This is a genomic window from Formosa sp. S-31 (assembly GCF_051172795.1).
In the GTDB taxonomy this organism is placed as follows: Bacteria; Bacteroidota; Bacteroidia; order Flavobacteriales; family Flavobacteriaceae; genus Formosa.
Genome location: NZ_JAENDK010000003.1, coordinates 36,307 through 93,977, shown reverse-complemented (window position 1 = coordinate 93,977; position 57,671 = coordinate 36,307). Strand labels below are relative to the sequence as shown.

The window sequence follows — 57,671 nt, the reverse complement described above, 5'->3', positions numbered from 1 at the left end:
ATCAGGAAATTCCGATTTGACTGCGACACCTTTCTATAGCCTATTAAGTAATGTGCCATTACAGGTTACAGCTCAAGAAACAGAAGAAATATCAAGTTCATACTTAACACCTGTTTTATACAATAAATATAGAACTTACGGTATTGAAATTGAAGGTAATCATCAATTTACTGATAAATTTGGCGTTAGAGTTGTTGCTACTTTCCAAGATGCAAAAGCTACAGAATTCAAAACTTGGGATATCGGCGAAAATGGAAGTGATGATGATACGATAATTGATTTTTCTGGTAATAAAACAGACAATAGTGCAAATGTAATTTTAAGAGTATCACCATCCTATGTTTCTGGTAAATTTTACTCATCATTAGATTTTTCTTACATGGGTAAAAGAGCTGCAAACGTAGCGAATGCTTTTTATTTACCAGCTTTCAATCAATCTAATTTAAACGTAGGTTATAATATTACTCCAAATATTCAATTACAAGCAAATATCAATAATATTTTTAATCAATTAGGAGTTATGGGATGGTCTGCACCAGGAGGTTTTCCGGCTGCTTTAGACAGACAAGGATTTACTAAGGAGGATTTAGATGCTAATCCTAATGCTGTATATTCTACCGTAAACTTACCTCCAAGATCCTATTTTTTAACCTTAACATATAAATTTTAATTAGAATCTGTTCTTTAAATTAAGTTTAATGTCATGACTTAAAAGTGATTTTATACTTAGATTTTTGATAAAAGGGCATAATCATAGATAAAATATACATAACAATAAAATATAACGTAAATGGCAAAAAATCCACATTATTTTTCGCAAATGGCACATGTAGAAGTGCTTACAAAGGACTTGGAAAAGTCAGTACATTTTTTTGAAGATATAGTTGGTATGGATATAACCGGTAGAGAAGGTAATTCTGTGTACTTGAGAGCCTGGGGCGACTATTTTCATCATACATTAAAATTAACGCAAAGTGATGTTTCCGGTTTAGGCCACATAGGCTGGAGAGCAGACAGTCCCGAAGCATTAGGAGAGGTTGTGGCTTATCTGAAAAGTCAGGGTGCTGGATTGGGCTGGGTAGAAGGCGATTTAGGGCATGGTAAAGCTTATCGGTTTAAATCTCCAGACGGACATATGCATGAAGTATTCTGGGATGTAGTTTGGTTGAGAGAAGAAGGTGAACGTGCCAGTATTTATGCCGATCGCTATGCAAGTAATAGAGGTAAAGGCGCTAATCCAAGACGTTTCGATCATGTTACTTATATGGTATCTAAAGGTAAGTATGTAGAAGAGAAAGCCTTTTGGAAAGGAATGGGATTAAAAAATCCGGATGAAATTAGACTTTCTGATGAGCAACCCCCAATTGGAGGGTTGTGGACAACTGCGAATTTATCGCATGACATAGCCGTCTTTACAGATCCTAATATAGAGCCTAATCAAGCGGTTTTAAATCATATTTGCTGGAATGTAGATAGTAGGGAAGAAGTGCTTTTAGCCTTAGATTATTTTGCAGAAAAAGGATATAAAAGTGTAATGGGGGCACCAACCAGACATAAAGCCGATGAAGGATTTTTTATATATATAATAGATCCTGGAAGTGGAATTCTTTTTGAATATTACGCGTGCGCCCGATTGGTTTTTGCACCAGATCATCAGGACGTACATTACCTAAAAGATAACCCGAACGATGCCTGGGGCTTTGCTAATCCATTTGCAGAAATGGGAAAAGGTAAAAAAATGGGGTTGTCTAAGGATGGAACGGTTAAACCGGTTGATATTTAATTTGTAGTTTATATTAAACAGAATAAAAGATTTATAAATTTAAAATATAAAAAGATGTGGCATTATTTTCCAGGTAAATATATGCCTTCGTATCAGGTAAACAGAGCGCTAACACAGGCGCATTATGGCGGAGGTGAATTTGCAGAAATATTGGAAGTAGCAAGTAATATAGATCCTGATAATCGAGAAACTTTTAATGTCGCTTGGTTAAATAAGGGAAATGAAGTTTTTGAAATAGCAGAAGCGTATGAACAGGATAAGGCTTTTGTGTCTGCTAGACGTACTTATTTAAGAGCTTTTAATTATTTGCGTTCTGCAGAGTTTTTTATGAACCTTCATGATAATAGAAAAATTGACACTTATTTAAAGGCAAGGGATGCTTTTTTGAGAGCAATTAAATATTTTGAAAACGAGGTTGTAACGGTTGAAGTGCCTTTTGAAGGCTCCTTTTTACCAGGCTATTTATTCAGACCAGAAGGGGTTGTTAACCCTCCTGTAATGGTTATGTTTGGAGGTTTAGACAGCTTGGCAGAAGAGTTATACTTTGGTATTTCACACGAGTTAAATGCGAGAGGAGTAGCGCTTTTAGCTGTCGATGGACCAGGTCAGGGGGCTGCCTTAAGGTTGAATCATATTCATTCTCGTTATGACTATAATGTGGCTGGAACAGCTGTTTTAGATTGGGTTATCGATAACCTAAAAGATGTTGTAGATGTTCAACGAGTGGGAATTGCAGGTATTTCCATGGGGGGCTATATGTCTGCACGATGTGCAGCCTTTGAACCACGATTTAAAGTGTGTATGATTTTTGGCGCAGTCTGGTCGTATTATTCTGTTTGGAAAGGGAGAAATGGTAATCATCCTTTGGCTGAAATTGTCCAGCATATTATGGATGCAGAAAGTTATGTAGAAGTAATAGAAAAGTTAAAGGGATTTACTTTAGAGAATGGTATTGCAGAACAAATATCCATGCCAACATATATCATGCATGGTGAAGGCGATAAACAAAATTTTGTAGAGCATGCGTATAACCTAAATAACGCACTTACCTGCGAACATGTTTTGGATATTGTACCTAAAGATGAAAGTGGGGCACAACATTGTCAAGTAGACGATTTTACAAAAACTTATAAAATGTACGACTGGATAGCTAAGAAAATTTATGAATAGAAAATGAATTAACCAGTAAAACAACAAACTAACTAAATAAGATTTCTGACTATGAGTAAAATAAATAAAGTATTAATTGTTGGCGGCGGTATCGGCGGACAATCTGTTGGTATCGCTTTACGAAAATTAAACATCGATGTAGAAATTATTGAGATACAGGAAAAATTCGATGTTTATGGAGTAGGCATTATACAACAATCCAATGCGCTTCGTGCTTTAGATGCCTTGGGGGTGGCACAGGAAACCATGCTAAAAGGTTATCCTTACGGTAAGGTTAGAATGTTTACCAGCACAGGTCAAAGTATTGGAGAAGCAGGAATACCCCCAATAGAAGGTTATCCTGTTCATAATGGTATTTCTAGACGTATTCTTCATGAAGTATTATACAATAAAGGTAAAGAAGTAGGTGTAACTTACCGTATGGGACTTACTGTAGATGTAATAGAAGATAAAGGTGTTGCTGGTGTAGAAGTTATCTTTTCAGATGGTACTAAAGGGAATTATGACATTCTGATAGGTGCCGATGGTATAAATTCCAAGGTAAGAAGCCTGGTGTTTGGGGATTATAAGCCCAATTATGTAGGGCTATCTGTTTGGCGTTATGCTTTTAAAAGACCTAAGGATTTGCAAACCGCACGAATGTATTTTGGGAAACATAGCAAATTGGGATTAGTACCTATGACCAAGGATACTATCTATATGTTTTTAGTTTCGGCCGAGGGAGCTGATAATCCTTTTATTAAAGACGACGACAAAGTTTCTATGCTTACAAATTATATGAAGGAATATCAGGTCGATATGGTTCAGGATCTAATTGCTGATGTGGTAGATGCTAAACTTGTGAATTACAGGCCTTTGGAGACTTTGAGTTTATGTGGTACTTGGCATAAAGGCAAAGTTATTATTATAGGAGATGGTGCTCATGCTACCATACCTCAATTGGGCTCAGGAGCTGCTCTGGCTATAGAAGATGCTGTAGTATTGGGTGAAGAATTGAGAAAACAGGATGGAGCTGAAGCTGTTTTTTCTCGATTTATGGAGCGTAGATATAATCGCTGTCGAATGGTTGTAGAGAATTCAGAATTATTAGGGGCTTGGGAGTTACTTACTTTTGAAGGGAAACCTCTTCCTGAAGGGGCTAATATGGGAGCTGTAATGGGTAAAACATTAATGTCTCTTGCAGCCCCAATTTAAAACCAAATTATATGAAATTAATAACCTTTACTAATAAAACAGGAGAAGAACGCATTGGTTGGCTGGAAGGAGATATGGTTGTAGATATGAATTTGTTGGATGACAAATTACCTACCAACATGTTGTCTTTTATAGATAATCATGAATCGTATTTCAAGATAATAAGTACACATTTAAATATTACTCCTCATTATAAAATAGAAGAGGTAAAATTGTTACCTCCACTTCCAAATCCTAGGAGTTTTCGGGATTATGTGGCTTTCGAGGAGCATATGCTTAATGCTTCAAAATCATTTGGTCATCCTGTAAGTAAAGATTGGTATGATATGCCCATATTTTATTTTACAAATCATCATGGTGTATATGGTCCAAACGATGATATTCTTTGCCCTAAGCATGAAACGAATCTGGATATTGAGTTGGAAATGGCTGTTGTAATCGGAAAAAAAGGCAAGGATATCACTGAAGAAGAAGCTGGGGACTATATTTTCGGTTATACCGTTTTTAACGATTGGACTGCTCGTGCCATTCAAAGAAAAGAAATGACGGTACCTCTGGGCCCACATAAAGGTAAAGATTTTGCTAACAGTATAGGGCCCTGTATTATAACAAAAGATGAAATGGAACAATATCGCTGTAGTATTTCAAGGCAATCTCATCCAGAACATTTAGCTATGCCTCCACAAACTAGCAATAGGTTCGATTTAAAAATGACGGCTAAAATTAATGGGAGAACCATTTGCAAAGGTAATTATAAAACCGTGCACTGGACCTTTCCGGAAATGATTCAACGGGCTTCAGAAAATAATGTCACGCTTATGCCTGGAGATATTTTAGGAAGTGGTACTGTTGGTTGGGGAAGTTTAATGGAAAACAATTTTTCTGTTCATCGACCTTTAGCTTCTGGAGATGAAGTAGAATTAGAAATCGAAGGGATTGGAGTGTTGAAAAATAAAGTTGTTCTTTAAAGTTAAATTAAAATGAATCAGGTATTTAAAATAGTAAGTGTTGTATTGTTGAGTTTTCTAACATCAAGCTGTATTACAGATAATTCAGGTAAATTAGATGAATTTTATCTAGGTTTTAAAAGTCCGCCAAATAGTGCAAAACCTCGTGTATGGTGGCATTGGATGAATGGTAATATTACTAAAGATGGAATAAAAAAAGATTTAGATTGGTTGGATGGTATTGGAATAGGTGGTTTTCAAAACTTTGATGCCAATTTTTTAACCCCTGTTATTGTTCCAAACAGGTTGGTTTATATGACTCCAGATTGGAAAGATGCTTTTAAGTTTACAACCGATTTAGCAGTTAATAAGGGCATGGAAATGGCTATAGCAGGTTCTCCGGGATGGAGTGTTACAGGAGGGCCTTGGGTTGAACCAGAAGATGCCATGAAAAAATATGTTTGGACAGAAATTCGGGTTAAAGGAGGGAAATCTTTCCAGGGTAAATTGCCAGAACCACCTAATAATATAGGAGGGTTTCAGGACACGCCCTTAAATGAGAACGGAATGGTTGGACATTTTTTAGGTGAAAAACCAAAGTTCTATAGCGATGCATTTGTTATAGCTTATAAATTACCAGAAAAGGAATCTCAATTGGAAGATTTAAACCCCATTTTAAGTAAAAATGGGGGGGATTTTGATACAAAACTTTTAATGGATCATGATTTGTCAAAATCCTATTATTTGCCACCAGCGGAAGTGGGAGAAGATATGTGGATACAATATGCGTTTAATCAACCACAAACATTTAAAGCCTTTTCTGTCTCTGGTGCTAGCCACGATAAAATGGCAGAATTTACAGGAGGTGTAGATAATCGCAGTTTAAAAGTAAGTGATGATGGTATTCATTTTAGAACTGTTGCTAAGGTAACGACTTCATTAGTGCCATTTAATACAGTTGCAATACCTACAACCACGGCTAAGTACTGGCGTATGTGTTTTGAAACGATGCCTCCTCAACCAGATATTTTTGCTTTAATGTCTGGTGGTCAGTTAGGTGAACTTAAACCTAAAGGTGTTGAAATTGCTGAATTTATGTTATATAATACTACCCGTATAGATCAGGTGGAGGATAAAGCAGGATTCAGTGCCTGGACAGAGAAAGAAATGCCAGTAGATTATAATCTGGATAAGATGGATGCTCTTCAGCAAGATAATATAATAGATATTACCAATAAATTAGAATCAGATGGTACAATTAACTGGGAAGTTCCGGTAGGGAATTGGAAAATTTTGCGATTTGGTTATGCTTTAACAGGAAGACAAAACCATCCGGCACCAGAAGAAGCTACAGGTTTAGAAGTTGATAAGTTAGACAAAGATGCTGTAAGAAGATATATAAACACCTATCTTGATATGTATAAGGAGGCTTCAGGAAATCGTTTAGGATCCGAAGGTTTAGAGTATATGATATTGGATAGTTATGAAGCAGGTTTAATGAATTGGACTTCAAAATTTCCTGAGGAATTTCAAAAAAGACGGGGTTATAGTCTTGTAAAATGGTTGCCGGTACTTATAGGGAGATCGGTAAAAAGTGTAACGGAAAGTGAAAAATTTCTTTGGGACTTTAGAAAAACTATAGGGGAGTTAATAGCTGAAAATCATTATGATGTTATAGGAGAGGAATTGCATAAAAGAGGAATGAAAAGATATACAGAATCTCATGAGAATAAAAGAGTATATCTGGCTGATGGTATGGATGTGAAACGATTTTCAGATATCCCGATGTCTGCCATGTGGACACCTGGTAGTCTTGCTCCGGGACCAGATGAAGAACCAAGAAGTATGGCTGATATTCGAGAGTCTGCTTCGGTAGCTCATATCTACGGTAAGCCTTATGTTGCGGCAGAATCGATGACATCTGTCGGAAAACCATTTCAGGAATATCCTGAAACTTTAAAGCGCACTGCCGATATGGAACTTGCTTCAGGTTTAAATCGTTTTGTAATTCATACTTCGGTACATCAGCCTTTAGATAGCTTAAAACCAGGTTTTTCTTTAGGTCCATTCGGACAGTATTTTACCCGTAATGAAACTTGGTCTGGTGCTATAGCAAAAGAATGGGTATCTTATCTAACAAGAAGTAGTTATGTTATGCAGCAAGGAAGAAATGTTGCAGATATATTATATTATTATGGGGAAAATGAAAATTTAACTTGGTTATGTAGAGAAAAACTGCCAGAAATCCCAAGGGGGTATGAGTTCGATTTTTGTAATGCAACGGCCTTATTAGAAGCGATAGAAGGTAAAGATGGGCGTTTAATTGCTAAAAGCGGAAATACTTATAAAGTATTGATGTTAGATCCTAATGTAAAATATATGACTCTGGACGTACTTAAAAAGCTTGATAAACTGTCAAATGCAGGTGTAAAAATAATAGGAGTAAAACCAATAGCCTCACCAAGTCTATCAGATGATAATAATGTATTTAACAACTTGGTAACATCTATTTGGAAGAAACCTAATGTTGGGTATAATTTAGATTTTAATGTACCTATGGATGTTATCGTTTCCGGTACAGACAATGATATAAAGTTTAGGCATAGAATAGATGCAGATAGAGATATTTATTGGCTTAATAATAGAAATGTTATGCCTACTAAAGGGACGTTTAGTTTTAGAGTAAAAGGTAAAGTTCCTAAGCTTTTAAATGCAGAAACAGGTGAAATAAAACATTTAAGTTACGAATTCAAAGATGAGCGTACTGTAATTGAGTTAGATTTAAAATCATGGGATGCCATTTTTATAATTTTTGATGAGGAAACGACTAAGAAAAAGGTGGAGCTGCCGATTAACGAAAAAATTTCCGAATATAAAATTAGTGGAGAATGGGATATTGATTTTTCCGGACAAAAAAAGACAGTAAATCAATTATTATCTTGGACAGATTCTGAGGATACAAAATATTATTCAGGTACTGCGATTTATTCAACTACGTTTCAATTTGACTCAGATTCATCAACAGAAAAATATGTACTGTTGTTTGATGATTTAAAAAATGGAGCAGAAGTAAAGCTTAATGATAAATTACTCGGAGTAATCTGGAAGAAACCTTATCAGTTAGATGTTTCTGAGGCTATTAAGGCAGGAGAAAATAAACTCGAAGTAAAAGTTACTAATAATTGGGTAAATCGATTAATTGGAGACACACAACCAGAAATGCTGTCTAAGACAACTTTTACAACAATGCCATTTTATAATGAAAATTCTCCATTGATGCCTTCTGGAATAATTGGAGAAGTTAAGATAGTTGGATATCAGAATAGTATTTTAAAAAATAAAAAATAGTTAGTATTCTTGTTAAAATCTGATATCTAAATTAGCTCCTCTAGATTTTATGATTAGTTTTTATTAGAGGAAAATTTAACCCTGTGAGCAATAATAGAGATATTATGAATCACAGGGAATTTTTATGAAAATAAAAGTTAAACCAAATTGGTTTTAAAAAAAGCAATGGTACGTTTCCAGGCTAAAGCAGCTGCTTTTTCATCATATCGTGGCGTGGTATTGTTATGGAAACCGTGATTTACTTGAGGGTATATGTAAGCTGTATATTTAATATTATTAGATTTTAGTGCCGTTTCATAATCAGGCCAGCCTGCATTTACCCGAGTGTCAAGTTCGGCATAATGTATTAAAAGTGGGGCTTTAATTTGTGCTACGTCTTCTACAGAAGGCTGACTACCGTAAAAAGGTACTGCAGCGCCTAAAGTAGGAATTTTTACAGCCATCATATTAGAAATCCAACCACCAAAACAAAAGCCTACGACACCAATTTTTCCATTACAATTTGGATGGGTTTTTAAATACTCATAGGCAGCAATAAAGTCCTCCAACATTTCATTGCGGTCACGTTGTTTTTGAAGAGCTCGTCCATCGTCATCATTACCAGGATAGCCTCCCAATGGTGAAAGAGCATCTGGTGCCAGGGAAATAAATCCTTCTATAGCGGCTCGTCTTCCAACATCCTTAATATAAGGGTTTAGTCCGCGATTTTCATGTACAATAATAATTCCTGGTAATTTGTCTTTATGATTCTGAGGCTGTGAGAGTAGACCTTTTATTTCGCCTCCTCCTTTAGGCGATGCATAAGTAATATAATCTGAGTTGAGGCGCTGGTCATTAGCGGAGACTACCTGTGTATTCGTGTAATTTGGAGAAATAAAACTTAGCAGTGCAGAAACTGTAATCCCCCCAATAGCATAAAAAGATAACTTTTCAATAAACTTCCGGCGGTCTATTATATTATGTGCATAGTCGTCATACAATTCAAATATTTCAGGATTGAGGTCTTCTTTTTTTATAGGTTTCATAGGTTTTACAATTTTGGATAGGTCTTTGTTATTTTAAATATAACTATAACTATAATGAGGTTGTCTGATAAATAATATTTAAAGAAAAATAATTTTTTGTTTTAAGTGTAAGCAATTGGTAATTTATAAAAATTAAATCAAATTTTATTTAAATATTATATATTATTCAAAGGATAAATTTGTGAAAGTATTAGTAATGAAATTTATTTATAAAAGCCTTTTAAGGTTTAAATTTTTCTCTAAATTGCATCATCAAAATTTGTTAATATAAGAAGTTAAAACTGCATACGGTTTTAAAAAAGTATAGGCTGTGAGCCCCAGAAAATGCGTTTCAAAAAACATTTTCGGGGAATTCATAACCCAGAGGTCTTATAATGAAATATTCTTCCTTTTATTTTTATTATTTAATTTAATGAAATTGAGAGGCTACCTTAACTTTCATTTTTTAGCCAAAACTCATAAATCAGGTTAACAGAAAATTTTTAAGAATTAATCAGTTTTATTTTTTTGATTGTCTGTGTAATAAAGACTTAATGTTATATTTGCAAATGATTGAAAATTAAATTAATTCAATTTTGGTCAACAATTCGGTCAACAGGTTGAGTTAATAGTTGAGAAACATAGTAAATATAGGGTATACGTGAATAGGTTCGAATCCTGTCGCGATCACTACCAAAAACCCCGCAATTAGCGGGGTTTTTTGTTTTTGGTGGGTTTGTGCAAATAGGTAATTTTTACTTTTTGGAGCGTTTTGTTAGTATATAAACAAAAAAAAAACGCTTCTTAAATTGTAGAAGCGTTTTTTGAAGAGAAAAACTTAAAATTGTAAAGTTTATACAATGTTTAATGACGACATACAGTCTCGCATCATTGTATAAGTACGTTCTATATCAGCATCTAATCCTATCGAGAATCTTATTAATCCGTCGGTTAAACCCATGTCTTTTTGTTCAGTTTCAGGTATTTCTGAAGAGGTAGAACTTCCCGGAGCACTGAATAAGGTTTTGTAAAACCCTAAACTTACAGCCAGATACCCAAGATTTTTATGTTGCATAAGCTCCATCAATTCATTTGCTTTTTCAAGAGATCCCACATCTATTGTTAACATACCTCCAAATCCGTATTGTTCATTCATCATGGATTTAAATAATTCGTGAGAGGGATGAGATGTTAAACCTGGATATACGGTTTTTAATCCGTCTGCTTCAAACTTTTTGGCTAAAAATAAGGCGTTTTTACTGTGTTGCTGCATCCGGATGTGTAAGGTGCGTAAGTTTTTTAAGATAGAAGCTGCGCGCAAACTATCCATGGTAGATCCAAGTAACATGGATGCTCCGTCATTAACATTCCGTAACTGATCAATTAGTTCCTGAGTGCCGCAAACCACGCCGCCAACGGTATCGCTGCTGCCGTTAATGAATTTGGTTAAACTATGAATAACAATATCGGCTCCTAGTGTAGCAGGAGAAATGCTTAAGGGCGAAAAGGTATTGTCGACTAATAGTTTTAGATGGTATTTTTTAGCTAGTTTGGCTAATCCCGCAATATCGGCTACTTCTAAAAGCGGATTGCTTACAGTTTCACAGAATATGACTTTGGTGTTTTTGGTAATAGCAGCTTCAACTAAATCTAATCTGGTTATATCAACAAAACTGGTTTCGATATTAAATCTAGGGGTAAAGTTTTTTAAAAAAGCGTAAGTGCCACCGTATATAGTTCTACTGGATACGATATGATCTCCCGCGCCGCAAAGTTGCAGTAAAACAGGCGTGATAGCTCCCATCCCGGAGGCTGAAACATTGGCGGTTTCAGTGCCTTCCATTGCAGCTAAAGCTTCGCCTAAATATAGGTTGGAAGGAGAGGAGTGTCTCGAATAAAGATAGCATCCATCTGCATTTCCTTCAAAGGTGTCGAACATGGTTTTTGCCGATAAAAAGGTATAGGTAGAGGAATCAGATATGGATGGGTTTACTCCCCCGAATTCTCCAAAATATTGTAAGTCCTGTATGTTGTTTGCCGGTTTAAATTTCATGATGAAAGTATTAAGTTCTGTATGGTAAAATTCTGTATAAATAGAATTTTTATCAATAGTATTGCGTTATTTTAGATTTAAAATCAATATAAAATGTATTATATAGATTTTTAATTTGTTAATTTTGGGTTTGTTAGTGATTTTTAGAAAAATTTTCATGTATGGGTTTTGATACTATAGATAAAAAACTGATTCAATTATTACAAACCGATAGTAAGCTAACCAATAAAGCCTTGGCAAATGCATTGAATTTATCGGTGACAGCTGTGTATGAGCGTATTAAAAAGTTAGAAAATCAGGGGGTGATTAATGGGTATGTGGCTTTGGTTAACAAAGAAAAGGTTGATAAAACGTTTCTGGCGTATTGCCATGTTAAGTTGGAAAAGCACAGTCAGGATTACGTTATGAAGTTCGAAAAGGATGTGGCTAACTTAAGCGAGGTCATGGAATGTTATCATTTAAGCGGTGATTATGATTATTTGCTAAAAGTTGTAGTTAAAGATATGGTGGCTTTTAGGGAGTTTATGGTAAATAAATTAACTACAATTAACCATATAGGAAGTACGCATAGTATGTTTGTAATTAATGAAGTTAAACACAGTACAGTAATTCCTGTTTAGCAAGCTGTTGAATTTGTTAAATTCAAAACGAAAGTCTTAAAATTTCAAGAATCTTAATGATTATAACTCATGTAAATTTGTACTTTTGTTAACTGTTTTAAAAAAAGAATCAAAATCAATTTTATGAATTCATACGATGTAGCCGTTATCGGCTCAGGACCTGGAGGATATGTAGCAGCAATTCGTTGTGCACAACTGGGTATGAAAACTGCAATAATAGAAAAATATGCAACACTAGGAGGAACATGTTTAAATGTAGGATGTATCCCAAGTAAAGCATTATTAGATTCATCTCACCACTACGAAGATGCTGTAAAGCATTTTGAAGATCATGGTATAGAAGTTCCTGGAGATATAAAGGTTAATCTAGAAAAAATGATTGCTCGTAAGCAATCTGTTGTAGATCAGACTACCGGAGGTATTGACTTTTTGATGAAGAAAAATAATATAGATGTATATCAAGGGCTAGGTGCTTTTAAAGATGCTACTCATATTACTATTTCCGGAGAAGAAACTATCGAAATTGAAGCTAAAAATACAATCATAGCCACAGGTAGTAAGCCATCGAGTTTACCATTCATAAATATTGATAAAGAGCGTGTTATTACCTCTACCGAGGCTTTAAAACTAAAAGAAATTCCTAAGCATTTAATCGTAATTGGTGGAGGAGTAATAGGATTGGAATTAGGTCAGGTGTATAAGCGATTAGGCGCAGAAGTGTCTGTTGTAGAGTTTATGGATCGTATTATCCCAACTATGGATGCTGGTTTGTCTAAAGAGCTTAATAAAGTATTAAAGAAGCAAAAGTTCAAAATTAATACGTCGCACAAAGTAAAATCTGTTGAGCGTGTTGGTGATGAAGTTATTGTTAAGGCGGATAATAAAAAGGGAGAAGAAGTAGAGTTTAGAGGCGATTACTGTTTAGTGTCTGTTGGGCGTCGTCCGTATACAGACGGGTTAAATGCAGAAGCTGCAGGAGTTAAAGTTAACGACAGAGGGCAGATAGAAGTTAATGATCATTTACAAACAAGTGCTTCTAATATTTATGCTATTGGCGATGTTGTTAAAGGAGCAATGTTAGCGCATAAGGCTGAAGAAGAAGGCGTTTTTGTTGCAGAAACTTTAGCAGGACAAAAGCCACATATTGATTATAACTTAATTCCGGGGGTAGTTTATACCTGGCCGGAAGTGGCTGCTGTAGGAAAATCTGAAGAGCAGTTAAAAGAAGAAGGTGTAGCTTATAAAGTAGGACAATTCCCAATGCGTGCTTTAGGTAGAAGTAGAGCAAGTATGGATTTAGATGGTTTTGTGAAAATACTTGCAGATAAGACTACCGATGAAATTTTAGGCGTTCATATGGTAGGTGCACGTGCTGCCGATATGATTGCAGAAGCAGTTGTGGCTATGGAGTATCGTGCAAGTGCAGAAGATGTTTCAAGAATGTCTCATGCGCATCCAACGTTTACAGAAGCTATTAAAGAAGCGGCTTTGGCAGCTACAGAAGATAGAGCATTACACGTATAAATATACGATATTGTAGAATTAGAAAAGCGAACTTGATGAGTTCGCTTTTTTTTATGCTCTGATCTTAATAGAACAACATTAATATTGTTCCAGGGTTTTTAAAACATCCTTTTTATAACTTCGGCTTATTGGCAGGGCTTCGTTTAAGATGTTTACATATTCATTGGTAAACGATGTTATGTTTTTAATTGAAATTATATACGAACGGTGAATTCTTAAAAATTGATTTTGTGGTAGTCGGGCTTCTATCGTACTTATGGTTTCTCGTGTAACAATAGTCTCGTCTTGTAAATGTATTTTTAGATAGTCGCTAAAACTTTCAATATAAATTATAGCATTAAAATCGATTTTCACCATTTTTCTGTCGGACCGTACAAACATAAAATCTGTCGTGTTTGCTGCAGGTGTTTGGGTTGAGGTGCTTTCTCCGTATACTTCAAAGTAATTATTTACAGCTTTTAAGACTCTTTCGAAAGCTATGGGTTTTAGCAGGTAGTCTACAGCCTGCAGTTCAAATCCTTCTACGGCGTAATCTCTGTATGCCGTTGTAAAAATTATTTTGATGTTTTTGTTAATGGATCTGGCAAATGAAATACCGGATATTTCCGGCATATTAATGTCTAAAAATACCAGATCAATATTATGGGTGTTTATTATGTTAAAGGCTTCAAGAGCAGTACTGCAACTGGCTACAATAGTAATATTGTTAATTTTAGACAGGTGAGTGACTAAAACTTCTCTGGCCATAAGTTCGTCGTCTACTATAATACAAGGTATGGTTCTATTTGTTTTCAATGACAGGAGTTGTGTTTAAAATTAACTTGACTTTAAAATATTGGTTTTCATTAATAATAGACAGCGAGTGCCTGTCTTTATATAACATATTCAGGCGTTTTTTTATATTTTCCAGACCAATTCCAGAATTTGAATTTGTGGTATTACTACATGTGTTTTCAATATAAAAATAAATACTGTCTTTTTGTGCGGATAAGTCTATCTTAATATTTAATATCCCTTGTTTAATTTCTCCGTGTTTAAAACTGTTTTCTATAAAAGGCATGAAAAGCATTGGAGCAATTTTAGTTTCTGGAGAAATGTTATTAATCTTAAAATCGACATGGAGCGTGTCGTTAAATCTTAGGGTTTCCAGATCGATATAATCCTGAATGTGGTTAATTTCATCCTGGAGAAGTACAAAGGGTTTGTTAATCTGATAGAGTAAATAATCTAACAGGTTAGATAGTTTTAAAATCATTTCCGGAGTTTCATCGGCTTTTTTTAAAGCGAACCCATACATTGTGTTTAAGGTGTTGAATAAAAAATGCGGGTGAATCTGCATTTTTAAATATTGTAACTCCTGTTCCTTTAGTCTTAATTGCGTTTCCAGAATTTTAGTTTCTAATTTGCTGTTTTTTTCCTGTTGTCTCAGGTTAAGTTTTAAAAGTTTAAAGGTGCTTACCAGTATAGTTATAAGATAAACGCCAATAATTACAAATAATAGATTCTGGCTAACTGGCGCCATATTATTGTATTCAAAATGCGACAGGTATATTAACCCGTAGAATATAGATAAAACAATTAGGTAGGCTGAAATAATAAAAGTGTAAATACTGTAAATACCAAAAAGCAGATACCTTTTTTGAATTAGATAATCGGGGATAAGCTTGTAAATAAAAACATAAGTCGTGGCTATAGTAATGGGCATTAAAAAAATAGAGAAGGAAAGAACGTAACTCATGTTATTACTTCCGGAACCAAAAAAATAGGTGTAAAATAAAAGTACAGCACACCAGAACAACAAGTGTGTTACTAGCTTTCCTAATAGTTTAAAAATGGATTTGCTTGCTGTCATACTAAAAATGCTATACAATAATAATGTATTTTTGGTTTAAGGCATTTTTTTATAGGCGAATAACAGGATTAGTTCCTGATATAGCATTTTAGTTAAAAAGGGAAGTAAACCTGTTGCTTGTCGCATTTTTACAAACAGGAAGTCGCTTAATCATAACTTTGTTTTTACTAACAATAATATTTAAACTATGTATTTTTTATTGCTTGAACAAGATGGTTTTATTACACAATTAATTAATCGGTTTAATGAGGGCGGTCCGTTATTTATGTCCTTAATTCTGATTTGTTTTATACTGTCTTTATGTTTTCTATTTAGTGCCTTTTATTATGCGAATAAAAATGAAACCCGCTCCAGAAAGATGATAAGTCTTGTTGTCGATGCCAGCTTGTTGGGCATGGTTATTGGTTTTATGGGGTCTATTATAGGTATGGTTATGGCTTTTGATGCTATAGGGACTATGAATAGTGTGTCGACGGCTATGCTGGCTGGAGGCTTAAAGGTGTCTTTTATAACCACACTTTTTGGAACGTTTGTGTTTGTGTTGTCTAGAATTGGAATTTTAGTCTACAAATGGATGTATAAATTATAGGTCTATATTTCATCATATCAAAAACGAAAAAGGGTTCAGTTAAAAACTGAACCCTTTTTGTTAATATGGTAGTTTGATGATTTTCTATCGACGTCCGCCACGAGGCTGTCTGTGACCTCCAAAGTGCTGATTTGGCATTTGGGCACGTTTCATGTTTTCTTTCATCATTTTAATCTGATCAGTTAACATGCCTTGTTTGTCCAGTTTCTGGGCTTCCGATAATAATTTAGTAGCTTCCTGTTTTCTGCGTTTCGATAAAGCAATTCCTGCCAGGCTTAATTTAGCCATAGCTAAATCGTGGTCCATATTTAAACCTAAAGCAATTGCTTTCTTTAAATATTTTTCCGATTCATTCATATTGGATTGCGATACCATAATACCGTGTAAATAATTATAGTATCCCTGTTGTTTGGTTACTAATGCGCTTTCCGGATTTTTAATCTTGTTTAACCATTTTGTTGCGCCTTCAAAATCCTGCTTTCTAAGTTTTAAAAAGGCAAGTAATATAAATTCGTTTTTAAAATATAAGAATATAAATATGGCAGATAATAAGATTAACATTATGCCGTTACCAATGTTTCCTTCGATAAACTGGTATACAGCGTATGCAATAATTAAACCGGCAATAACTAATTTTATGTTCTTGTTGTACATGTTTTACTGAATTTTATATGTTGTTTTTGATGTTATTATAGTAGGTGTTTCTTCAGGATTGTTTAAGTTCTTAGGAGACTGTGCTTCTGCTGTAACAGTCATTTCATTAATAAACCCTGTTTTTTTGTTTGCAATTACATTTATATGTTGTGTACCTTTTAATACTAGTTGAGTTTGTTCTTCCTGAATTTGTATGTTTAACACACAATCTGCTTTTAAGTAGATAGCATCCGTGATTTTGTCAAGCTGCCAGGTGTTTATCGTGTTAAATTCTCCGGTAAAGGTGTTTTTCCAGGATTTATCATTAGAGCTAAGACTATCTGGGTAAATATGGGTTAATTGTTCGAAACTATTAGATAGTGTTTTATTTCCAAAATCTGTTTTTATCGATTCTATTATTAGTTGTTTGGTAAACTCATCTTCAATATCTGCTAAGGAAACCATTTTATTTATCATAGCTTCTGTGCCTTTTACACTAATAATTTTTCCGGTTTTAGACATTTCAATTTCTAAATCGGATGCTGTTAACCCTGAAAAAATCCGACCTTCTGTGTCATTTTCTTCCAGAAGTTTTTTTGTATCTATATCAACAATAATACCTAATTGATTAGAAACTGTTTTAAGTTTAAACGTGTTGAATTTAAAATTTAATATATAAGTACTGTCTGTTTTAGATAACACTTTAAAAGTATACTGTTCTTCCAGCGTGTTTTGTATGTTGTGTTGCCTGCCTTGTTCTTCTTTAATTATGTTTTGAGTGGCCTGTTGGTTTACAGTCATACTGTCTCCAACTTTTAATCGATATTGTAATATATTTTGGGCATTTAGGGAACCAATAAATACTAAATTGATAATTAATACCTTAACCAAAAGACGCCCCATGTATTCCTTTTTTTATTGGATACAAAGAAACTAAAATTTTATTGAAAAAATATTTTTAAAATAAGGTTTGTTAAACAAAAAAGACTTCGTATATTTGCGCGCAGTTTTGGTGAAACTATCAAAACGTTAGTTTAGTTAATAAATAGAAGATTTTAAAGATACAAGACAATGAGTAAAAGAACGTTTCAACCATCGAAAAGAAAGAGAAGAAACAAACACGGTTTTAGAGAAAGAATGGCTTCTGCCAATGGTAGAAAAGTCCTTGCACGTAGACGTGCTAAAGGAAGAAAAAAACTGTCTGTATCTTCAGAATCAAGACATAAAAAATAATGATTTTTATTATTTGATATACTAAAGGTGTTACTTAATGGTAACGCCTTTTTTTATATCTCGTTAATAATTAATTACTTTTGCAATATCTTAATATTTTACAATGCCAAAAAATCCAAAATTAAAATCTATTCTTATTATAGGTTCAGGACCAATTGTTATCGGACAAGCCTGTGAGTTTGATTATTCAGGTACTCAAGCCTTAAGATCTTTACGCGAAGATGGAATAGAAACCATTCTTATTAATTCGAACCCAGCAACAATTATGACCGATCCTTCGATGGCCGATCATGTGTATTTGTTGCCGTTAACAACAAAATCGATAGTTCAAATTCTTAAGGAGCACCCACAAATTGATGCCGTTTTACCAACTATGGGAGGTCAAACTGCATTAAATTTATGTATTGAAGCTGATGAAAAAGGAATTTGGAAGGATTTTGATGTAGAAATTATAGGTGTAGATATTGACGCTATTAATATAACGGAAGACAGAGAGCAATTCCGTGAATTAATGGAGAAAATAGGGGTTAAAATGGCTCCTCAGGCAACTGCAACTTCATATTTAGAAGGTAAAACAATAGCCCAAGAGTTCGGTTTTCCATTATGTATTCGTTCGTCGTTTACTTTAGGTGGAGCAGGAGCTGCTATTGTATACGAAGAAAAAGATTACGATGAATTATTAACTCGTGGTTTAGAGGTGTCTCCAATTCATGAGGTAATGATTGATAAAGCCATGATGGGGTGGAAGGAATACGAGTTAGAGCTGTTAAGAGATGCAAATGATAATGTTGTTATTATCTGTTCTATCGAAAACATGGACCCTATGGGGATTCATACAGGAGACTCTATTACAGTAGCTCCGGCTATGACTTTAAGTGACAGAACTTACCAAAAAATGCGTGATATGGCTATCCTTATGATGCGTAGTATTGGTGATTTTGCAGGAGGTTGTAATGTGCAGTTTGCAGTAAGCCCGGATGAAAATGAAGATATTATTGCTATCGAAATTAATCCACGTGTATCGCGTTCATCGGCATTAGCGAGTAAAGCAACAGGATATCCAATTGCAAAAATAGCAGCTAAATTGGCTATAGGTTATAATTTAGATGAATTAGATAACCAGATTACAAAATCAACTTCGGCATTATTCGAGCCAACATTAGATTATGTTATCGTTAAAATTCCGCGTTGGAACTTTGATAAATTTGAAGGGTCAGACAGAACTTTAGGTCTTCAAATGAAGTCTGTAGGTGAAGTTATGGGTATTGGACGTTCGTTCCAGGAAGCCCTTCACAAAGCGACACAATCTTTAGAAATTAAACGTAACGGTTTAGGAGCAGATGGTAAAGGGTATAAGAACTACGATCAGATTATCGAAAAACTTACCAATGCCAGCTGGGATCGTGTGTTTGTAATTTATGATGCCATTCAAATGGGAATTCCATTAAGTCGTATTCATGAAATTACTAAAATCGATATGTGGTTCTTACGTCAGTATGAAGAATTGTATCACTTAGAAAAGGAAATTTCCACTTTCAATATAGATACTATTGAAAAGGATTTATTACTTGAAGCTAAACAAAAAGGATACGGAGATCGTCAGATTGCTCATATGTTAGGATGTTTAGAAAGTCAGGTATATAATAAACGTGAGGAATTAAATATTAATCGTGTTTATAAATTAGTGGATACCTGTGCTGCAGAATTTAAAGCACAGACACCTTATTATTATTCAACTTTCGAAAGTGATGTGCAGACAGCAGATGGTAAGCGTTTTACCGCTAATGAAAGTGAAGTAAGTGATAAGAAAAAAGTAATAGTTTTAGGTTCCGGACCAAACCGAATCGGACAAGGTATAGAATTTGATTACTGTTGTGTACATGGGGTTTTAGCAGCTGCTGAAGCGGGGTACGAAACCATCATGATTAACTGTAACCCTGAAACGGTATCAACCGATTTTGATACTGCCGATAAATTATACTTCGAGCCGGTATTTTGGGAGCATATCTACGATATCATCCGTCACGAAAAACCGGAAGGTGTTATTGTTCAGTTAGGAGGACAAACCGCATTGAAATTAGCTGAAAAATTAGATAAATACGGTATCAAGATTATAGGAACAAGTTTTGAAGCTTTGGATTTAGCTGAAGACAGAGGTAGTTTCTCTAAACTGTTAAAAGATAACGATATTCCTTATCCTGAATTCGATACTGCTGAAACTGCAGAAGAGGCGTTGGAAGTGGCTAAGAAATTAGATTTCCCAATTCTTGTACGTCCGTCTTATGTGTTAGGTGGTCAGGGAATGAAAATCGTAATTAATGAAAAGGAATTAGAAGAGCATGTAGTAGATTTATTACGTACTATTCCTAATAATAAATTACTTCTGGATCATTATTTAGACGGTGCGATTGAAGCTGAAGCAGATGCAATCTGTGATGGTGAAAATGTATACATTATCGGAATTATGGAGCATATTGAGCCATGTGGTATTCACTCTGGTGATAGTAATGCTTTACTTCCTCCTTTCAACTTAGGAGATTTGGTGATGCAACAAATAAAAGATCATACCAAGAAAATTGCCCTAGCATTAAATACTGTAGGATTAATCAATATCCAGTTTGCTGTAAAAGACGATGTAGTTTACATTATCGAAGCAAATCCTAGAGCATCTCGTACGGTACCATTTATTGCTAAAGCTTATGGAGAGCCATACGTAAACTATGCTACAAAAGTTATGCTAGGTGATAAGAAGGTAACAGACTTTGATTTTAACCCGAAATTAGAAGGATACGCTATTAAGCAACCAGTATTCTCATTCAATAAGTTCCCTAAAGTAAATAAAAAATTAGGACCAGAAATGAAGAGTACAGGAGAGAGTATCTTATTTATAGATGATTTAAAGGACGATGAATTCTATAATTTATATTCAAGACGTCGTATGTATCTAAACAAATAATCAGGATACAATTATCAATACTAAAAAAGGCTTCAAATTTAATTTGAAGCCTTTTTTGATTTTAAGACCAATACATTTTATTGGTTTAGCATGCCAAGAAGTTCTTCTTCAAAATATTTAGAGAATAAATTACTGTTACTGCTTATTATTTTTTTGTCTTTGTTAACCAATACCACGCGATAAATTGAGTTTAAGGCCAAAATTTGTCTGGATACTTCCGGGTTTTTAAAATGATATTCGTTTTGTATAGGATATTTGTATTCCTGTAAATAATCTATCCATTGCTCCTCATTCTTATCAATATTCATTGCTATAAAATCTATTTCAGGGTATTTTAGCTTTAATTCCTGAACTTTTTTATGGCTGCCAACAAAATGATCTTTCAGGCTGGATGACCAGAAGTAAATAACTGTAGGTCTGGTAATAAAATCATGCAGATGAAGCTCTTCGTCCTCGTTATTGGTTACCAGAGTGTTTGGCACAGTGCTACCTGGTTTTAATCGTTTTAACGATTCAACCATAGATGAAATACTGTTGTTGTTTTCCGATGAAGTACTCAGTTTTAAAAAAGTATCTAAATACGTATCGTAATCTTCCAGTTTATTCGAGTTACCAATATAGCGAATGGCAGAATAGTTTAAAAAGTAATTTTTTATGGAGTCGTTTTGTACGAGGCTGTCAATTAATTGTAACTTATCCAGGTTGTAATCTAAAGACCTTCGGTTAAATATACTGTCTTGAGAATGCTTAAAATGTTTTTGGAGAGCCATATTGTTAAAATGGTACTTCAAAAAGGTATAATACGGAAAATAATCCTTTAAAGTAATGTCGTTATAATTGATTTGTTTTCTGTAATTATAAAAATCCTTGGGTAAGGATTCCAGATTTTTTAATTCGTTGTTCCCGTAATATGTGAAGGGATAGATTTCTTTTTGAGCGTAATAATTATAATCGATATTCGCCTGAGCAAATTTTTGAAATAACGGCGAGGTTTTGTATCTGATGTTAAACTCATTTAGCTTTCTGGTCTGTTCAGCTTTTATGGAATCTAATTTTTTTTCAAAAACCTCCGGAGAAGATTGACTTAGTTTTAATATGTTGTGGTTTATCCGTTCACTCTCAACAAACATGTTAATTAAATAATTATTTTCTTTTGCGCCAATTCCGGTATAGACCAGAGATTCATCAAAATCAATAGTATTTAATCGGAACATAATACTGTCATTAGGTTCTAAAAATACCATTTGTATTTCTCCGCCATGAGCAAAGGTGTAAAGTCCTGGGTTTACTGGAGTAATTTTATAAAGGAATCTGTTATTCTGGTCCAGCATAACGGTGTCTAAGATTGTATTATCTTTAGAAATGGTTACGTAACGTGTGTTAGGGTTTATTATTTCTCCTCCTAAAAATCCGTTTCCCGACAAATTGTTTTCGTCGTGTTTACAGGAAAAAAAACAGAGTGTAAGTAAGAAAAGTAGAGGGAATTGTTTCATAAAGCTGCACATTCTTTCTAACATAAAGTTAAGTGTGTTAAAAACAAAAATATGCGAAGCGGCTTACTTGAGATGTTAATGTGGTGTTAAATATTATTAACAGGGCTTTTGTTTCGTGTAATAACGGGAATTTTCTACTTTTGCAGCAAATTAAAACAAGAACGATGTTAACAGTTTCAAATCTTTCAGTGCAATTTGGTAAGCGTGTGCTTTTCGACGAGGTAAATACGGTGTTTACTCAAGGAAATTGCTATGGAATTATTGGTGCCAATGGTGCTGGAAAATCAACTTTTCTTAAAATAATTGCAGGTAAGCAAGAACCAACGTCTGGCCATGTGCATTTAGAGGCTGGAAAACGTATGTCGGTTTTAGAGCAGAACCACAATTTATATGATGAGCATACGGTACTGGAAACCGTAATCATGGGAAATAAACCACTTTTTAAAATTAAATCAGAAATCGATGCTTTGTATGCTGATTATTCTGATGAAAATGCTGAAAAAATTGGTGAACTTCAAGTGCAGTTTGAGGAAATGAATGGGTGGAATGCCGATAGTGATGCAGCGGCTTTACTGTCTAATCTGGATATTTCGGAAGAGTTTCATTACAGCTTGATGAAAGATTTAGATGGTAAACAAAAAGTACGTGTCTTATTGGCACAAGCTCTTTTTGGAAATCCGGATGTGTTAATCATGGATGAGCCTACCAACGACCTGGATTATGAAACCATTTCGTGGTTGGAAAACTTTATTGCAAATTACGATAATTGTGTTATCGTGGTATCTCACGACCGTCACTTCCTGGATTCTGTTTGTACTCACATTTCTGATATCGATTTTGGTAAAATCAATCATTTTTCAGGAAACTATACCTTTTGGTACGAGTCCTCTCAGTTAGCAGCCCGTCAGCGTTCGCAACAAAATAAGAAAGCAGAAGAGAAAAAGAAGGAACTAGAGGAATTTATTCGTCGTTTCTCTGCTAACGTAGCTAAGAGTAAGCAGGCTACCAGTAGAAAGAAAATGATTGATAAATTAAATATCGATGATATAAAACCTACCAGCAGACGTTACCCTGCTATTATTTTTGAACGTGACAGAGAAGCTGGAGATCAGATTCTGAATGTAGAGAATTTATCCGCTTCAATAGATGGAGAGGTATTGTTTAAGGATATCGATTTAAACCTTGCTAAAGGCGATAAAGTGGTTGTGTATTCTAAAGATTCCAGAGCTACAACAGCTTTTTATCAGATTTTAAATGGCAAAGAGCAAGCCGATTCGGGTAAATATTCCTGGGGTGTAACAACTTCACAATCGTATCTGCCATTAGATAACAGTGAATACTTTAAAAATGACTTGACTTTAGTAGATTGGTTACGTCAGTGGGCTACAACGGAAGAAGAGCGAGAAGAGGTGTTTTTACGAGGCTTTTTAGGGAAAATGATTTTTAGTGGAGAAGAAGCACTTAAAAAATCGAACGTATTATCCGGAGGGGAGAAAGTACGTTGTATGTTAAGTAGAATGATGATGGTAAGAGCTAACGTATTGATGCTGGACGAACCTACTAACCATTTAGACTTAGAGAGTATTACAGCCTTTAATAACTCATTAAAAAACTTTAAAGGGACAGTATTGTTTTCGACTCACGATCATGAATTTGCACAAACTGTTGCAAACCGTGTTGTAGAATTAACGCCTAACGGAATTATTGACAGATATACTACATTCGACGAATATATGCAGGATTCTAAAATTAAGGAGTTGCGTAAGACTATGTACGAAGTAAAAGCTTAAGATTTAAAAGCCCTGAAAGTTCAGGGCTTTTTTTATGCTTCCAGTTGGGATAATACCGTTTGTATTATTTGTTCGGCAGTTTCCTGTTCGTCTTTGTTCACAAATAATTCCTGTTCCCCTTGAATAGAGGCGCCAAAACCAGCTAATCTGGCCGATTCACTTTCGTCTTTTACAATAGCATTAATATCCGATTTAGCCAGTTCATCTACAAGGCGTTGCGTAATAAATAACGAGCCCGTGTATACCTTAATATAATTAGAATCTGACATGATTTTGTAGTTTAGAATTCGATTAAATGTACAAAATTTCCAATAAAATTGTTGAAATATTTTAAATCATTCAATAAAGATGCGATTTTATTAAAAATAAAAATAAAAAAGTGGATTATGGTTGTTATCCCAATTATAACATTACATTTGTAATAATTATAATTATTTAATATTTTACAATGAGCAAAGGAACAGTAAAATTCTTTAACGATTCTAAAGGATTTGGATTCATTATTGAAGACGACACAAACAAAGAACATTTCGTACACATTTCAGGATTAATCGATGAAATTCGTGAAGGTGATGCTGTAGAATTCGATTTAAAAGAAGGTAAAAAAGGATTGAACGCAGTTAATGTTAAAGTAGTATAATACGATAAACATTCTGCATTAGTATATACTTTTTAAAATGCGAAACCTATCAATTTTTTGATAGGTTTTTTTTGTTGTTTAAGGTAATATTAACCTAAAATTAAGAATACCATAGTTTGAAAAATAAACCTTAGGGTTTCCTTTGTTAAGTGATGAATAATGTTAAATTTGTTATTAGTATTAACATTATATTATAACAGTGAAAAACGGAACAGTAAAATTCTTCAATGAATCTAAAGGATTTGGATTTATTATCGAAGAAGGTTCAAACAAAGAGTATTTTGTACATGTGTCTGGCTTAATTGACAGCATTTCTGAGAAAGACTCTGTAGAGTTTGAATTAAAAGAAGGAAAAAAAGGATTAAACGCAATAAATGTAAAAGTAATTTAATTTTATTCTTTAATTTTTTAAACAAAAAAGCCTGCATTTGCAGGCTTTTTTTGTGTTGTATGTTTTTAGCGTGAACTATCGTAATTCAGCACCCAATTTATTTTCAAAATTAGCTTGCAGTTTACTCATAATTTTATCGATTTGCTTATCGGTAAGCGTCTTTTGTTCATCTTGCAATATAAAGCTAACAGCGTAGCTCTTTTTGCCTTCAGGAAGGTTTTTGCCCTGATATACGTCGAACAGGTTTATTTCTTTTAAAAGTTGTTTTTCGGTTTGTTTAGCAAGTGTGTAAATACTTTCAAAAGTAACGTCATCGTTCAGTAATAAAGCAAAATCACGTCTTACCTCCGGATGCTTGGCAATTTCTGTGAATCTGGTTTTATTGTGTTTTGCCACGTCTATAATTGCATCCCAGTTAAAATCGGCAAACAACACCTCCTGGTTTATATCGAAATCTTTTAAAATTTTAGATTTTACAACGCCAAACTCTACCAGTTTTGTTTTTCCTAATTCCAGTTTTAAACCTTCGCTAAAAATATCGCTGCTTCCTGGTACAGTGCGGAATCTGTTTAAGCCTAAGCGTTCAAGAATTGTCGAAATAATACCTTTTAAATAAAAGAAATCTCCTTTTTGAGCAGGTGTATTCCATGTTTCCGAAGCTTTACTTCCAGTGACAAATAAAGATAAATGTTTAAATTCTTCTCTGTTTTCTCCGTACTGGTGGTAGGTTTTTCCAAATTCAAAGAGTTTTAAATTTGGTCGTCTGCGATTTATATTGTGAGATACAGCTTCCAAGCCGGAAAATAACAAAGATTGTCTTAAAACCGATAAGTCGTTACTTAGCGGGTTAAGCATGCTAATATTATGTTCTGCCTGTAACTGTTCGCTTAAAGCTATGTAATCCGGAGTAGTAAGCGAGTTGGCCATGATTTCGAAGAATCCCTGAGCAGCCAGTTGGTTTCCTATAATATTTTGAAGTTTATGATCTTCAAAACGCGATGAGTTGGAAATTGAAGCGTTTAATTTATCTGTGGTTTTTACATTATTATAACCGTAAACTCTTAAAATTTCTTCAATAACATCGGCTTCTCGCTGTACATCGTTTCTGTATGCAGGAATGGTTAAACCTAAACCGGTTTCTGTAACATTGTTGATTTTAATGTCTAAAGACATTAATATGCGCTTGATTGTGTCTTTAGGGATTTCTTCTCCTATTAATCGCTTCGCATTTTCAAAGCTTAAACGTACCTGAAAATCATCAATTTTATTAGGGTAGGTATCTTCAATTTCACTAGAAATTTCACCTCCGGCAAGCTCTATAATAAGTAAAGCAGCACGTTTTAAGGCGTATTCTGTAAAGTTTGGATCTATACCGCGTTCAAATCTAAATGAGGCGTCTGTATTTATACCATGACGTTTTGCAGTTTTTCTGATAGAAACCGGATTAAAATAGGCGCTTTCAAGAAATACATTAGTAGTGTTTTCGGTAACTCCGGAATGTGCACCACCTAAAACACCTGCAATACACATTGGTTTTTCTGCGTCACAAATCATTAGATCATCTTCGTGTAATTCGCGTTCTATGCCGTCTAGGGTTGTAAATTTAGTACCGGCTTCAACCGTTTTAACGATAACTTTCTGCCCTGAAATTTTGTTTAAGTCAAAAGCGTGTAGTGGTTGCCCCAGTTCATGTAGTACATAGTTGGTAGCATCTACAATATTGTTTTTTGGTGTTAAACCAATGGCCTTTAGTCTGTTTTGTAGCCATTTAGGAGATTCGGTAACACGAATGTTAGAAATACTAACACCACAGTATCTCGGTGCTAAGTCTTTGTTTCTTATATCTACATCCACACGAGAGGCTCTGTTGTTTACATGAAACGCACTTACGGATGGTGTAATTAATTCGGCGTGAATTTCTTTTTGAAGTAAGCCGGCTTTAAGGTCACGCGCTGTTCCGTAATGGCTCATGGCATCTGCACGGTTTGGCGTAAGTCCAATTTCGAAAACCTGATCGTTTTCAACTTCAAAAATTTCGGCTGCAGCGGTACCAGGTTTCAGGTCGGCGTCTAAAACCATGATTCCGGCGTGTGACTGACCAAGGCCAAGTTCGTCTTCGGCACAAATCATCCCGAAACTTTCTTCACCTCTTATTTTTCCTTTTTTAATAGTCCAAGCTTCTCCTTCTGGAGTATAAAGTGTCGTTCCAATGGTTGCGACTGGTACCTTTTGTCCTGCAGCTACATTTGGTGCCCCACACACAATTTGTACAGGAGTGTCTTCGCCAATATTTACAGTTGTAACTTTTAATTTATCAGCGTTAGCGTGTTGTTCGCAGGTTAGTACTTCACCAACCACGATACCTTCTAATCCGCCTTTTACAGATTGAAATGTATCAATTCCTTCAACTTCTAGTCCAAGGTCTGTTAGTAATTCACCAGTTTGTTCTGCTGTCCAGTCGGTCTTAATAAATTGTTTTAACCAATTGTATGAAATCTTCATATAAAGCTTGTTTTCTTAGAGGCGCAAAGATAATAATACTTAAACGTCTATAAAATTGTAAAATGTTTTTTATTGTAAGGATTTTAATGTTTCTTCGAATTTTTAATTCCAGAATTTTATGAGATTTATAGTTGTCCTTTTTTCCTGTCTGTTTTTATTGAATTGTAAAGAGAAAACTCAGCCAAAACTTGCTTTAGGAGTTTGGAGAGCTACTTTAGAAACCAAGGGTAATGATGTATTGCCGTTTAATTTTAAAGTGGAATCGGATAGTACTCTCGTCGTATTTAATGCTGAAGAAAAGATTTTTGTAAATGAAATTACCTATAAAAATGATAGTATTGTTATAAAACTTCCGGTTTTTGATAGTTACATAAAAGCTAAAATGTACGGAGATTCACTTCTGGAAGGGGCTTATATAAAAGATGAATTAAAACGTACAGTGCCGTTTAAGGCTGTTTTTAATGACGTTTTTAGATTTGAGGCTAAGGATAAGCCATTGGTCGATGTTAGCGGAAATTGGGAAACAACATTTAGTCCCGATAGTGAAGATTCTTCTCAAGCAAAAGGAATTTTTGTTCAACAGGGACAAAGAGTCACGGGAACATTTAGAACGACTACAGGAGACTATAGGTTTTTAGAAGGGGTGATGGATGGAGATTCTTTAAAATTGTCAGCTTTTGATGGTTCACATGCCTTTTTATTCACGGCGCAGGTTGAAGACAGTACTTTGTCTGGGATGTTTTATTCCGGTAATCATTATAAAGAGCCTTTTATTGCGAAAAGAAATGATGCTTTTCAATTGGCAGATGCCGATTCGCTGACTTTTTTGAAACCGGGTTACGATGCTATATCCTTTTCTTTTCCGGATGAAACCGGAAAATTGGTTTCATTGTCCGATCCTCAATTTAAAGATAAGGTTGTGGTAGTACAGTTAATGGGTACCTGGTGTCCCAATTGTTTAGATGAAACCAAGTATTTTAAAAGTTATTTAGATAATTATCCTTCAAACGATGTGGCTTTTGTTGGTCTGGCCTTCGAATATGCTAAAACAGAAGAGCAAGCATTTAAAAATATAGATCGATTAAAAAAGCGATTGGATATACAGTATCCTGTTTTATTGGCCCAGACGGGAAGTACCAGTAAACAATCAGCACAGGAGAAATTACCTATGTTAAATACAGTGCTTTCGTATCCTACTGCTATTTTTATAGATAAAAAAGGTAAGGTAAGAAAAATACATACCGGGTTTAACGGTCCTGCTACGGGTGATTTATACGAGAATTATAAGGAAGAATTCGAACAGTTTATGGCTATGCTTTTGAGTGAATAGTTAGCTAATGTAGTTCCAGATGTTTTTGTATTTACTAAGTTGTTGATAGGTGTGTAATAACACGCGATGTTCTTCTTTTATAAGTCTCGGGTCAGATTTCAGGATATTGAGCGCGTGATATCGCGCTAGTTTTAAAATATCGTTATCCTTAATAATATCGGCTATTTTTAAATTGAACACACCACTTTGCTGAGTCCCCATAATATCTCCAGGTCCGCGTAATTTAAGATCGACTTCAGCAATTTCAAAACCATCACTGGTTTTTACCATGGTTTCCAGTCGGGTTTTACTGTCGTTACTCAATTTATGACCTGTCATTAAAATGCAATAACTTTGTTCGGCACCTCTACCAACACGACCTCGCAGCTGGTGTAACTGCGACAGGCCAAAGCGCTCGGCACTTTCAATAATCATTACGGAAGCATTAGGGACATTTACACCAACTTCAATTACCGTAGTGGCTACCATAATCTGGGTTTCACCCGAAATGAAACGCTGCATTTCAATATCCTTATCGGCAGGTTTCATTTGTCCGTGCACTATGGAAATCTGGTATTTTGGAGCCGGAAAATCACGGGCTATACTTTCGTAGCCGTCCATCAAGTCCTTATAATCCATATTTTCGCTTTCTTGAATTAAAGGGTATACTATGTATACCTGTCTGCCTTTATCTATTTCGTCGCGAATAAATTTTAAAACTTTTAAACGGTTGGAATCGTAACGATGTACCGTTTTTATAGGTTGCCTTCCCGGAGGTAATTCGTCAATAATCGAAATGTCTAAATCGCCGTAAACCGACATAGCTAAAGTTCTCGGAATCGGGGTTGCAGTCATTACAAGAATGTGAGGAGGCATACTGTTTTTACGCCATAATTTACTGCGTTGTGCCACACCAAACCGATGTTGTTCATCAATTATAGCGAGCCCTAAATTTTTAAATTTCACCTTGTCTTCTAACAGTGCGTGTGTACCAATCAGAATGTCTAATTCACCGCTGTCCAAAGCCTTATGAATTGCTTTTCGTTCTGAAGTAGTACTTGAACCGGTGAGTAGTTTTATGTTGATATCCAGGTTGTTACATAGTTCTTGTAATCCGTTGTAATGCTGAACTGACAAAATTTCAGTAGGAGCCATTAAGCACGCCTGAAAGCCATTGTCTAAGGCGATTAACATAGACATTAAAGCGACTATGGTTTTTCCAGATCCTACATCGCCCTGTAAGAGTCTGTTCATTTGAGCATTGCTTCCTAAATCGGCTCGTATTTCTTTAATAACTCGCTTTTGGGCATTGGTTAGAGCGAAAGGGAGGTGATGTTTAAAAAAGGTGTTAAAATGTGTGCCAACCTTATCGAAGGTAAATCCTTTTATTTTGTTTTTATGGATCAGATTTTTTAAAATAAGCTGTAGCTGTATGTAAAATAACTCTTCAAATTTTAACCTGAACTGTGCCCGTGCCAGTAGTTCCTGATTTTTCGGAAAGTGAACATTAAAGAGGGCATCTGCTTTAGACACTAATTTTAATTCTGAAAGTAAATTTGCAGAGAGTGTTTCTTCAAAACGACCATTGGTTTCCAGAAATAATTGTTGCATAATTTTACTCATCACACGATTTGTAATGCCTTTATTCGACAACTTTTCTGTAGAAGGGTATACGGGTTGCATGGCCGAACGCAGGTTATTTTCATGTTCGCTTAGCAGTTCCATCTCGGGATGGGCCATGCTAAATGTACCGTTAAACCAGGTGGTTTTTCCGAAAATTACGTAATCGGTATTCAGTTTTATACTTTCCTTTATCCATTTGTGGGCTCGAAACCAGACCAGCTCCATCGCTCCGGTTTCATCTCTGAATGTACCGACTAAGCGTTTCCCTTTTCCTTGTTTAACTTCTTTAAAGCCTACAACACGGCCAATTACCTGAACATCGGCATTATTGCGCTGTAACTGAGAAATCTTGTAATACTGGGTGCGATCTAAATACCGGTTCGGGAATAAATTAATAAGGTCCTGATACGTATGAATTCCAAGTTCTTTACGCAACAAATCGGCTCGATTAGGGCCTACGCCTTTTAAGTAATCTATAGGTGTTTGAAGCTTGGAATTCATGCGAACGAATATAAATCTTATCGGGGAAACATAAAACCTTAAAATATATCAATTTTAATAAAACCTTTGCTATATTTAAGCTTATTATGCAGTTTTTATAAAAATTGTAAGGTTTAAATTAATATAAATAGCTTAAAATCAATGAATAAAAATATATCAATACTAATGGGGATACTTGCTGTGGTAAGTGTGATTTTTAGTTTCTTCGGAAATCTGACTTCAGCCAATATTTTAGGGTTTGAAATTAATATCTGGGCCTATAGAATGATATGGAGTATGCTGGCCATTTTTGTGTTGTTTCCACATTATAAACGCTGGAAAGCCAACAGATAAGATGTTGTTGCTTTAGAGTGTTTTTAGTACTGATTTCGATAAACTTATAATTATTCATTTTAAGCTACATGTTGATTAAACGGCATGCAGCTTTTATTTTCTTATACCAAATCGATATGAAATTACTTCTATATAGTATGTTGTTTTGTTCGGCCGTGTTAACTGCACAGCAAACCGATTATGTAGATTTTAAATCCATTTCGGCCGACCTTATTATCTCACCTTTGGAAAAAAGTGTAGCAGGGGAGGTGTCTTATGTTTTTGATGTTTTGAAGCCTGTGGATTCTGTTTTTATTGATGCTCAAAATATGGAAATCTCCAAAGTGCTTTATAACGGAGATTCTGTAACGACACATTATACTGGCAAAAAACTGTGGCTTGTAGCACCATTTCAGGATTCCGAAAATAACACTTTAAAATTGTCCTATCGAGCCAATCCTAAAAAAGCAATGTATTTTTTAGGTTGGGACAATGCAGGTAAATCTCAGGTTTGGACTCAGGGACAAGGAAAATATACCAGCAACTGGTTACCTAGTTTCGATGATATGAATGAGAAAACAACGTTTAATTTAAAAGTTAAATTTCCTAAAGATTATATCGTAGTTTCTAATGGCAAACTGGAGGCGAAAACAGCATTGGATTCCTTAAATATGTGGCAATTCAGTTCTAAATCTGTTATGAGTAATTATTTGTTTGCTCTGGCTTGTGGCGAGTATAATAAGAAACATATTACTTCCAAATCGGGTATTCCTATCGAATTGTATTATTATCCGGAAGATTCGTTACTAGTAGAACCAACATACAGGTATAGTAAAACTATGTTTGATTTTTTAGAAGAGGAAATTGGTGTGCCTTTTCCATGGGAAAATTACAAACAAATTCCGGTGAGCGATTTTTTATATGCCGGAATGGAAAATACCAGTGCAACTATTTTTTCTGATGCTTATGTTATAGATACTATTGGCTTTAACGATAGAAATTATGTTAATGTAAACGCGCATGAATTGGCGCATCAGTGGTTTGGAGATTTCGTTACGGCTACTTCTGGAACGCATCACTGGCTGCAGGAAGGTTTTGCAACTTATTATGCACTCCTGGCAGAACAGGAATTGTTTGGCGATTCCTATTACAAATGGCGATTATTTGAGTATGCCAAGGAGTTAGAGGCTCAGGATAAAAGCGGACAGAGTACTGCCCTGTTAAATGAAAAGGCAAGTAGTACTACCTTTTATAAAAAAGGCGCATGGACCTTGCATGCACTTAGAGTTGAAATTGGAGATGCTGCTTTTAAAATGGCTGTTAAGAATTACCTTACACATCATAAATATGGAAATGTAAGTACTTCCGATTTTATAAAAGAGGCAGAACAGGCCAGTGGTAAAACACTCGATTTATTTTTTCAAACCTGGTTGGAATCCGAAACGTTTCCTATGGCTGATGTTGTAACAAATGAAGAGGATGATATGAGTTACTATATTAAACAGCTTAATACCTTAGAGTGTATCGTTAAAAATAATGCCGATTATTTGTTAGACCCCACTAAGTCATATTTTATAAAACAGGAAATTATTAAAGCGAATCCAAGTCTTATTTCTGGAGAACTTATACAAAAAAATGGAGTAGAAGTACGGCAAACTATAGCTAGCGTTTTAAATGAAATTCCGTTAGAATTACAGACAGTATATGAGACGTTTTTAGATGATGAATCTTATCAGACTCAGGAAATAGCCTTGTATAATTTATGGGTTAATTTCTATACCCGTCGACAGTTTTATCTGGATAAAATGGATGGGCGTATTGGATTTCGGTCTAAAAACATCAGACAGCTATGGCTTGCCTTAGCGTTGTCTACGGCAACATATAAACCCGAGAATAATGAAGTATTTATAAAGGAATTAATTGGTTATACCGGAACTCAATATGGTTTTGAAACGAGGGAGCTTGCTTTTAATTATGTTAACGCCTTGCAGATTTATAATAAAGAGGTTTTGTCGAACTTAATTCAGGCTACACATCATCATAACTGGAGGTTTCAGAAATATGCAAAATCACTTTTGGAATCTGTTCAGAAGCATCCGGAATACAAAGTTATTATAGATAATTTACTAACCGAATCTGGAGTTAAATGAGGGCGTTAGTGATTTCGGGAGGAGGGAGTAAAGGTGCGTTTGCCGGAGGCGTGGCCCAATATCTTATTCAATATAGGAAGTATGATTATGATTTAATTATAGGTACATCAACAGGTAGTTTAATGGCTTCTCATCTGGCTTTGAAAAAAGTTGAAAAGATTAAGGAGGTTTACACGAGTGTGTCTCAGGATGATATATTTAGTAGCTGCCCTTTTTTAATCAAAAAAAAGAAAGGTATGGAAACTATTAAAATAAACCATGTAAATGTATTGCGGAATATTTTAAACGGTAGAAAAACATTTGGGGAAAGCTATAATTTAAAACGATTAATCAAATCGGTTTTTACCGAGAAGGAATTCGAAACATTAAAGGAAAGTAATATCGATGTTGTGGTTACGGTGTCAAATTTGTCAATGAATGAAGTAGAATATAAATCTGTTAAAGAATTTGACTATGATGAGTTTTGCGAATGGATATGGATTTCCTGTAATTACACACCCTTTATGAGTTTGATAAAGAAAAATGGTTGTGAGTATGCCGATGGAGGTCTGGGGTCTATGGTGCCTGTCGAGGAAGCTATAAAGCGAGGGGCAACTACAGTAGATGCTATAATATTACAAACAGAATTAACTCAGTTAAACAGAATGCCATCTTTAAACGCCTTCTCATTATTAACCAATATGTTTGCTTTTATGTTAGATCGCATAATGCGTCAAAACATCAAGATAGGTAAATATGTTGCTACCAATAACGACGCAATAATTAATTTTTATTATACGCCCACGGTGTTAACCACCAATTCCTTAATTTTTAATAAGGAGAAAATGACAAGCTGGTGGCAGAGCGGTTTTGATTTTGCCAAATACAAAAGTGAAGAATTAAGTCAACTTGAAGAACGATGAGAGCACTTGTAATATCTGGAGGAGGGAGTAAAGGCGCCTTTGCCGGCGGGGTTGCTCAGTATTTAATAGAACGTAAAGAGCGCAAATACCATATGTATCTGGGCACGTCTACAGGTAGTCTGTTAATTCCGCATTTGGCAACAGGAAACTTAAGTAAGCTATACACTATGTATACCAACGTGACTCAGCGAGATATTTTTAGTGTGAGTCCGTTTGTGCAACATAAAAAGGATGGGCGCGAATATGTGTCTATCAATTTTATGAATTCCATACTGCAGTTTATAAAACGCAAGCGCACTTTTGGAGAAAGTAAAGCCTTAAAGCGAAATATTAAAAAGCATTTTACAGAATCGGAATATAACTTAATTCGCACTACAAAAGAAGATGTTGTGGTTACCGTATCTAATTTGTCTAAAAGTACAGTAGAGTATAAATCGATAAAAGATTTTAGTTACGACGAATTTTGTAACTGGATCTGGATATCCTGTAATTATATTCCGTTTATGTCGTTGGCAAAAGTTGATGGATACGAATATGCCGATGGCGGTTTTGCCTGCGTAGTGCCGATTCGGGAGGCAATAAATAGAGGAGCTACGGAGATTGATGCCATTATTTTAGAGTCTGAAGTTATGGAGCACAACAAGGTCTTGGGTAGAAATCCGTTTTCTCTAATGTTGAACTTGTTCGGGCATTTGCTGGATCAGGTAGAACACCATGACATTGTAATTGGAAAGTTGCTGGCGAAAAATAAAGGGGTAAAACTTAATTTGTATTACACTCCAACACAGCTCACCGAAAACTCCTTGATTTTTAGCAGACCACTCATGGAAAAGTGGTGGAAAGAAGGTTATGAATACGCAGAAGAAAAGCACTCTAATGGCGTGCCTTCAGAAAAAGATAATATTGATGAATTAGCTTAGATGTAGTTTATTATCATGAACTTATATTTTAATTAGAATGTTAAGTAAAAAGTATGTTTTAGCTTTATTATTAATTGCTGCTTTAGTGGTTTTTAACAACTGGTATACAGATAAGGAGCATGTTTATATCATCTATAATGTGGAGCATGGAAAAATTCTAAATGAGGTAGATTATAATACAGCAACCGGTTATCCTAGAAGAATTATAATGGAGCGAAGAGGAAAACAGAATTATGCCTTATCTGTTAATAATTCGGAAACTGTTTGTTTTAAGCCTTTAAGTACAAAGGAAATTTGTTTGGAAGAAATCGCTGATTTGAATGTGATTTCTATCGATTCAATTTTTAAATTATTACCTTTTCTAGGTTATGCTAACACTCCAAATGATAACATTGAATTTCATGTTGTTGAAGTTGCAAATGGAACTGTGACTCTGTATGGAGTAGAACCAATATTGATAGAATATGATTTTTCTATAACAAAATAAACAACCAATTAAGGCTCTCTTTTGTTAGCTGTAATGGCATCAGCTACCACAAATCACTTACTTCTTCTTTTATGTAAGATAAGGCAGCATCACTTGGGGCGCGTTTTTCCATCATCTCGGTTAATATCACTTCACGTAACTTATTGGCTGAATCGGTTTTTTCAGGCATAGAAGCTTTTCTAATAAGTTGAATCGTTGCATTTTTAGCCGCAGTAATGATATTCCAGCATTCGTCGCTAATATAAATTTGCTGCGATAAATTATGATCAAATTCCTGCTCAATATTGTTTATAAGTAAAGTTTCGTAATCGGATTTATCAGATGACATCGGTTGAACTCTGATGAGTAATTTAGAAGGCGTAATACGTTCTAAAAATAAAGCCATACGCTCGTAAGCCTGTAAACGCAAAGGCATGGAGTTAACCTGAAGGTCTTTTTTTAATAAAAAACGTCTACGACCATCTTCGTTTTTAGTGTGTTCTTTAAAAAAATAATAAGCTATTAAACCTGTAATTAATGCGGGAATGGTATATAGTAATAAATCGATAATCTTATCCGGATCCATTTTTTAGGGCTTAGGGTTTATGGCAAACATACTAGCTTTTTTGGGTTTTGCAAAACTTATAAAAGCTAAAAAAAGCTTAATTGTTTATGGTTATAGTATTTACGATTCTTCCTCAATAAGCTCAATTTCAAAATATTTTATTTAGAATTTAAGATTTAAAGCTTAGTTAAAATTCTTTTGTTTATTTTGGTTAACCATATATAACCGGTCAATGACAAACAAAATTTTTAAAGGTTTAGGTATAATACTCTCAGGAGTTTGTGTATTATTAATTTTAGGATTTGTCTTTGCCGACGATATTGTTAAAAACAGGTTGGAAGCTACAATAAATCGGTTACCGGCAAATGTAATATTCAATTTCGAGGATTTATCTGTAAACGTTTTTGAAGGGACTGTGGCAGTGAAAAAACCGGAGCTGATTATAAATGAAGAAGCTCAGAAAACCATGGCCTTTCACTTTAAACTGCAGGATTTTATTTTAAAAGATATTAGCTTCTGGGATTACCTTATACACAATAAGATTCATTTAACGCACTTAATTTTAGATGATCCTGAGTTTACTTACGTTAAAAACGATTCAGGAAGTACGAACACAGTTACGAAAAAGAAAAAGGGTTTAAAAGACTTTAATAAGCTGGTTAAGATTGATAGTTTTAAACTTAATAACGCCCGAATAACTATCTTTGAAGGCACCCAGGATTCTGTGTTTTTTGATACCAAGGATGTTAATCTGGCCTTTAATGACATCAAGTTTGATAAAAATACGGCTGAAAAAACTATTCCTTTTGAATATTCCGATTACGAAATCACAACTAAAGCGTTAGAATTTCAGCCAGGAGCCTTTGAACGTATAACACTTAACAGTTTAAAACTAACCAGAAACCATTGGGAGGTTAATGATATAAAGCTGAATACTATTTATTCTAAAACAGAATTGTCAAACAAAATAGATCATGAGCGCGATCACTTTACTGTTAGTGTACATAAAATAAGTTTAAATGCACCCGAATTTGGTTTGGAAAACAGGTGGTTTTATTTTAAAACAGATTTGGTTGAAGTTCAAACACCTTCGCTGACAATTTTTCGAGACAAACTTGTAAAAGACGATCCAACGGTAAAACAACTTTACAGTGCTATGTTGCGAAAATTGCCGTTTTATTTATCTCTGAACAAAGTACAGATAAAAAACGGTTTCATTAAATATGAAGAAAAAGTGAAACCCGGGAAGCATTTTGGAGAAGTTACTTTTGAAGATTTTAATGCACAGATTTTAAATTTAAGTAATACTTATAAATCACCGGTAAAAACCGAACTGGATATAAATGCTGTTTTTATGAAAACGGCGCCTTTACATGCATACTGGACTTTCGATGTTAATAACGAGCAGGATGAATTTTCTTTTCAAACAACCATAGAAAACCTTCCTGCATATAGATTGAATTTGTTTACAGAAAACAATTTAAATGTGCGTTTAAAAGGACGGTTTGATAAGATTAATGTTTTAATTAACGGTAATGTAGATGATTCCAGATTTACCTTTGAAGCAAAATATCACGATGTTAAAGTCACCATACTTAATAAACGACATGTCGAGGATAAGCTGCTTACAGGATTAGCCAATATTTTTATTCACAAAAACTCAAAACATAAAAACAACAATTATGTCGAGCATCACAATCGGGTGGAGCGGGACAAAACAAAGTCTGTGTTTAATTTTTTATGGTTAAACGTTAAAGAAGGATTAAAAGAATCCTTTATAAATGGAAAGAAATAGCTTGCCATTAAAATAAACCATGAGTTTTAATGTTTATAATTATTAATAAATCTATTTAATATTCCGCTTTACAAAGGTTAATTTTGTAGCCTAAACATTTTTGAAATTTGGAGAAGTATTTAAGTCAGTTGAATGATGCACAATTAGCACCTACCATTCAAAAGGATGGACCAATGATTGTAATTGCAGGTGCAGGGTCTGGAAAAACCCGTGTGTTAACCTATCGTATTGCCTATTTAATGCATCAGGGAGTAGATCCTTTTAATATTTTATCGCTAACCTTTACCAATAAAGCTGCTCGCGAAATGAAAGAGCGTATTGCCAGTATTGTTGGACAAAGTGAAGCCAAGAATCTATGGATGGGAACCTTTCACTCCATATTTGCAAAAATTTTAAGAATAGAAGCCGATCGTTTAGGGTATCCAAGTAATTTCACTATTTACGATGCGCAGGATTCCAATCGCTTAATTGGTTCCATTATAAAAGAAATGGGGCTGGACAAGGATATATACAAATCTAAACAGGTGTTTTCCCGTATTTCTTCTTACAAGAATAATTTAATTACCGTTAGAGCTTATTTTCAGAATCCTGAACTTATTGAAGCCGATACTATGGCGCGTCGTCCGCGTTTAGGTGATATTTATAAAGCCTATGTAGAGCGTTGTTTTAAGGCAGGAGCCATGGATTTCGACGACCTGTTATTGAAAACTAACGAATTGTTAACGCGTTTTCCGGATGTGTTAGCTAAATATCAAAACCGTTTTAGATATATTCTGGTAGATGAGTACCAGGATACCAACCATTCGCAATATTTAATTGTTAGAGCACTTTCTGATAAGTTTCAGAATATTTGTGTTGTGGGTGATGATGCGCAAAGTATCTATGCGTTCCGTGGTGCTAACATCAACAATATCTTAAATTTCCAGAAGGATTACGATAATGTAAAACTGTTTAGATTGGAACAGAATTACCGATCGACTAAAAATATTGTTAATGCAGCAAATTCCATCATAGACAAGAACGAAACCAAGCTGGATAAAGTGGTTTGGACGGCTAATGATGAAGGAGGGAAAATAAAGGTAAATCGTTCTATGACTGATGGTGAAGAAGGACGATATGTAGCGAGTTCCATTTTTGAACACAAAATGAACGAGCAGTTAAAAAACAGCGATTTTGCCATTTTATATCGTACCAATGCACAATCGCGTGCTATGGAGGACGCCTTAAGAAAACGTGATATTCCTTATCGCATTTATGGAGGGTTATCGTTCTATCAGCGTAAGGAGATTAAAGATATTTTGTCTTATTTACGTTTAATTATTAACCCGGCCGATGAGGAAGCTTTAAAGCGCGTTATTAATTTTCCGCCAAGAGGTATTGGTCAGACAACCATAGACAAGATTCTTATAGCCGCCAACGGTTACAAGCGTTCCATGTTTGAGGTGATGAAGCATATCGATAAAACCGATGTGAAAATCAATTCAGGTACAAAGAAAAAGTTACAGGACTTTGTTACTATGCTGGAAAGTTTTCAGGTGATGAATCAGTCCGTTGATGCCTTTGAACTTGCTGAACATGTTACGAAAACAACAGGCTTAATTAAGGAGTTTAATAAAGATGTCACTCCTGAAGGTGTTGCTCGTTTAGAAAATATTGAAGAGTTATTAAACGGTATTAAGGATTTCGTTGAAGAGCAAAAAGAAATTGTAGATACTACAGGATCTTTGACAGAGTTTCTTGAAGATGTTGCTTTGGCTACCGATTTAGATAACGATAAAGGCGAAGACGACAGAGTCGCTTTAATGACGATTCACTTAGCAAAGGGGCTTGAATTTCCTTATGTATATATTGTTGGTTTAGAGGAAGATTTATTCCCAAGTGCTATGAGTATGAACACGCGGAGTGAACTTGAAGAAGAACGCCGTTTGTTTTATGTGGCACTTACGCGAGCCGAAAAACAGGCCTATTTAACCTATGCTTTGTCCAGATACCGTTGGGGTAAACTGGTAGATTCCGATCCTAGCCGATTTATTCAGGAAATAGACGAACAGTATCTGGAAATTTTAACGCCTATAGAAGAACGTCGCGTAAACCCTATGCTGGATGCTAATATTTTTGGGGATGCCAATGTGCCAAGTCCTGGAAATATAAGGTTTAAACCGGCAAAACAATTACCGATTCAAAAGAAAGGTGCATCACTTAAAAAAGAGCCTGAAAAATTTCAGGTGAGTACCCCTAAAAACTTAAAACCGGTAAGTCAAACTCAAAGTAGTGAAGCTTCTAATTTGTTCGATAATAAGCTAACAGTAGGGAATATCGTTAAACATTTACGCTTTGGTAAAGGTGAAATCCTTAAAATTGAAGGAGCTGGAGCAGATACTAAAGCCGAGATTAAATTTGAAAATGGCGGAAATAAGAAGTTGTTGCTTCGTTTCGCTAAGCTTGAGGTAATCGGATAAAAATTAATCTTCTAAATGGGCAGTTATAAAGCTTTTTAATTTAGACCAGGTGTCTAATAATTCTAAGCCTGCCCAGCCGTGTCCGGCATCTGGATATAGTGTATATTCGTGCATTACACCTAGTTCCTGTAGTTTACTTTGGAGCATACTACCCTGACTAACCGGAACCAAAGGGTCTTGGCCGCCATAAAATAAAATGGTTGGTGGAGCATCTGCAGTTACCTGATGATATGGACTTAAGGTTTTCAGGAATTCCAGAGATAAGTCAATGCCGTATAGCTCCTGGAGTAGGAGCAAATTCTCAAATTCTTCACTTTCCAGATAGGCCGGGTCTGTAAAGTTGGTGGGTCCGACAATGCTGCAAACCATTTTGGCGTCTCTGTCGTTATCAAAAGCATAGCACCAAAGCATGGCTAGATGTGCGCCGGCACTGGTACCGATAAGCCCGAAATCATCGGAAATCTGATAATCGTTTAGTTTGGATTTTACATGATTTACAACGCCGCTAACATCGTTAATCTGCATCGGAAAAGCCTCTGCGGCTTCATTGGCCAGTCTGTAGTTCATGTTTACTATAGCTGTATTTGGTAAGTCGTTTTTTATGAGTTCAACAAAACCATTCATGTCTTTTTTGTCGCCCGAAGTCCAGCCGCCTCCATGAATTAAAATTAGGGTTTTGGTGTCTTCGTCCCGATGCGCCGGAAGAAAAATATCGTATACCTGAGATTCATGGTCGCCATAAGCAACATCTTCAAACGAAGCAGCCTCCAAATCTACATATTCATTTACATCGGTATTGGAATCCGAACTACATGAAAATGTAACTACCGAAATAAGGAATAGGAGAAGGATGGTTTTAGTTGGCTTCATTTAAAAATATTAATTACTTTGTAAACGATTCTACAAGGTACTTATTATGGCTGAATTTATAAAAATTTACGAAGAAAATCCGAACCCAAAAGAAATAAAAAAAGTTGTTGAGGTTTTACAGCGCGGCGGACTTATAATTTATCCTACAGATACTGTGTATGGATTAGGTTGTGATATTACTAACACCAAGGCTTTAGAGCGTATTGCAAGAATAAAAGGTGTAAAACTGGACAAAGCTAAATTTTCTTTTATATGTTACGATTTGAGTAATTTAAGTGATTATGTGAAGCAAATTGATACATCTACTTTTAAAGTGTTGAAACGAGCTTTGCCAGGACCGTATACTTTTATTTTACCAGGAGCAAAAACTTTACCGTCTGTGTTTAAGAAGAAGAAAACAGTGGGGATTAGGGTGCCGGATAATAAGATTGCTTTGGAAATTGTAAAGCAGTTGGGAAATCCGATTGTATCTACCTCTATCAGAGATGAAGACTGGGTGATTGAATATACTACGGACCCGGAGTTAATTCTTGAAAAATGGGGTAGTTTGGTCGATTTAGTTATCGACGGAGGTTATGGCGATAATACAGCATCTACCATTATAGATTTTTCAGGACCTGATGCAGAAATAGTAAGGGAAGGAAAAGGGAGTTTAGAAATTTTTTAAACGCATTACCTTTGCTTTTTTTAATAAGCAATTAGTAATTTAGCATGAAATTAGAATCATGATAAGCAAGGCACAATTCGATATAGAAATTCAGGGAATAATAAGTAATGCCATTAGGGAAGATGTTGGTGACGGCGATCATAGCTCGCTTGCTTGTATCCCTAAATCAGCACAAGGGAAGGCAAAACTTCTGGTAAAGGACGAAGGGATTATTGCAGGAGTAGAGTTCGCGAAACAGGTGTTTCAATATGTGGATTCCAATTTAAAAGTGGAAACCTTAATAGAAGACGGCGCTATGGTAAAACATAATGACGTGGTATTTTATGTTGAAGGTGCTTCGCAGTCCATTTTAAAAGCGGAAAGACTGGTGCTAAACGCCATGCAGCGTATGAGTGCTATTGCTACAAAAACAAAAAAATATGTCGATTTACTGGAAGGTACAGGGACTAAAATTCTGGATACCAGAAAAACTACCCCTGGAATTCGAGCTTTGGAAAAGTGGGCTGTTAAAATAGGAGGTGGAGAAAATCACAGATTTGCTTTGTACGATATGATTATGCTAAAAGATAATCACATCGATTTTGCTGGAGATATCGGTGCAGCCATTACAAAAACACAGGAATATCTAAAGGCGAATAATAGGGATCTTAAAATTATTGTGGAAGCCAGAGATTTAGATGAAATAAAGGAAATTTTAAAGTATCCGGGCGTTTACCGTATTCTTATAGATAATTTTAATTACGAGGATACAAGAACCGCCGTTAAATTAATCGGAGATCAGTGTCAAACAGAATCTTCAGGAGGAATAAACGAACAAACTTTAAGAAAATATGCCGAATGTGGAGTAGATTATATTTCGTCGGGAGCATTAACGCATTCCGTGTATAATATGGATTTAAGCCTCAAAGCGGTATAATATGACTAAGCCTATAGAAGATAAGCTTGAAAAAATACCAATTGTAAACCATGTGGTGCGGTTTTTAAAAACCTTGAAATTACCCGGACTTGAAGGTTTGTCGGTTTACGATTTGTTAGAGCTTTATATTATAGGCATTTTTAAAGGTGCTTTAACGTCGCGGGCCAGTGCCATTGCGTTCAATTTTTTCATGGCGATTTTCCCTTTTCTATTGTTTATCCTAATTCTTATTCCGCATATACCGATTGATGGGTTTAAAGGTGAGTTTCTGGATTTTTTAGAATCGTTTTTACCGCCTAAAACTTCTGATTTTTTCTTTACTAATATTTTTGAAAATATAGAAAGTTCTGAGCGAGGCGGGTTACTCTCAACCGTATTTTTATTGTCTATTGTGTTAATGGCTAATGGTGTTAGCGCAGTATTTTCAGCCTTCGAGAGTTCTTATCATACCGAGTTGTCCAGAAGTCTGGTAAGGCAGTATTTATATGCTTTGGGTGTATCGCTTATTCTGGCATTTCTGGTTTTAATAACAGTGGCCGGATTTGGGTTTGTTCAGATTTATATTTTGGGAAGCCTGTTTACAACTTTGGAGCGCCAAGGTATTGAGGTTGGAGATAGCAGTATCGTCTGGGTTAACATATTAAAATATGTTTTCGGAATTTTTATGGTGTATTTAACTACAGCTACCTTGTATTATTTTGGAACACACGAGGGGAAAGAAAGTAAGTTTTTCTCTTCAGGAGCCTTGTTAACAACGATACTTATAGTGTGTTCTTCTTATCTGTTTGGTGTTTATATCGATGAATTCTCCAGGTATAATGAGTTGTACGGTTCAATAGGAGCTTTGCTGATTCTTATGTTTTACTTGTGGTTAAATGCTAATATTATATTGTTGGGGTTTGAACTAAATGTGTCTTTACGCCAGTTAAGAAAAGGGTATTAAATTATGCGGTATTTTATAGATGTTATACTTCCCATTCCAGTGGAAAATTTGTTTACCTATATAATAACCGAGGCAGAGGCTGGGTTTTTACAATCAGGCATGCGTGTTGCTGTACCATTTGGAAAATCTAAAGTGTATACCGCTATAGTGAAAACAGTTCATAATACGCCACCTGTAATTTATGAAGCAAAGCAAATTCATCAGATTTTAGATGAAAAACCAATAGTTACGGCCACTCAGTTAAAATTATGGGACTGGATGTCATCCTATTATTTATGTGCTGTAGGCGATGTTATGCGAGCTGCTTTGCCAAATGCATTTATACTGGAAAGTGAAACACTGATAAGTAAAAACCCAGATAAAATAATAATTGATACGGATTTAAAGGATGATGAATTTTTAATTTATGAAGCCTTGCATCATCAATCGTCTTTACGCATTCAGGATATTGTAAATATCGTGGATAAGAAACAAGTGTTTCCAATAATTAAACGCTTGCTGGAAAAGGAAGCTGTATTAGTTGAAGAGGAAGTTTTTGAAAAGTATAAGCCTAAACTGGTTAAATACGTAAAACTGCAGAGTAAGCATGCCAGCGAAACAGGTTTACAGCAGCTCATGGAGGATTTAAGCCGGGCACCTAAACAGCGAGAAGTTGTAATGTGTTTATTTCAACTGTCAGCTAAAACTAAAAAACCAATAAAAGTTTCCGATTTAGCCGAAGAAAGTGGAGTTTCTAATGCAGTTATAAATTCCTTAATCGATAAGGAGATTTTAGAGTTGTACTATATACAAACCGATCGGGTGGAGTTTAGTGGAGAAGGGACAGAAAATACGAAACATTTAAATGAAGAGCAAAGCCAGGCTTTAGAGCAAGTAAAGGAAAGTTTTAAAAACCAGGCTGTAACCTTATTACATGGGGTAACGTCTTCGGGAAAAACCGAAGTATATGTTAAACTGATTGAGGAAGTTTTGAAATCTGGAAAACAGGTGTTGTATCTGCTGCCCGAAATAGCATTAACAACCCAATTAGTAAACAGATTACAACATTATTTTGGAGAGCAGGTTGCTATTTTTCATTCAAAATATTCGGCGCATGAAAGAGTTGAAGTCTGGAATAATGTATTAAATGATTTAGACAAAGCAAAGATTGTTCTTGGGGCGCGCTCGTCTGTGTTTTTACCTTTTAGGGATCTGGGGTTAATAATAGTTGATGAGGAGCACGAACAGTCTTTTAAACAATTCGATCCGGCGCCGCGTTATCATGCCAGAGATACAGCTATAGTTTTAGCGCATTTACACGGGGCTAAGACGCTTTTAGGATCTGCAACACCAAGTTTAGAAAGTTATTTTAATGCTCAGCAGAAAAAATATGGTTTAGTAGAAATAACAAAACGTTACAATAATGTGTTAATGCCGGATATTGAGCTGGTCGATATAAAGGAAAAACACAAGAAAAAGTTAATGAAAGGGCATTTTAGCGACAGGTTAATGGAAGCTATGGCGGAAACACTGGAGGATGGCAAGCAGATTATATTGTTTCAAAATCGTCGTGGCTTTTCGCCTATTGTAGAATGTAATACCTGCGGACATTCGCCTCAGTGCCCTAATTGCGATGTCAGTTTAACTTATCACAGCTACAGGAAACAGTTGCGCTGTCACTATTGTGGTTATAATATGGCTATGCTTTTAAAGTGTCAGGCCTGCGGGCAACCGGATTTGGATAGTAAAGGTTTTGGTACCGAACAGATAGAGGAGGAGGTTAAAGCTTTATTTCCAAATTATAAGGTGGGGCGCATGGATCTGGATACAACCCGGGGGAAATATGGTTATGAAAAAATTATAACGGCTTTCGAGCAACAGGAAATGGATATTCTTGTGGGAACACAAATGCTGACTAAAGGTCTGGATTTTAGAAACGTGTCTTTAGTTGGTATTATGAATGCCGATAATTTATTGAATTTTCCTGATTTCAGGGCTCACGAACGTAGTTTTCAGTTGTTATCTCAGGTGTCCGGGCGTGCCGGTAGAACTGATAAACAGGGGAAAGTTTTAATTCAAACGTATAATCCGTTCCATACTATTTTACAGCAGGTTTCAACCAACAGCTATTTAACGATGTATAAGGAGCAGATGGACGATCGTTATAATTTTAAATATCCGCCGGTGTATCGTTTAATACGAATTACGTTAAAGCATAAAGATTTTAATCGGGTGAATACGGCATCGAACTGGCTGGGGACTGCGTTACGACAGGTGTTTGGAAATTATGTTTTAGGACCGGAAGATCCGCCGGTATCGCGCATCAGAAATTTATATCATAAAAATATACTACTTAAGGTGCCACCCAAACAGCCGTTGGGAAGTACAAAAAAAGCTATCGTTAGAATTAACAATAGCTTTATGAATATAAAAGACTTCAGATCTGTTCGCGTAGTCTGTAATGTCGATGCGTATTAAATGTTATTTAGCGCATCGATAAGTTGGGTTTTCTTATTTCTGCTTAAAGGAATTTCGTAAGAGCCAACTTCAACATTTTTACTGTTAAAGCGATCTATTTTATCCAGATTAACAATGTAAGACTTATGGATTCTTAAAAACTTACCTTCCGGTAATTCCTGTTCAAAAGCTTTCATAGTGGAAAGTACAACTAGACTGTTTTCTTCTGTTACCAGTTTAACGTAATCTCCAAGAGCTTCTATCCATTTAATGTCGTTAATGTAAACTTTACGTTTTTTAAGATTACTTTTAACGAAAATATGCTCGCCTTCCGCTTCGTTAAAATCTAATTTTAACTTGTGGTGTTCTATGGCCTTTTCTACAGCCAGCATAAAACGTTCTCTGGTAATCGGTTTTTTTAGATAATCTGTGGCGTCGTAATTAAAAGCTTTAAAGGCGTATTCGGTTTTACCGGTTACGAAAATAATCTGTGGCTTGTTATTTAAAACGTCAAGCAATTCGAAGCCGTTTAAAACGGGCATTTCAATATCTAAAAATATCAAATCAACCTTATGGGTGTTTAATCCATTCTTGGTTTCCAACGCGCTGCTGTATTCAGCAATTAAATTTAGTGAAGGGTGATTTTCTATTAACTTTACTATGGACAATCTTTGAATTGCCGAGTCGTCTACTACTACACAGTTTAAAGTCATAACATTTCAATATTTCGGTTAAGATATCGACAATAGTACAAATAAATCGGATAAAAACCAAAAAAAATCCGATAAAGCGTATTTTTTTTATTTTCATTAACATTTGGATGCATTTAAATGTAATTTTCTGATATCTGTTTGTAATATAGAATAAAAATAATTACTTTTGCAGCCATTTTTAACAATAAAATAGATTTGAATATGAATCATTATGAAGCTGTTTTCATCTTAAATCCCGTTTTATCTGAAACTCAGGTAAAGGAAACAGTACAGAAGTACGAAGATTTTCTTGTTTCTAACGGTGCTAAGATGATATCAAAAGAGGATTGGGGTCTAAAAAAATTAGCTTACCCAATTCAAAACAAAAAAAGTGGTTTTTACCATTTATTTGAATTTACTGTAGCTGGAGAGGTTATCAACCAGTTAGAGTTAGAATTTAGACGTGATGAGCGTTTTATGCGTTACTTAACTGTGAAATTAGATAAACATGCTATTTCATGGGCAGAAAGAAGAAGAGCTAAATTAAAACAAAAAGCGTAATTATGTCATCTATAGAACAACAAGCAAAAGGAAAAAAAGACGGAGAGATTAGATACTTAACGCCTTTAAACATTGAAACTAACAAGCAAAAGAAATATTGTCGTTTCAAAAAGTCTGGAATTAAATATATAGATTACAAAGATCCGGATTTCTTATTAAAGTTTGTAAACGAGCAAGGTAAAATCTTACCAAGACGTTTAACAGGAACTTCTTTAAAGTACCAAAGAAAAGTGTCTGTAGCTGTTAAAAGAGCTCGTCATTTAGCTTTAATGCCATACGTAGCAGATTTATTAAAATAAAATACCGATAACAATGGAACTTATATTAAAACAAGACGTTGAAAATTTAGGATTTAAAGACGATGTTGTAACAGTTAAGAACGGTTATGGTAGAAACTTTTTAATTCCTCAAGGAAAAGCTATTTTGGCGACAGTATCTGCAAAGAAAGTTTTAGCAGAGAACTTAAAGCAAAGAGCTTTTAAAGAGCAAAAAATTGTTGATGATGCTAATAAAATTGCTGAGGCTTTAAAAGCTTTAGAAATTAAAATAGCAGCTAAAGTAGGATCAGGAGATAAATTATTCGGTTCTGTAAACAACATCGACGTAGCTGAATCTTTAGAAAAATTAGGTCACGCTATCGATAAAAAATTCATAACTGTAGCTACAGTTAAGCGTACAGGTAAGTATAACGCTGCCGTTCGTTTACACAGAACTGTAACTGTAGATTTACCTTTTGAAGTAGTAGCTCAGGCTAACTAATTTTAAAAGCGAATTAATACATTAAAACCGTTTAGAAATTTCTAAACGGTTTTTTTAATTTAAAAAAATGACGGGATGAAATACACAAGACTTACAAAAGAACAGTTTGAAGAATTGCATCAAGAATTTATTAATTTTTTAGCTACACAATCTATAGATGCGTCTGAGTGGCAATCTATAAAGGAAAATAAGCCGGAAGTCGCCGAGGAAGAACTGGATGTTTTTAGTGATTTGGTATGGGAAGGCGTTTTAAAACAGGCTAAATTTTTAGAACATATTTCCGGGCAACACATGCATTTGTTTGCCTTAGGAGATACCAATATGCATCTTATCGCTATTAAATTAAAGAACGATATAGATTTAGGTACAAAAGAAGGTTTTGACTGGTTACGAAATAACTTGTTAGATGATAATGTAGAGTTCCTACAGGCTAATAAATCGTATGGAGAAGATAAACATCAGGATATTTTTAACTTAATTCAGCAAGGAGCTATAATTACCAAAGGGGAATTGTATACGTATTTTAACGACCTGGTAAATATAGATAAGTAATTATTCGTAACGTAGGGATTCTATAGGATCCAGTTTTGCCGCTTTAGAAGCCGGATAAGACCCGGAAATAATAGCGACTATAAATGTTATAACACTGGCCCAGATCATGGCGGCCCATGGGATATTGAACTGGAATTTCACGGCAGAGGCAAACCCTAAGCCTAGTAAGGTCCCTAAAATCATGCCCAGAATACCTCCAAACTGACCAATTATAATGGTCTCTATAAAAAATTGAAAAGCTATGGTGCTTTGCTTGGCACCTAAGGCTTTTCTAACTCCTATTTCACGGGTACGCTCGGTAACGGAAACCAGCATAATATTCATAAGGGCTATAGAAGATCCCAGAATTGTTATGATGCTTATTATCCATGCGGCAGTAGATAATACGCTGGTCATGGCACCAATACGGTTTATTAAATCGTCGCTGCGTTCTATGCCGAAATTATTATCTTCTATGGGGTTTAATCCACGTACATTTCTAAAAGTAACTATAGCGTCATCCTGAGCAGCTTCGAGCATATCCTTGTTTTCTACCATAATACTTAAAGCGTAATTGATATCGGCATTAGTGAAAATGGAACGGGCTTTTTGAAGCGGGATAATTACACGTAAATCCTGATTGTTTCCAAAAGTTGCGCCTTTAGATTCCAGAGCGCCAATAACTTTAAACTTAAATCCCCTTACCGAAATGGTTTTTCCAATGGGATTATCTTCATTAAAAAGAGCCTTAACCAAATCGCTTCCTATAACACAAACATTCGAGTTATTTTCAACTTCCATGGCGTTAAATTCACGCCCTTGATCTACCTTAAGTCCGGAATTTTGGAAAAAGTGCGCATTGGCACCAATGGCAGAAACTTCGGGGTCGGTTTTTTTATTCTCGTATTTAACTTCTGCAATGGATGTCCCGACAAAGGATACCGAAGTTTTGGTAAACGGATAGTTATAATTATCGATAAAATCTCTAATATTCTGATAACTGATAATCGGGTTTACTTTTTGTCGGTCTCCACCTTGATGACGTGATGTAAATTTGTAACGCTGTATATTAAATGTGTTGGCACCCATAGACGAAAAATCACTGGAAATCGTGCTTTCCAGAGCCGATACAGCACTTAAAATACCAACCAAAGCAGTAATTCCAATGGCAATAATTAATACAGTTAGAATTGTTCTTAAAAGCTGACTTTTTATAGAATCGAAAGCAATTCTGATATTTTCTCGAATAAGTGAAAACATGAATAATTTCAGTTAGGGTTTGGTCTCGATTTATAAGACTCTTAATTACGAATAAAGTTACTATAAAATTAAAATATCTTATTAAGTCACATCAAAAATTTAGATATTTGTGCTCAAATTTTTAGAGTAATGGCACAAAAACCAAGCATTCCCAAAGGGACACGAGATTTTAATCCGGAACAAGTTGCAAAACGTCAATATATTTTCAGTACGATACAAAAGACATTCGAAACTTTTGGATTTCAACCTATAGAAACACCGAGTTTTGAAAATTCGGAAACGTTAATGGGAAAATATGGAGATGAAGGAGATCGCCTTATTTTTAAAATTTTGAATTCGGGTGATTATTTAAGTAAAGCAGATCCTGTTCTGTTAGCTGATAAAGACTCAACGAAACTAACGTCCAGTATTTCAGAAAAAGCGTTGCGTTACGATTTAACAGTGCCGTTTGCGCGTTATGTTGTGCAACATCAGAATGAGATAGAGTTTCCTTTTAAACGCTATCAAATGCAGCCGGTTTGGCGTGCCGATCGGCCGCAAAAAGGAAGATTCAGAGAGTTTTATCAATGCGATGCCGATGTTGTTGGTTCTAAATCACTTTGGCAGGAAGTTGAGTTTGTTCAACTTTACGATGCTGTTTTTACTGCTTTAAAACTGGAAGGCGTTACCATAAAAATTAATAACCGTAAAATATTATCTGGAATAGCTGAGGTTATTGGCGCCCAGGATAAATTAATCGATTTTACAGTGGCTTTGGATAAGCTGGATAAAATTGGGGAAGATAAGGTTAAAGAAGAAATGTTAAGTAAGGGGATTCCTCAGGAAGGTATCGATAAGTTGCAACCTTTATTTTCGTTAACGGGAACCTTTGAAGCGCAGATATCAAGTTTGAAAGCTATTTTAAGTATTTCGGATGAAGGCTTAAAAGGTGTAGAAGAACTGGAGTTTATAAATGAGGCTATAGAAGGCTTAGGACTTAAAACAGCAGCTTTACAACTGGATGTTACTTTAGCACGAGGTTTGAATTATTATACAGGTGCTATTTTCGAGGTTGCAGCGCCTAAGCGTGTTCAAATGGGGTCTATTGGCGGCGGTGGTCGATATGATGACTTAACCGGAATCTTCGGATTGAAGGATGTGAGTGGTGTTGGTATTAGTTTCGGGTTGGATCGTATTTATCTTGTATTGGAAGAATTACAACTATTCCCGACAACTGTAAATAAAAATGTAGAAGTTTTATTTATTAATTTCGGCGATCAGGAAGCCTTATTTAGTCTGAAGGCTATTAAAAGATTACGTGAAGCAGGTGTAAATGCCGAATTATATCCGGATGCAGCGAAGATGAAAAAACAAATGAATTATGCCAATAAGCGAGACATTCCATTTGTGATTCTGGTTGGCGCTGAGGAAATGGCGTCGGAAACCTTTACGCTTAAAAATATGAAAACGGGAGAGCAAACCAAAGTAGATTTTGAAGAACTAATTACAGTTGTTATATCTTAATTTCTAAACGACTTTGGAGTTGATTTATGATGTAGTAATGTTTGAATTAATATAAATACTAAAAGTAAAAGTCCCGGTATTTCGGGACTTTTTGGTTATATAGGTTAGAAGACTACATTAAAACTGAACGATAACCTTTTTAGAGATACTGCCGTTTTCGGTTTTTACCGTAACAATATAGTTACCTTCAGAAATATTTTTAACCGGGATTTTACAGTTATTGGATAGTGGAGCATTAGTCGCATTCCAGGCTTTTACTGTTTGTCCCAGGGTATTAATTAAATTCACTTGTTTTAAACTTATATGGCTTGGTGTTCTAATATGAATCTCATCTGTATTGTCCAGATAATTTATCGTAATATCCTGAAGTTCGTCTTCAATAACATCCAGTTTGTCATCGTCGGTAAAAGTTAAGAAGAATCTACCGTTGTATTCCCCTGCATCCAAATTAATGGAAAAAGGAACGTTATTGAATTGGGTGTATCCACCCGTAACAGAATCGTAGATAAATACATCAATATCGTCTTCGAAGTTTTCTAAAACTCTTAGACTGATATCGATATTTCCTTTGTTAGACAATACTATATTTAATGGATATTGTTTGGTAGTGTCAAAATCTCCGACCCCTTGTATAACAAAGTTGGCACCGTCAATATTCCAGGACACATCGGTTGAATATAAATCAATGTTCTTGGCATCATAACCATAATCAAAGGCGTCTGTAGCAGTGCCATTTTCAACAAAAGCTAGCAAGAGGTGCCTGTTTAAATTATTCGGTGTAGATGCAGTAATTCGTACTCGTTTGATTACGGATTCATTTTCATCATTGCTTAAGGATGTTGTTTCTGAATTTTCTGATTTCAAGAAGATTGATGTTCCAGAACCAGATTCTCTTTTGAAGACCCGTTGGTCATTTTCAAACTTAATCTGCCCTCCAGTGCCCGTTTCTAAAGCACCTACAAAGAAGCCCTGACCTACAGGGATGTAACGACCTGGCATTAAATTGGAGGATCCTAATTCGCTAATTTCATAACCGTCCACTGTAATTGGCGGTGTACTAGGTATTTCACCTCCGCTTAGGTTATAAATAGCATAGCCTCCCTCATAATCTGCTAAATAGTGGGAATTGCTACTAAAATAATGAATCCAAAAATATAGCGCTCCATCGATGGCATTAGTAGATTCTGGGTTGGCAGTAGATCCTTCAGCGGTTGCTAGGGCATCAGGGATGTTATCCTTGATAAACTCATCAGCATCCAATGCACTTGGATAAGGATTACCAATTAAAATTTCATTACCATGGGATACCGCTGTATTAGCATTTTGGATCAATCCATTATGCGGTTTCCCTTTAAAGACATAGTTCTGCTCATCAGTACCTGTACCGCTACCGCTTCCTTTCATGGTATATCCATTTCCTGTAGGGATGGTTCCTGTGCTGCCCACACGTTTCCATTCTAAATAGGTATTGGAAATAGCATTATAGGTCAAAATCCAATAATTACACATGGAAAGTGGGGGGCCAGGACTGGCATCATAGCCTCCAATCCAACTGATTGATCCCGGATTTGCGGAGGTAGCACCATTCATTAAGACATTAGCAACAGTATAATTGGCATTGATTGCAACATTAGAACCTATCCCACTCACCGGGGAACTCCAATAGTTATAATTATAAAGATTGGCTGTACCTTGTTGGTCTCTTTCAATAAAACCTGTGCTTGTAGGATCCAGCTCACTGTCATTCAGTTGGTTTTCACTGTATCGTTTTTGAATCAGCTGCGATTCCCCAATTAAATCAATTTGACCATTAAGTTTTAGATAATGGGTTACCCATAAAGCGTTACCGCTATTATATTCATCTTGAGTCATATTAGGGTTTGAAATAGTGATTTCAGAACCTGAATTAATTAATAATCCCAAAAGGGTAATGTTGTCGTTATGAGAATTGACATTATGAGATGTTCTTACAATATTCCAGTCTATCGATTCGCCTTTAATTCCTGCAGAATTGGGAATGTATTGTACATCTCCATTTAACCAAGTTGAACTGGTATCCCATGAGCCTCCGTTTGCTGTTTGGAATGGAAGTGGGGCATTATCTGCCAGAGTTGAGGTAATGTTCTTTAAAAGTCCAGGAGTTCCGACACCGGTACTTTGCAGATATCCACCGCTTATTTCGGAACTTGTATTTAATTGATAATAACCGATAAGATTCGAACTTGATAATCCGGCAATATCTGTTTGTAAAACATTTCCATTTATTAAGCTTCCTGAATTGTTTACTTCCTGATTCATCATTTCCTGAATCTGTTCTTGAGTCAATGCTGTAGACCAGTAGCGTAGTTCGTCCAATTTACCTCCAAAACATTCTTCTGGTATATCCCCAACCACATGATGTGTTCCTAGTAAATTATCAGCAGTATTTGATGTTGGAGCATCTGAACCACCAGAACTGCCTAAAATACCGTCTACATAAATATTATAATTACCGTCATAGGTTACAGCTACATGATGCCAAAGCGTATTATTTGGATATTCTGATGTAACACTGCTATTGTTGTAATTAAATGATATATGAGAACCATCAGTATTAAAACTTAAATCGTAACCCGAACTAGTGTCGTTACCGTTTCGTTTTGATATCACTGTTTGTGGATACGTATTTTTGGTACGTCTTACCCAGGTTTCTATTGTAAAATTCCCTGTGAAATTGTAAGTGTCACCAAATACTACATGGTCGTCTGTACCATCGAAATCCAGATCATCACAGGTTAAGAATACGACCTGTATGTCTGCGCTTGTAGGGGTACAAGGATGATTTGTAGATTGAGTCATAGTCCAGGTTAAATCGTAAGTCGCTCCAGGATCACCTACAAGAATCGCATTAGGGTCTGTAAATGGGTCTGGGTAGGTACTGGAATCACTGCTTATTAATACAGGATCTGTAAATCCTGAAGCAGGAGTAATGGTCCAGATACCTCCTGTAGCATGATATTCATCCATTGTAGGGGTGTTACCAGTTAACTCAAAGGTGTTGATTCCACATTCTACATCAGCAAAAATCTTGCCTGTGGCTTCTGCAGTTTCCTGTTCGTATACCCAGAATGTAACAGGTGTAAAACCACCTGCAGCTATTGTACTTCTACAGCCGTTAATGTAGGATGTAGCATAAAAGGTGTGTTCACCCGGTTCTAAATCAGAAGTGTCCAAAGTAAATTCCTCATCACTTGTAATAGTGATTATAGTTTCATTATTACTTTCATCTACTTCCACCCATTCAAATTCTTCCCCATAAGGTTGGTCAGGTAATACAAAATTATCAAGGGCTGCAGAACTACCATCGGTACCAATAAATGTGAATTTCAACCTTAACTGGGGCTGTCCTATATAACTGTTTAAGTCCAGTGAAAATTGAGTTAAACCTAAAGGATTTCCCCAACTTGTAGGTCCGGTAAAAGTTTCCAGGTTTATACCATATGTAGTACCACCATCTAAAGATAAATCTATTGCTAAGGAAGCTCCGGATTCTAATACATAGGCCATATAGAACTCGAATGTAGCTGTAGATAGACCAATAGTATTAAATACAGGGGTTTCTAATGTTGCTCCTGGTATGCCGTTATATATTGGTTGTACTCCATTTACCACTGCAAATTTACCATCCGAATCATAAACTGTTCCTCCGTAAGATTTTTTTGGAGCTGCTAAGGCCCAAGGATTTGTTTTGGCGTTACTATTACCTGATGGCATTTCTTTTTCTTGTCCGTTGGAAAGCCAACCTTCTGGCTGAGCGCTTTGAAAGTCTCCGTTTTGAATTAGGCCTCCACCTGTGCCGAAACCGCTTTCTGCGGAAAATTCGATTGGTTGTCCTATACAAACACGATCTATATTTACAGTTACTGGAGTAGGTTTGATATCTGGTGGGATAACACTTATAATGGCTCGTTGAGAATAAGCTAAGCCACAACTACCACTTTGTATTACCGCTCTATACGCGGCTGTTTCTATAATTCCGGTATAATTAAATTCATATTCTTCATCAGGGGCTGGGTTACTGGAAACATCTGTCCAGTTTAGTCCGCCATTTGTTGATGACTGCCAGCCAATTACAGTACCAGTATAGCCTGAAACGGTTAATTTGCCACTACCGTTATGACAGGCTATAATGTTATTGCTAATGGTAGCTTCATCGAATTCATCATACCCAGCAACAGTACCACCCACAGAAATCGGATCGATGGTTATTGTTGTGGTGTGCGGAGCACCTGCGCAGTATTTCGTGCCATCAATAGTAAATGTAACGTCGTAGGTTCCCGGGCTACTGGCTCCAGCATCAATATTACCGGTCCCATCAATTACCAATCCGTCGCTTGGAGAGCCTGATTTTGGTACAACTGTAAATGTTCCATGTTCGGACGAAGTTTCAGAATCAGTAAAATTAATGGAAGCAATAGATCCACCAGAATTACAAAACGCAGAAGATACAGAAGATGGATCTGTAGCATCATTTAAATAGTTGAAATCAGCGTCTTTTAACGATTTTATTATAATAGTAACATCAGCAGTAGTGGTTGAACAATTTCCTGAATCTGGAGTATAGCTGTAGGTGATTTTGTATGTGCCAGGCTCACTTCCAGAGGCAATGGTTCCGTCTGCATTCAGTGTTAAAACTCCGCTATCAGAATCAGGGCCTACTTTTTCATAGCTATAGGTGTTAATGCCATTAGTTAATTGGCTGGAGGTTATAGCTGCTGGTAAATCTGAAGTACAAAATTCAGTTGCAGCATAGCTAATAGTAGCTTCGGGTTGTTCTTCAATTTCTATTTCGATAGCAGTAGTTGTTACTCCGGAACAAGGACCTTGATTTGGAATATCATAGGTGATACTGTAGGTTCCTGCTGCTTTTTCTTTTGGGTTAAATTCACCTGTGTTAGAATTTGTAATAAAATCTGAAACTTCTGTAGGCGTGTCGACACCATTATCATACAATACCTTAAATTGTCCGTCAGCAAGGTAGTTTGAATCGAATTCTGTTGGTTTTACAGTAAGATCCTGAGAATTACAATACGTTATATCAGCATAATTTAAAGTAGCTTTAGGGGTTACTATAACTTCCACGGATACGATATCTGTGATTATTTCATCACAATAACCGCCAGTTGTACTGATTAGAGCATAATATTCTATTTTTCCAGCGTTTTCAGTATTCGGAGAGTAGGTATTTGTAACAGGACTATTTTCGGTAATTGCTTCAGACTGAACTAATATATCATCATTTTCACTAGAGGAATTAAAGTCATTATTATTTACAATCTGGTACCACTCAATTTTTGCAATAGAACCAGAAGCAGTTACGCTTAATGTTGCATCATTGTCTTGACAAACCGTTTTCGATTGTGGTTGAGTATTGATTGTTATGTCTTGGTTTACATTTAAGGAAACGGTATTGGATTGTATTGGTTCACAAACATTAGAACCAGTAATAATAACATAATACTGTCCATCATCGTCGATGTAATTTGTATTTGTAATGGTTAATTTATTGCTTTTTGCTCCAGATATGGCAATATCTGTAGGCGAAGCTACTTTATACCATTGATAGTCATATCCACTACCTTCAAAATCTCCAGTAATATCATATACACCAAAGGTCGCAGTTTGAGATGCACAAATGCCAAGGTTTTGTGGTTGGGTTCCTATTACCACTTTCTTTTTTATAGTAATGGTTCCAGAAATGTTATCAGACTCACACGTTCCTGTTGCAGTTAAAGTATATTTTATATCTCCAGTAATATTGGCATCAGCA

The 57,671-nt window shown here is 35.4% G+C and carries 46 protein-coding genes (1 of these 46 running past the window's edge); 31 read left to right on the top strand and 15 right to left on the bottom strand.

The genetic code is table 11. The features are described 5' to 3' along the window. The 6 genes from I3217_RS04950 to I3217_RS04925 all read left to right on the top strand — a co-directional run. Positions 1-670 carry the 3' end of a TonB-dependent receptor domain-containing protein gene (locus tag I3217_RS04950; protein WP_435048639.1) on the top strand. 2,204 nt of this gene lie to the left of the window's left edge, so the window shows 670 of its 2,874 coding nt (coding positions 2,205-2,874); its start codon lies beyond the left edge, outside the window; its stop codon occupies positions 668-670. Positions 671-790: 120 nt separating this feature from the next. Next, the gene (locus tag I3217_RS04945; RefSeq protein WP_435048638.1) at positions 791-1,783 is read left to right on the top strand and encodes a VOC family protein; all 993 of its coding nucleotides are present in this window, start codon (positions 791-793) and stop codon (positions 1,781-1,783) included. A 54-nt stretch (positions 1,784-1,837) separates the two neighbouring features. Beyond that, positions 1,838-2,953, top strand: a complete 1,116-nt coding sequence (locus tag I3217_RS04940) for an alpha/beta hydrolase family protein (RefSeq protein ID WP_435048637.1) — start codon at positions 1,838-1,840, stop codon at positions 2,951-2,953. A 51-nt stretch (positions 2,954-3,004) separates the two neighbouring features. Beyond that, the gene (locus I3217_RS04935; protein WP_435048636.1) at positions 3,005-4,147 is read left to right on the top strand and encodes an FAD-dependent monooxygenase; all 1,143 of its coding nucleotides are present in this window, start codon (positions 3,005-3,007) and stop codon (positions 4,145-4,147) included. 11 nt (positions 4,148-4,158) lie between these two features. Continuing rightward, complete coding sequence (locus tag I3217_RS04930; protein WP_435048635.1) at positions 4,159-5,115, top strand: fumarylacetoacetate hydrolase family protein; 957 nt, start codon at positions 4,159-4,161, stop codon at positions 5,113-5,115. Positions 5,116-5,127: 12 nt separating this feature from the next. Further along, positions 5,128-8,442 (top strand): glycosyl hydrolase, encoded by a 3,315-nt coding sequence (locus I3217_RS04925; RefSeq protein ID WP_435048634.1) that lies wholly within the window; start codon positions 5,128-5,130, stop codon positions 8,440-8,442. Positions 8,443-8,579: 137 nt separating this feature from the next. Here the strand turns inward: I3217_RS04925 and I3217_RS04920 are convergent, their stop codons facing one another. Next, entirely contained in the window at positions 8,580-9,467 is an 888-nt protein-coding gene (locus I3217_RS04920) for a dienelactone hydrolase family protein (protein WP_435048633.1), read from the bottom strand. Positions 9,468-10,299: 832 nt separating this feature from the next. Then, positions 10,300-11,499 carry an aminotransferase class I/II-fold pyridoxal phosphate-dependent enzyme gene (locus I3217_RS04915; RefSeq protein WP_435048632.1) on the bottom strand — a complete coding sequence of 400 codons (1,200 nt, stop codon included), beginning with the start codon at positions 11,497-11,499 and terminating at the stop codon, positions 10,300-10,302. A gap of 161 nt (positions 11,500-11,660) precedes the next feature. Between I3217_RS04915 and I3217_RS04910 the strand changes: the two genes are divergently transcribed. Both I3217_RS04910 and lpdA read left to right on the top strand, forming a co-directional pair. Continuing rightward, positions 11,661-12,119: an Lrp/AsnC family transcriptional regulator gene (locus tag I3217_RS04910; RefSeq protein WP_435048631.1), complete on the top strand. Its 459-nt coding sequence runs from the start codon at positions 11,661-11,663 to the stop codon at positions 12,117-12,119. Positions 12,120-12,242: 123 nt separating this feature from the next. Beyond that, a complete protein-coding gene (lpdA, locus tag I3217_RS04905; RefSeq protein ID WP_435048630.1) occupies positions 12,243-13,643 on the top strand; it encodes a dihydrolipoyl dehydrogenase in 1,401 nt (466 codons plus the stop codon). 78 nt (positions 13,644-13,721) lie between these two features. Here the strand turns inward: lpdA and I3217_RS04900 are convergent, their stop codons facing one another. Beyond that, entirely contained in the window at positions 13,722-14,438 is a 717-nt protein-coding gene (locus I3217_RS04900) for a LytR/AlgR family response regulator transcription factor (RefSeq protein WP_435048629.1), read from the bottom strand. Next, the gene (locus tag I3217_RS04895; RefSeq protein ID WP_435048628.1) at positions 14,425-15,495 is read right to left on the bottom strand and encodes a sensor histidine kinase; all 1,071 of its coding nucleotides are present in this window, start codon (positions 15,493-15,495) and stop codon (positions 14,425-14,427) included. The genes I3217_RS04900 and I3217_RS04895 overlap by 14 nt, the downstream gene beginning before the upstream one ends. Positions 15,496-15,682: 187 nt before the next feature. Here I3217_RS04895 and I3217_RS04890 point away from each other — a divergent pair, with 187 nt between their 5' ends. Further along, on the top strand, positions 15,683-16,084 hold the full coding sequence (locus I3217_RS04890; protein ID WP_435048627.1) for a MotA/TolQ/ExbB proton channel family protein: 402 nt from the start codon (positions 15,683-15,685) through the stop codon (positions 16,082-16,084). Between the two features lie 84 nt (positions 16,085-16,168). Here the strand turns inward: I3217_RS04890 and I3217_RS04885 are convergent, their stop codons facing one another. Together I3217_RS04885 and I3217_RS04880 are read right to left on the bottom strand one after the other, a co-directional pair. Next, positions 16,169-16,738 (bottom strand): DUF2892 domain-containing protein, encoded by a 570-nt coding sequence (locus tag I3217_RS04885; protein WP_435048626.1) that lies wholly within the window; start codon positions 16,736-16,738, stop codon positions 16,169-16,171. Between the two features lie 3 nt (positions 16,739-16,741). Then, entirely contained in the window at positions 16,742-17,620 is an 879-nt protein-coding gene (locus I3217_RS04880; RefSeq protein ID WP_435048625.1) for a DUF6263 family protein, read from the bottom strand. 168 nt (positions 17,621-17,788) lie between these two features. On the opposite strand from I3217_RS04880, the gene rpmH reads away from it, so the two are divergent. Both rpmH and carB read left to right on the top strand, forming a co-directional pair. Beyond that, on the top strand, positions 17,789-17,950 hold the full coding sequence (rpmH, locus tag I3217_RS04875; RefSeq protein WP_038527912.1) for a 50S ribosomal protein L34: 162 nt from the start codon (positions 17,789-17,791) through the stop codon (positions 17,948-17,950). Positions 17,951-18,053: 103 nt separating this feature from the next. Further along, positions 18,054-20,906: a carbamoyl-phosphate synthase large subunit gene (gene carB, locus I3217_RS04870; protein ID WP_435048624.1), complete on the top strand. Its 2,853-nt coding sequence runs from the start codon at positions 18,054-18,056 to the stop codon at positions 20,904-20,906. A 77-nt stretch (positions 20,907-20,983) separates the two neighbouring features. Here the strand turns inward: carB and I3217_RS04865 are convergent, their stop codons facing one another. Beyond that, positions 20,984-22,399, bottom strand: coding sequence for a TlpA family protein disulfide reductase (locus tag I3217_RS04865; protein ID WP_435048623.1), 1,416 nt, complete (start codon positions 22,397-22,399; stop codon positions 20,984-20,986). A gap of 164 nt (positions 22,400-22,563) precedes the next feature. Between I3217_RS04865 and I3217_RS04860 the strand changes: the two genes are divergently transcribed. Then, positions 22,564-24,189, top strand: coding sequence for an ABC-F family ATP-binding cassette domain-containing protein (locus I3217_RS04860; protein WP_435048622.1), 1,626 nt, complete (start codon positions 22,564-22,566; stop codon positions 24,187-24,189). A gap of 32 nt (positions 24,190-24,221) precedes the next feature. Here the strand turns inward: I3217_RS04860 and I3217_RS04855 are convergent, their stop codons facing one another. After that, positions 24,222-24,458 (bottom strand): DUF2007 domain-containing protein, encoded by a 237-nt coding sequence (locus tag I3217_RS04855; RefSeq protein WP_435048621.1) that lies wholly within the window; start codon positions 24,456-24,458, stop codon positions 24,222-24,224. A gap of 179 nt (positions 24,459-24,637) precedes the next feature. Here I3217_RS04855 and I3217_RS04850 point away from each other — a divergent pair, with 179 nt between their 5' ends. Both I3217_RS04850 and I3217_RS04845 read left to right on the top strand, forming a co-directional pair. Next, the gene (locus I3217_RS04850) at positions 24,638-24,829 is read left to right on the top strand and encodes a cold-shock protein (RefSeq protein WP_435048620.1); all 192 of its coding nucleotides are present in this window, start codon (positions 24,638-24,640) and stop codon (positions 24,827-24,829) included. 199 nt (positions 24,830-25,028) lie between these two features. After that, complete coding sequence (locus tag I3217_RS04845) at positions 25,029-25,220, top strand: cold-shock protein (RefSeq protein WP_435048619.1); 192 nt, start codon at positions 25,029-25,031, stop codon at positions 25,218-25,220. Between the two features lie 75 nt (positions 25,221-25,295). Here I3217_RS04845 and pheT read toward each other — a convergent pair whose 3' ends face one another. Beyond that, positions 25,296-27,722 carry a phenylalanine--tRNA ligase subunit beta gene (gene pheT / locus I3217_RS04840; RefSeq protein WP_435048618.1) on the bottom strand — a complete coding sequence of 809 codons (2,427 nt, stop codon included), beginning with the start codon at positions 27,720-27,722 and terminating at the stop codon, positions 25,296-25,298. A 118-nt stretch (positions 27,723-27,840) separates the two neighbouring features. Between pheT and I3217_RS04835 the strand changes: the two genes are divergently transcribed. Beyond that, positions 27,841-29,052 (top strand): TlpA family protein disulfide reductase, encoded by a 1,212-nt coding sequence (locus tag I3217_RS04835; protein WP_435048617.1) that lies wholly within the window; start codon positions 27,841-27,843, stop codon positions 29,050-29,052. On the opposite strand, the gene recG is transcribed toward I3217_RS04835, so the two are convergent. Further along, complete coding sequence (gene recG, locus I3217_RS04830; RefSeq protein ID WP_435048616.1) at positions 29,053-31,155, bottom strand: ATP-dependent DNA helicase RecG; 2,103 nt, start codon at positions 31,153-31,155, stop codon at positions 29,053-29,055. It lies immediately after the preceding gene. A 141-nt stretch (positions 31,156-31,296) separates the two neighbouring features. On the opposite strand from recG, the gene I3217_RS04825 reads away from it, so the two are divergent. The 5 genes from I3217_RS04825 to I3217_RS04805 all read left to right on the top strand — a co-directional run bounded on the left by I3217_RS04825 (position 31,297) and on the right by I3217_RS04805 (position 35,926). Next, positions 31,297-31,488, top strand: a complete 192-nt coding sequence (locus tag I3217_RS04825; RefSeq protein ID WP_435048615.1) for a hypothetical protein — start codon at positions 31,297-31,299, stop codon at positions 31,486-31,488. 116 nt (positions 31,489-31,604) lie between these two features. Beyond that, a complete protein-coding gene (locus tag I3217_RS04820; protein WP_435048614.1) occupies positions 31,605-33,617 on the top strand; it encodes a M1 family metallopeptidase in 2,013 nt (670 codons plus the stop codon). Then, entirely contained in the window at positions 33,614-34,519 is a 906-nt protein-coding gene (locus tag I3217_RS04815) for a patatin-like phospholipase family protein (RefSeq protein ID WP_435048613.1), read from the top strand. Before I3217_RS04820 ends, I3217_RS04815 begins: the two co-directional genes overlap by 4 nt. Then, positions 34,516-35,439 carry a patatin-like phospholipase family protein gene (locus tag I3217_RS04810; protein WP_435048612.1) on the top strand — a complete coding sequence of 308 codons (924 nt, stop codon included), beginning with the start codon at positions 34,516-34,518 and terminating at the stop codon, positions 35,437-35,439. The genes I3217_RS04815 and I3217_RS04810 overlap by 4 nt, the downstream gene beginning before the upstream one ends. Before the next feature lie 37 nt (positions 35,440-35,476). Beyond that, a complete protein-coding gene (locus tag I3217_RS04805; protein WP_435048611.1) occupies positions 35,477-35,926 on the top strand; it encodes a hypothetical protein in 450 nt (149 codons plus the stop codon). A 43-nt stretch (positions 35,927-35,969) separates the two neighbouring features. Here the strand turns inward: I3217_RS04805 and I3217_RS04800 are convergent, their stop codons facing one another. Continuing rightward, positions 35,970-36,491: a hypothetical protein gene (locus I3217_RS04800; RefSeq protein WP_435048610.1), complete on the bottom strand. Its 522-nt coding sequence runs from the start codon at positions 36,489-36,491 to the stop codon at positions 35,970-35,972. Positions 36,492-36,702: 211 nt separating this feature from the next. Between I3217_RS04800 and I3217_RS04795 the strand changes: the two genes are divergently transcribed. After that, positions 36,703-38,265 carry a hypothetical protein gene (locus I3217_RS04795; protein ID WP_435048609.1) on the top strand — a complete coding sequence of 521 codons (1,563 nt, stop codon included), beginning with the start codon at positions 36,703-36,705 and terminating at the stop codon, positions 38,263-38,265. A gap of 107 nt (positions 38,266-38,372) precedes the next feature. Further along, positions 38,373-40,724 (top strand): ATP-dependent helicase, encoded by a 2,352-nt coding sequence (locus I3217_RS04790; protein ID WP_435048608.1) that lies wholly within the window; start codon positions 38,373-38,375, stop codon positions 40,722-40,724. A gap of 3 nt (positions 40,725-40,727) precedes the next feature. Here I3217_RS04790 and I3217_RS04785 read toward each other — a convergent pair whose 3' ends face one another. Next, a complete protein-coding gene (locus I3217_RS04785) occupies positions 40,728-41,594 on the bottom strand; it encodes an alpha/beta hydrolase fold domain-containing protein (RefSeq protein WP_435048607.1) in 867 nt (288 codons plus the stop codon). Positions 41,595-41,640: 46 nt separating this feature from the next. Here I3217_RS04785 and I3217_RS04780 point away from each other — a divergent pair, with 46 nt between their 5' ends. Genes I3217_RS04780 through priA form a run of 4 tightly spaced genes read left to right on the top strand, consistent with a single transcriptional unit; the run spans position 41,641 to position 46,577 of the window. Next, the gene (locus tag I3217_RS04780) at positions 41,641-42,261 is read left to right on the top strand and encodes an L-threonylcarbamoyladenylate synthase (protein ID WP_435048606.1); all 621 of its coding nucleotides are present in this window, start codon (positions 41,641-41,643) and stop codon (positions 42,259-42,261) included. Between the two features lie 58 nt (positions 42,262-42,319). Then, positions 42,320-43,177, top strand: coding sequence for a carboxylating nicotinate-nucleotide diphosphorylase (gene nadC / locus I3217_RS04775; RefSeq protein ID WP_435048605.1), 858 nt, complete (start codon positions 42,320-42,322; stop codon positions 43,175-43,177). Between the two features lies 1 nt (position 43,178). Continuing rightward, complete coding sequence (locus I3217_RS04770; RefSeq protein WP_435048604.1) at positions 43,179-44,120, top strand: YihY/virulence factor BrkB family protein; 942 nt, start codon at positions 43,179-43,181, stop codon at positions 44,118-44,120. A gap of 3 nt (positions 44,121-44,123) precedes the next feature. Continuing rightward, positions 44,124-46,577 (top strand): replication restart helicase PriA, encoded by a 2,454-nt coding sequence (priA, locus tag I3217_RS04765; RefSeq protein ID WP_435048603.1) that lies wholly within the window; start codon positions 44,124-44,126, stop codon positions 46,575-46,577. Here priA and I3217_RS04760 read toward each other — a convergent pair. Continuing rightward, on the bottom strand, positions 46,574-47,269 hold the full coding sequence (locus tag I3217_RS04760; RefSeq protein WP_435048602.1) for a LytR/AlgR family response regulator transcription factor: 696 nt from the start codon (positions 47,267-47,269) through the stop codon (positions 46,574-46,576). The genes priA and I3217_RS04760 overlap by 4 nt on opposite strands. A 201-nt stretch (positions 47,270-47,470) precedes the next feature. Between I3217_RS04760 and rpsF the strand changes: the two genes are divergently transcribed. The 4 genes from rpsF (at position 47,471) to I3217_RS04740 (ending at position 49,120) form a co-directional block, all read left to right on the top strand. Further along, positions 47,471-47,809 carry a 30S ribosomal protein S6 gene (gene rpsF / locus I3217_RS04755; protein WP_435048601.1) on the top strand — a complete coding sequence of 113 codons (339 nt, stop codon included), beginning with the start codon at positions 47,471-47,473 and terminating at the stop codon, positions 47,807-47,809. Between the two features lie 2 nt (positions 47,810-47,811). Then, the gene (rpsR, locus tag I3217_RS04750) at positions 47,812-48,108 is read left to right on the top strand and encodes a 30S ribosomal protein S18 (RefSeq protein WP_435048600.1); all 297 of its coding nucleotides are present in this window, start codon (positions 47,812-47,814) and stop codon (positions 48,106-48,108) included. A 13-nt stretch (positions 48,109-48,121) separates the two neighbouring features. Continuing rightward, entirely contained in the window at positions 48,122-48,568 is a 447-nt protein-coding gene (rplI, locus tag I3217_RS04745; protein WP_435048599.1) for a 50S ribosomal protein L9, read from the top strand. Between the two features lie 75 nt (positions 48,569-48,643). After that, positions 48,644-49,120: a DUF6495 family protein gene (locus tag I3217_RS04740; RefSeq protein ID WP_435048598.1), complete on the top strand. Its 477-nt coding sequence runs from the start codon at positions 48,644-48,646 to the stop codon at positions 49,118-49,120. Here I3217_RS04740 and I3217_RS04735 read toward each other — a convergent pair whose 3' ends face one another. Further along, positions 49,121-50,359: an ABC transporter permease gene (locus tag I3217_RS04735; protein ID WP_435048597.1), complete on the bottom strand. Its 1,239-nt coding sequence runs from the start codon at positions 50,357-50,359 to the stop codon at positions 49,121-49,123. It abuts the gene before it with no gap. A 129-nt stretch (positions 50,360-50,488) separates the two neighbouring features. On the opposite strand from I3217_RS04735, the gene hisS reads away from it, so the two are divergent. Further along, entirely contained in the window at positions 50,489-51,862 is a 1,374-nt protein-coding gene (gene hisS, locus I3217_RS04730; protein ID WP_435048596.1) for a histidine--tRNA ligase, read from the top strand. 117 nt (positions 51,863-51,979) lie between these two features. On the opposite strand, the gene I3217_RS04725 is transcribed toward hisS, so the two are convergent. After that, on the bottom strand, positions 51,980-57,671 hold a 5,692-nt coding region (locus I3217_RS04725; protein WP_435048595.1), incomplete at its 5' end, for a LamG-like jellyroll fold domain-containing protein.

Bases quoted from the DNA above. Each gene is read 5' to 3' on its own strand.
- I3217_RS04795 (WP_435048609.1), top strand. From the start codon at position 36,703: ATGACAAACAAAATTTTTAAAGGTTTAGGTATAATACTCTCAGGAGTT.
- rpsF (WP_435048601.1), top strand. From the start codon at position 47,471: ATGAATCATTATGAAGCTGTTTTCATCTTAAATCCCGTTTTATCTGAA.
- I3217_RS04820 (WP_435048614.1), top strand. From the start codon at position 31,605: ATGAAATTACTTCTATATAGTATGTTGTTTTGTTCGGCCGTGTTAACT.
- I3217_RS04910 (WP_435048631.1), top strand. From the start codon at position 11,661: ATGGGTTTTGATACTATAGATAAAAAACTGATTCAATTATTACAAACC.
- I3217_RS04890 (WP_435048627.1), top strand. From the start codon at position 15,683: ATGTATTTTTTATTGCTTGAACAAGATGGTTTTATTACACAATTAATT.
- I3217_RS04860 (WP_435048622.1), top strand. From the start codon at position 22,564: ATGTTAACAGTTTCAAATCTTTCAGTGCAATTTGGTAAGCGTGTGCTT.
- I3217_RS04735 (WP_435048597.1), bottom strand. From the start codon at position 50,359: ATGTTTTCACTTATTCGAGAAAATATCAGAATTGCTTTCGATTCTATA.
- I3217_RS04810 (WP_435048612.1), top strand. From the start codon at position 34,516: ATGAGAGCACTTGTAATATCTGGAGGAGGGAGTAAAGGCGCCTTTGCC.
- carB (WP_435048624.1), top strand. From the start codon at position 18,054: ATGCCAAAAAATCCAAAATTAAAATCTATTCTTATTATAGGTTCAGGA.
- I3217_RS04915 (WP_435048632.1), bottom strand. From the start codon at position 11,499: ATGAAATTTAAACCGGCAAACAACATACAGGACTTACAATATTTTGGA.
- I3217_RS04885 (WP_435048626.1), bottom strand. From the start codon at position 16,738: ATGTACAACAAGAACATAAAATTAGTTATTGCCGGTTTAATTATTGCA.
- I3217_RS04805 (WP_435048611.1), top strand. From the start codon at position 35,477: ATGTTAAGTAAAAAGTATGTTTTAGCTTTATTATTAATTGCTGCTTTA.
- I3217_RS04760 (WP_435048602.1), bottom strand. From the start codon at position 47,269: ATGACTTTAAACTGTGTAGTAGTAGACGACTCGGCAATTCAAAGATTG.
- recG (WP_435048616.1), bottom strand. From the start codon at position 31,155: ATGAATTCCAAGCTTCAAACACCTATAGATTACTTAAAAGGCGTAGGC.
- rpmH (WP_038527912.1), top strand. From the start codon at position 17,789: ATGAGTAAAAGAACGTTTCAACCATCGAAAAGAAAGAGAAGAAACAAA.
- I3217_RS04945 (WP_435048638.1), top strand. From the start codon at position 791: ATGGCAAAAAATCCACATTATTTTTCGCAAATGGCACATGTAGAAGTG.
- I3217_RS04880 (WP_435048625.1), bottom strand. From the start codon at position 17,620: ATGGGGCGTCTTTTGGTTAAGGTATTAATTATCAATTTAGTATTTATT.
- I3217_RS04825 (WP_435048615.1), top strand. From the start codon at position 31,297: ATGAATAAAAATATATCAATACTAATGGGGATACTTGCTGTGGTAAGT.
- I3217_RS04740 (WP_435048598.1), top strand. From the start codon at position 48,644: ATGAAATACACAAGACTTACAAAAGAACAGTTTGAAGAATTGCATCAA.
- rplI (WP_435048599.1), top strand. From the start codon at position 48,122: ATGGAACTTATATTAAAACAAGACGTTGAAAATTTAGGATTTAAAGAC.
- I3217_RS04835 (WP_435048617.1), top strand. From the start codon at position 27,841: ATGAGATTTATAGTTGTCCTTTTTTCCTGTCTGTTTTTATTGAATTGT.
- rpsR (WP_435048600.1), top strand. From the start codon at position 47,812: ATGTCATCTATAGAACAACAAGCAAAAGGAAAAAAAGACGGAGAGATT.
- I3217_RS04780 (WP_435048606.1), top strand. From the start codon at position 41,641: ATGGCTGAATTTATAAAAATTTACGAAGAAAATCCGAACCCAAAAGAA.
- I3217_RS04850 (WP_435048620.1), top strand. From the start codon at position 24,638: ATGAGCAAAGGAACAGTAAAATTCTTTAACGATTCTAAAGGATTTGGA.
- I3217_RS04895 (WP_435048628.1), bottom strand. From the start codon at position 15,495: ATGACAGCAAGCAAATCCATTTTTAAACTATTAGGAAAGCTAGTAACA.
- nadC (WP_435048605.1), top strand. From the start codon at position 42,320: ATGATAAGCAAGGCACAATTCGATATAGAAATTCAGGGAATAATAAGT.
- I3217_RS04855 (WP_435048621.1), bottom strand. From the start codon at position 24,458: ATGTCAGATTCTAATTATATTAAGGTATACACGGGCTCGTTATTTATT.
- I3217_RS04770 (WP_435048604.1), top strand. From the start codon at position 43,179: ATGACTAAGCCTATAGAAGATAAGCTTGAAAAAATACCAATTGTAAAC.
- priA (WP_435048603.1), top strand. From the start codon at position 44,124: ATGCGGTATTTTATAGATGTTATACTTCCCATTCCAGTGGAAAATTTG.
- I3217_RS04800 (WP_435048610.1), bottom strand. From the start codon at position 36,491: ATGGATCCGGATAAGATTATCGATTTATTACTATATACCATTCCCGCA.
- I3217_RS04785 (WP_435048607.1), bottom strand. From the start codon at position 41,594: ATGAAGCCAACTAAAACCATCCTTCTCCTATTCCTTATTTCGGTAGTT.
- I3217_RS04935 (WP_435048636.1), top strand. From the start codon at position 3,005: ATGAGTAAAATAAATAAAGTATTAATTGTTGGCGGCGGTATCGGCGGA.
- lpdA (WP_435048630.1), top strand. From the start codon at position 12,243: ATGAATTCATACGATGTAGCCGTTATCGGCTCAGGACCTGGAGGATAT.
- I3217_RS04940 (WP_435048637.1), top strand. From the start codon at position 1,838: ATGTGGCATTATTTTCCAGGTAAATATATGCCTTCGTATCAGGTAAAC.
- hisS (WP_435048596.1), top strand. From the start codon at position 50,489: ATGGCACAAAAACCAAGCATTCCCAAAGGGACACGAGATTTTAATCCG.
- pheT (WP_435048618.1), bottom strand. From the start codon at position 27,722: ATGAAGATTTCATACAATTGGTTAAAACAATTTATTAAGACCGACTGG.
- I3217_RS04930 (WP_435048635.1), top strand. From the start codon at position 4,159: ATGAAATTAATAACCTTTACTAATAAAACAGGAGAAGAACGCATTGGT.
- I3217_RS04865 (WP_435048623.1), bottom strand. From the start codon at position 22,399: ATGAAACAATTCCCTCTACTTTTCTTACTTACACTCTGTTTTTTTTCC.
- I3217_RS04815 (WP_435048613.1), top strand. From the start codon at position 33,614: ATGAGGGCGTTAGTGATTTCGGGAGGAGGGAGTAAAGGTGCGTTTGCC.
- I3217_RS04920 (WP_435048633.1), bottom strand. From the start codon at position 9,467: ATGAAACCTATAAAAAAAGAAGACCTCAATCCTGAAATATTTGAATTG.
- I3217_RS04925 (WP_435048634.1), top strand. From the start codon at position 5,128: ATGAATCAGGTATTTAAAATAGTAAGTGTTGTATTGTTGAGTTTTCTA.